Origin of the sequence: Paraconexibacter antarcticus (assembly GCF_024220175.1) — a bacterium.
GTDB lineage: Bacteria > Actinomycetota > Thermoleophilia > Solirubrobacterales > Solirubrobacteraceae > Paraconexibacter > Paraconexibacter antarcticus.
The window spans coordinates 4,796,196-4,849,938 of record NZ_CP098502.1 but is presented as its reverse complement, the minus strand read 5'-3'; the positions used below and the strand labels follow the sequence as shown (position 1 = coordinate 4,849,938).

59 protein-coding genes and 1 pseudogene (2 of these 60 only partly in view) are annotated in these 53,743 nt (G+C 71.0%); 30 read left to right on the top strand and 30 right to left on the bottom strand.

Translation table 11 applies throughout. The features are described 5' to 3' along the window. The 4 genes from NBH00_RS23775 to nrtS all read right to left on the bottom strand — a co-directional run. Positions 1–1,095, bottom strand: the 5' portion of a protein-coding gene (locus NBH00_RS23775; RefSeq protein ID WP_254571051.1) for a tyrosine-type recombinase/integrase. It extends 282 nt beyond the left edge of the window; 1,095 of the gene's 1,377 nt are visible here — the first part of the coding sequence; its start codon is at positions 1,093–1,095; the stop codon falls past the left edge of the window. Positions 1,096–1,619: 524 nt separating this feature from the next. After that, positions 1,620–3,671, bottom strand: coding sequence for a galactose oxidase early set domain-containing protein (locus NBH00_RS23770; protein ID WP_254571050.1), 2,052 nt, complete (start codon positions 3,669–3,671; stop codon positions 1,620–1,622). Between the two features lie 413 nt (positions 3,672–4,084). Further along, complete coding sequence (locus NBH00_RS23765; RefSeq protein ID WP_254571049.1) at positions 4,085–5,005, bottom strand: alpha/beta fold hydrolase; 921 nt, start codon at positions 5,003–5,005, stop codon at positions 4,085–4,087. Next, a complete protein-coding gene (gene nrtS / locus NBH00_RS23760) occupies positions 5,002–5,283 on the bottom strand; it encodes a nitrate/nitrite transporter NrtS (protein WP_254571048.1) in 282 nt (93 codons plus the stop codon). The genes NBH00_RS23765 and nrtS overlap by 4 nt, the downstream gene beginning before the upstream one ends. A 161-nt stretch (positions 5,284–5,444) precedes the next feature. Between nrtS and NBH00_RS23755 the strand changes: the two genes are divergently transcribed. From NBH00_RS23755 to NBH00_RS23740, 4 genes are read left to right on the top strand one after another with little or no spacing between them, the layout of a single operon-like run. Continuing rightward, positions 5,445–6,578 (top strand): ABC transporter substrate-binding protein, encoded by a 1,134-nt coding sequence (locus tag NBH00_RS23755; RefSeq protein ID WP_254571047.1) that lies wholly within the window; start codon positions 5,445–5,447, stop codon positions 6,576–6,578. Positions 6,579–6,622: 44 nt separating this feature from the next. Beyond that, complete coding sequence (locus tag NBH00_RS23750; protein ID WP_254571046.1) at positions 6,623–7,408, top strand: ABC transporter permease subunit; 786 nt, start codon at positions 6,623–6,625, stop codon at positions 7,406–7,408. A gap of 46 nt (positions 7,409–7,454) precedes the next feature. Beyond that, complete coding sequence (locus NBH00_RS23745; RefSeq protein ID WP_254571045.1) at positions 7,455–8,168, top strand: ABC transporter permease; 714 nt, start codon at positions 7,455–7,457, stop codon at positions 8,166–8,168. Beyond that, positions 8,165–9,151: an ABC transporter ATP-binding protein gene (locus tag NBH00_RS23740; protein ID WP_254571044.1), complete on the top strand. Its 987-nt coding sequence runs from the start codon at positions 8,165–8,167 to the stop codon at positions 9,149–9,151. Before NBH00_RS23745 ends, NBH00_RS23740 begins: the two co-directional genes overlap by 4 nt. 24 nt (positions 9,152–9,175) lie before the next feature. Here NBH00_RS23740 and NBH00_RS23735 read toward each other — a convergent pair whose 3' ends face one another. Then, positions 9,176–9,586 (bottom strand): glutaredoxin family protein, encoded by a 411-nt coding sequence (locus NBH00_RS23735; protein WP_254571043.1) that lies wholly within the window; start codon positions 9,584–9,586, stop codon positions 9,176–9,178. Between the two features lie 169 nt (positions 9,587–9,755). On the opposite strand from NBH00_RS23735, the gene NBH00_RS23730 reads away from it, so the two are divergent. Together NBH00_RS23730 and NBH00_RS25660 are read left to right on the top strand one after the other, a co-directional pair. After that, positions 9,756–11,210, top strand: a complete 1,455-nt coding sequence (locus NBH00_RS23730) for a dihydrolipoyl dehydrogenase family protein (protein ID WP_254571042.1) — start codon at positions 9,756–9,758, stop codon at positions 11,208–11,210. Next, entirely contained in the window at positions 11,131–11,634 is a 504-nt protein-coding gene (locus tag NBH00_RS25660) for a DUF427 domain-containing protein (protein WP_367401273.1), read from the top strand. The genes NBH00_RS23730 and NBH00_RS25660 overlap by 80 nt, the downstream gene beginning before the upstream one ends. Here the strand turns inward: NBH00_RS25660 and NBH00_RS23725 are convergent. The 5 genes from NBH00_RS23725 to NBH00_RS23705 all read right to left on the bottom strand — a co-directional run bounded on the left by NBH00_RS23725 (position 11,595) and on the right by NBH00_RS23705 (position 15,979). Beyond that, on the bottom strand, positions 11,595–12,230 hold the full coding sequence (locus tag NBH00_RS23725) for a class I SAM-dependent methyltransferase (RefSeq protein WP_254571041.1): 636 nt from the start codon (positions 12,228–12,230) through the stop codon (positions 11,595–11,597). The genes NBH00_RS25660 and NBH00_RS23725 overlap by 40 nt on opposite strands. 78 nt (positions 12,231–12,308) lie before the next feature. Next, positions 12,309–12,905: a CDP-alcohol phosphatidyltransferase family protein gene (locus tag NBH00_RS23720; protein WP_254571040.1), complete on the bottom strand. Its 597-nt coding sequence runs from the start codon at positions 12,903–12,905 to the stop codon at positions 12,309–12,311. Next, positions 12,905–13,759, bottom strand: a complete 855-nt coding sequence (locus tag NBH00_RS23715; protein WP_254571039.1) for a peroxiredoxin family protein — start codon at positions 13,757–13,759, stop codon at positions 12,905–12,907. The genes NBH00_RS23720 and NBH00_RS23715 overlap by 1 nt, the downstream gene beginning before the upstream one ends. A gap of 7 nt (positions 13,760–13,766) precedes the next feature. Then, positions 13,767–14,585: a CDP-alcohol phosphatidyltransferase family protein gene (locus NBH00_RS23710; protein WP_254571038.1), complete on the bottom strand. Its 819-nt coding sequence runs from the start codon at positions 14,583–14,585 to the stop codon at positions 13,767–13,769. Continuing rightward, positions 14,582–15,979 carry a hypothetical protein gene (locus tag NBH00_RS23705; protein ID WP_254571037.1) on the bottom strand — a complete coding sequence of 466 codons (1,398 nt, stop codon included), beginning with the start codon at positions 15,977–15,979 and terminating at the stop codon, positions 14,582–14,584. The genes NBH00_RS23710 and NBH00_RS23705 overlap by 4 nt, the downstream gene beginning before the upstream one ends. Positions 15,980–16,165: 186 nt before the next feature. Between NBH00_RS23705 and NBH00_RS23700 the strand changes: the two genes are divergently transcribed. Genes NBH00_RS23700 through NBH00_RS23690 form a run of 3 tightly spaced genes read left to right on the top strand, consistent with a single transcriptional unit; the run spans position 16,166 to position 17,345 of the window. After that, complete coding sequence (locus NBH00_RS23700; protein ID WP_254571036.1) at positions 16,166–16,399, top strand: zf-HC2 domain-containing protein; 234 nt, start codon at positions 16,166–16,168, stop codon at positions 16,397–16,399. Continuing rightward, on the top strand, positions 16,375–17,040 hold the full coding sequence (locus NBH00_RS23695) for an RNA polymerase sigma factor (RefSeq protein ID WP_254571035.1): 666 nt from the start codon (positions 16,375–16,377) through the stop codon (positions 17,038–17,040). Before NBH00_RS23700 ends, NBH00_RS23695 begins: the two co-directional genes overlap by 25 nt. Then, on the top strand, positions 17,037–17,345 hold the full coding sequence (locus NBH00_RS23690; protein ID WP_254571034.1) for an anti-sigma factor family protein: 309 nt from the start codon (positions 17,037–17,039) through the stop codon (positions 17,343–17,345). The genes NBH00_RS23695 and NBH00_RS23690 overlap by 4 nt, the downstream gene beginning before the upstream one ends. Here the strand turns inward: NBH00_RS23690 and NBH00_RS23685 are convergent. Beyond that, entirely contained in the window at positions 17,330–17,911 is a 582-nt protein-coding gene (locus NBH00_RS23685; protein ID WP_254571033.1) for a TVP38/TMEM64 family protein, read from the bottom strand. The two genes, NBH00_RS23690 and NBH00_RS23685, sit on opposite strands and share 16 nt — an antisense overlap. 137 nt (positions 17,912–18,048) lie before the next feature. Here NBH00_RS23685 and NBH00_RS23680 point away from each other — a divergent pair, with 137 nt between their 5' ends. Continuing rightward, positions 18,049–18,627 carry a hypothetical protein gene (locus tag NBH00_RS23680; RefSeq protein ID WP_254571032.1) on the top strand — a complete coding sequence of 193 codons (579 nt, stop codon included), beginning with the start codon at positions 18,049–18,051 and terminating at the stop codon, positions 18,625–18,627. 66 nt (positions 18,628–18,693) lie between these two features. Here the strand turns inward: NBH00_RS23680 and NBH00_RS23675 are convergent, their stop codons facing one another. Beyond that, positions 18,694–19,413, bottom strand: a complete 720-nt coding sequence (locus tag NBH00_RS23675) for a haloacid dehalogenase type II (RefSeq protein ID WP_254571031.1) — start codon at positions 19,411–19,413, stop codon at positions 18,694–18,696. A gap of 196 nt (positions 19,414–19,609) precedes the next feature. On the opposite strand from NBH00_RS23675, the gene NBH00_RS23670 reads away from it, so the two are divergent. Then, positions 19,610–19,816, top strand: coding sequence for a MerR family DNA-binding protein (locus NBH00_RS23670; protein WP_254571030.1), 207 nt, complete (start codon positions 19,610–19,612; stop codon positions 19,814–19,816). 121 nt (positions 19,817–19,937) lie between these two features. Here the strand turns inward: NBH00_RS23670 and NBH00_RS23665 are convergent, their stop codons facing one another. Then, the gene (locus NBH00_RS23665; RefSeq protein ID WP_254571029.1) at positions 19,938–20,690 is read right to left on the bottom strand and encodes a hypothetical protein; all 753 of its coding nucleotides are present in this window, start codon (positions 20,688–20,690) and stop codon (positions 19,938–19,940) included. Between the two features lie 363 nt (positions 20,691–21,053). Between NBH00_RS23665 and NBH00_RS23660 the strand changes: the two genes are divergently transcribed. Then, positions 21,054–21,560 (top strand): c-type cytochrome, encoded by a 507-nt coding sequence (locus NBH00_RS23660; RefSeq protein ID WP_254571028.1) that lies wholly within the window; start codon positions 21,054–21,056, stop codon positions 21,558–21,560. Here NBH00_RS23660 and NBH00_RS23655 read toward each other — a convergent pair. Next, entirely contained in the window at positions 21,539–22,057 is a 519-nt protein-coding gene (locus NBH00_RS23655; protein WP_254571027.1) for a hypothetical protein, read from the bottom strand. The genes NBH00_RS23660 and NBH00_RS23655 overlap by 22 nt on opposite strands. Before the next feature lie 25 nt (positions 22,058–22,082). Between NBH00_RS23655 and NBH00_RS23650 the strand changes: the two genes are divergently transcribed. Together NBH00_RS23650 and NBH00_RS23645 are read left to right on the top strand one after the other, a co-directional pair. Continuing rightward, positions 22,083–22,976 (top strand): hypothetical protein, encoded by an 894-nt coding sequence (locus tag NBH00_RS23650; RefSeq protein ID WP_254571026.1) that lies wholly within the window; start codon positions 22,083–22,085, stop codon positions 22,974–22,976. Positions 22,977–23,002: 26 nt separating this feature from the next. Next, positions 23,003–23,320, top strand: a complete 318-nt coding sequence (locus NBH00_RS23645; RefSeq protein WP_254571025.1) for a cupredoxin domain-containing protein — start codon at positions 23,003–23,005, stop codon at positions 23,318–23,320. Between the two features lie 45 nt (positions 23,321–23,365). On the opposite strand, the gene NBH00_RS23640 is transcribed toward NBH00_RS23645, so the two are convergent. From NBH00_RS23640 to NBH00_RS23630, 3 genes are all read right to left on the bottom strand, one after another. Next, on the bottom strand, positions 23,366–24,385 hold the full coding sequence (locus tag NBH00_RS23640) for a Vgb family protein (RefSeq protein ID WP_254571024.1): 1,020 nt from the start codon (positions 24,383–24,385) through the stop codon (positions 23,366–23,368). Then, positions 24,382–25,263: a patatin-like phospholipase family protein gene (locus NBH00_RS23635; protein ID WP_254571023.1), complete on the bottom strand. Its 882-nt coding sequence runs from the start codon at positions 25,261–25,263 to the stop codon at positions 24,382–24,384. The genes NBH00_RS23640 and NBH00_RS23635 overlap by 4 nt, the downstream gene beginning before the upstream one ends. 125 nt (positions 25,264–25,388) lie before the next feature. Continuing rightward, the gene (locus NBH00_RS23630; protein ID WP_254571022.1) at positions 25,389–26,198 is read right to left on the bottom strand and encodes a L,D-transpeptidase; all 810 of its coding nucleotides are present in this window, start codon (positions 26,196–26,198) and stop codon (positions 25,389–25,391) included. Between the two features lie 105 nt (positions 26,199–26,303). On the opposite strand from NBH00_RS23630, the gene NBH00_RS23625 reads away from it, so the two are divergent. Then, a complete protein-coding gene (locus NBH00_RS23625) occupies positions 26,304–26,768 on the top strand; it encodes an IS1096 element passenger TnpR family protein (protein WP_254569050.1) in 465 nt (154 codons plus the stop codon). 3 nt (positions 26,769–26,771) lie between these two features. Here NBH00_RS23625 and NBH00_RS23620 read toward each other — a convergent pair. The 3 genes from NBH00_RS23620 to NBH00_RS23610 all read right to left on the bottom strand — a co-directional run bounded on the left by NBH00_RS23620 (position 26,772) and on the right by NBH00_RS23610 (position 29,066). Next, a protein-coding gene (locus tag NBH00_RS23620; RefSeq protein ID WP_437126619.1) for an IS5 family transposase occupies positions 26,772–27,558 on the bottom strand; the annotation gives its coding sequence in 2 pieces (ribosomal slippage) (positions 26,772–27,225 and positions 27,224–27,558; 789 coding nt in all). Positions 27,559–27,660: 102 nt separating this feature from the next. Next, positions 27,661–28,368, bottom strand: coding sequence for a ferritin-like domain-containing protein (locus tag NBH00_RS23615; RefSeq protein ID WP_254571021.1), 708 nt, complete (start codon positions 28,366–28,368; stop codon positions 27,661–27,663). Positions 28,369–28,385: 17 nt separating this feature from the next. Next, positions 28,386–29,066 (bottom strand): ferritin-like domain-containing protein, encoded by a 681-nt coding sequence (locus NBH00_RS23610; protein WP_254571020.1) that lies wholly within the window; start codon positions 29,064–29,066, stop codon positions 28,386–28,388. Between the two features lie 248 nt (positions 29,067–29,314). Here NBH00_RS23610 and NBH00_RS23605 point away from each other — a divergent pair, with 248 nt between their 5' ends. Beyond that, positions 29,315–30,136: a ferritin-like domain-containing protein gene (locus NBH00_RS23605; protein WP_254571019.1), complete on the top strand. Its 822-nt coding sequence runs from the start codon at positions 29,315–29,317 to the stop codon at positions 30,134–30,136. A 229-nt stretch (positions 30,137–30,365) separates the two neighbouring features. On the opposite strand, the gene NBH00_RS23600 is transcribed toward NBH00_RS23605, so the two are convergent. Continuing rightward, positions 30,366–31,397, bottom strand: a complete 1,032-nt coding sequence (locus NBH00_RS23600) for an IS110 family RNA-guided transposase (RefSeq protein ID WP_254569497.1) — start codon at positions 31,395–31,397, stop codon at positions 30,366–30,368. Positions 31,398–31,531: 134 nt separating this feature from the next. On the opposite strand from NBH00_RS23600, the pseudogene NBH00_RS23595 reads away from it, so the two are divergent. After that, positions 31,532–32,177, top strand: a pseudogene (locus NBH00_RS23595) (IS630 family transposase); the annotation flags it as partial. Positions 32,178–32,403: 226 nt separating this feature from the next. Here NBH00_RS23595 and NBH00_RS23590 read toward each other — a convergent pair. Next, positions 32,404–32,976 carry a hypothetical protein gene (locus NBH00_RS23590; protein ID WP_254571018.1) on the bottom strand — a complete coding sequence of 191 codons (573 nt, stop codon included), beginning with the start codon at positions 32,974–32,976 and terminating at the stop codon, positions 32,404–32,406. 449 nt (positions 32,977–33,425) lie between these two features. On the opposite strand from NBH00_RS23590, the gene NBH00_RS23585 reads away from it, so the two are divergent. Beyond that, a protein-coding gene (locus NBH00_RS23585; RefSeq protein WP_254573690.1) for an IS3 family transposase occupies positions 33,426–34,858 on the top strand; the annotation gives its coding sequence in 2 pieces (ribosomal slippage) (positions 33,426–33,774 and positions 33,774–34,858; 1,434 coding nt in all). A gap of 848 nt (positions 34,859–35,706) precedes the next feature. On the opposite strand, the gene NBH00_RS23580 is transcribed toward NBH00_RS23585, so the two are convergent. Both NBH00_RS23580 and NBH00_RS23575 read right to left on the bottom strand, forming a co-directional pair. Next, a complete protein-coding gene (locus NBH00_RS23580) occupies positions 35,707–35,871 on the bottom strand; it encodes a hypothetical protein (RefSeq protein ID WP_254571017.1) in 165 nt (54 codons plus the stop codon). Between the two features lie 251 nt (positions 35,872–36,122). Next, entirely contained in the window at positions 36,123–36,368 is a 246-nt protein-coding gene (locus NBH00_RS23575; RefSeq protein ID WP_254571016.1) for a hypothetical protein, read from the bottom strand. A gap of 582 nt (positions 36,369–36,950) precedes the next feature. Here NBH00_RS23575 and NBH00_RS23570 point away from each other — a divergent pair. Together NBH00_RS23570 and NBH00_RS23565 are read left to right on the top strand one after the other, a co-directional pair. After that, positions 36,951–37,718 carry a S1 family serine peptidase gene (locus NBH00_RS23570; protein ID WP_254571015.1) on the top strand — a complete coding sequence of 256 codons (768 nt, stop codon included), beginning with the start codon at positions 36,951–36,953 and terminating at the stop codon, positions 37,716–37,718. A 115-nt stretch (positions 37,719–37,833) separates the two neighbouring features. Continuing rightward, positions 37,834–38,010, top strand: a complete 177-nt coding sequence (locus NBH00_RS23565; protein WP_254571014.1) for a hypothetical protein — start codon at positions 37,834–37,836, stop codon at positions 38,008–38,010. A 324-nt stretch (positions 38,011–38,334) separates the two neighbouring features. Here the strand turns inward: NBH00_RS23565 and NBH00_RS23560 are convergent, their stop codons facing one another. The 3 genes from NBH00_RS23560 to NBH00_RS23550 form a co-directional block, all read right to left on the bottom strand. Further along, entirely contained in the window at positions 38,335–39,225 is an 891-nt protein-coding gene (locus tag NBH00_RS23560; RefSeq protein WP_254569052.1) for an IS3 family transposase, read from the bottom strand. Beyond that, positions 39,222–39,524 carry a transposase gene (locus NBH00_RS23555; RefSeq protein ID WP_254569053.1) on the bottom strand — a complete coding sequence of 101 codons (303 nt, stop codon included), beginning with the start codon at positions 39,522–39,524 and terminating at the stop codon, positions 39,222–39,224. The genes NBH00_RS23560 and NBH00_RS23555 overlap by 4 nt, the downstream gene beginning before the upstream one ends. Before the next feature lie 847 nt (positions 39,525–40,371). Then, positions 40,372–41,649 (bottom strand): tyrosine-type recombinase/integrase, encoded by a 1,278-nt coding sequence (locus NBH00_RS23550; protein ID WP_254571013.1) that lies wholly within the window; start codon positions 41,647–41,649, stop codon positions 40,372–40,374. Positions 41,650–42,273: 624 nt separating this feature from the next. Between NBH00_RS23550 and NBH00_RS23545 the strand changes: the two genes are divergently transcribed. The 3 genes from NBH00_RS23545 to NBH00_RS23535 all read left to right on the top strand — a co-directional run bounded on the left by NBH00_RS23545 (position 42,274) and on the right by NBH00_RS23535 (position 43,895). Then, positions 42,274–42,642: an ArsR/SmtB family transcription factor gene (locus NBH00_RS23545; RefSeq protein ID WP_254571012.1), complete on the top strand. Its 369-nt coding sequence runs from the start codon at positions 42,274–42,276 to the stop codon at positions 42,640–42,642. Continuing rightward, complete coding sequence (locus tag NBH00_RS23540) at positions 42,639–43,424, top strand: cation diffusion facilitator family transporter (RefSeq protein WP_254571011.1); 786 nt, start codon at positions 42,639–42,641, stop codon at positions 43,422–43,424. Before NBH00_RS23545 ends, NBH00_RS23540 begins: the two co-directional genes overlap by 4 nt. Before the next feature lie 135 nt (positions 43,425–43,559). Next, complete coding sequence (locus NBH00_RS23535; protein ID WP_437126632.1) at positions 43,560–43,895, top strand: YkvA family protein; 336 nt, start codon at positions 43,560–43,562, stop codon at positions 43,893–43,895. 47 nt (positions 43,896–43,942) lie between these two features. Here the strand turns inward: NBH00_RS23535 and NBH00_RS23530 are convergent, their stop codons facing one another. Next, positions 43,943–45,370 carry a carotenoid oxygenase family protein gene (locus tag NBH00_RS23530; protein WP_254571009.1) on the bottom strand — a complete coding sequence of 476 codons (1,428 nt, stop codon included), beginning with the start codon at positions 45,368–45,370 and terminating at the stop codon, positions 43,943–43,945. 100 nt (positions 45,371–45,470) lie between these two features. Here NBH00_RS23530 and NBH00_RS23525 point away from each other — a divergent pair, with 100 nt between their 5' ends. Further along, positions 45,471–45,953 carry a helix-turn-helix transcriptional regulator gene (locus NBH00_RS23525; RefSeq protein ID WP_254571008.1) on the top strand — a complete coding sequence of 161 codons (483 nt, stop codon included), beginning with the start codon at positions 45,471–45,473 and terminating at the stop codon, positions 45,951–45,953. Between the two features lie 71 nt (positions 45,954–46,024). Here NBH00_RS23525 and NBH00_RS23520 read toward each other — a convergent pair whose 3' ends face one another. Further along, entirely contained in the window at positions 46,025–46,627 is a 603-nt protein-coding gene (locus NBH00_RS23520; protein WP_254571007.1) for a TetR/AcrR family transcriptional regulator, read from the bottom strand. Between the two features lie 13 nt (positions 46,628–46,640). Here NBH00_RS23520 and NBH00_RS23515 point away from each other — a divergent pair, with 13 nt between their 5' ends. The 6 genes from NBH00_RS23515 to NBH00_RS23490 all read left to right on the top strand — a co-directional run bounded on the left by NBH00_RS23515 (position 46,641) and on the right by NBH00_RS23490 (position 51,383). Then, the gene (locus tag NBH00_RS23515; protein WP_254571006.1) at positions 46,641–48,089 is read left to right on the top strand and encodes an NAD(P)-binding protein; all 1,449 of its coding nucleotides are present in this window, start codon (positions 46,641–46,643) and stop codon (positions 48,087–48,089) included. A 2-nt stretch (positions 48,090–48,091) separates the two neighbouring features. Further along, complete coding sequence (locus NBH00_RS23510; RefSeq protein WP_254571005.1) at positions 48,092–48,898, top strand: class I SAM-dependent methyltransferase; 807 nt, start codon at positions 48,092–48,094, stop codon at positions 48,896–48,898. A gap of 288 nt (positions 48,899–49,186) precedes the next feature. Beyond that, positions 49,187–49,597 (top strand): hypothetical protein, encoded by a 411-nt coding sequence (locus NBH00_RS23505; protein WP_254571004.1) that lies wholly within the window; start codon positions 49,187–49,189, stop codon positions 49,595–49,597. Positions 49,598–49,636: 39 nt separating this feature from the next. Then, a complete protein-coding gene (locus NBH00_RS23500) occupies positions 49,637–50,392 on the top strand; it encodes a dienelactone hydrolase family protein (protein WP_254571003.1) in 756 nt (251 codons plus the stop codon). Positions 50,393–50,517: 125 nt separating this feature from the next. Then, a complete protein-coding gene (locus NBH00_RS23495; protein WP_254571002.1) occupies positions 50,518–50,859 on the top strand; it encodes a hypothetical protein in 342 nt (113 codons plus the stop codon). Between the two features lie 74 nt (positions 50,860–50,933). Next, a complete protein-coding gene (locus NBH00_RS23490) occupies positions 50,934–51,383 on the top strand; it encodes a GNAT family N-acetyltransferase (protein WP_254571001.1) in 450 nt (149 codons plus the stop codon). A 49-nt stretch (positions 51,384–51,432) separates the two neighbouring features. On the opposite strand, the gene NBH00_RS23485 is transcribed toward NBH00_RS23490, so the two are convergent. Next, positions 51,433–53,743, bottom strand: partial view of an AfsR/SARP family transcriptional regulator gene (locus NBH00_RS23485; protein ID WP_254571000.1) — the 3' portion only. 710 nt of this gene lie beyond the right edge of the window; only the last 2,311 of its 3,021 coding nucleotides appear in the window; the start codon falls outside the window, past its right edge; it ends in the stop codon at positions 51,433–51,435.

Sequence of the window (53,743 nt, the reverse complement as noted above, 5' to 3'; positions counted from 1 at the left end):
GTCGAGGCGGCGACCCAGGCGGTTGACGAAAACGTAGTCGTTGGGCTGCATGAAGTCGCCGCGCTGGGAGAGACGGGCCAGCGCGCCGGCGGCCTGGTCGGGCAGCGGCACTTCGCGCGCCTTGCGTGACTTCGTTGACGTGGCGTCGACGTTGGCACTGACCGCGCGCTGCACGACGATCTTGTGCTTCTCGAAGTCGACGTGACGCCATCTGAGGGCGACGAGCTCGCCGCGGCGCAGGCCAGCGTAGGCGGCGACGCGGACGAGCTCTGCGTCCTGCCGGTCCTCGGCCTGCTGTGCGAGCTTCTCGTCGTCGTTGACCGCAGGGGCGTCGGGGTCGCGGTGCGCTCCGACTTCGAGGCTGCGGGCGAGCGCCTCAATCTCCTCGGGCGAATAGAAGTCGAGCGTGGCTCGCTCGGGTTCTTGGCGACGGTCCGAATCCGTCGCGGGGTTGCGCGGCAGGTTGAACGTGGCCTCCTTGCAGCCGTACCCGTAGATCGCCGAGATCAGCTGGCGATGCTTGTTGACCGTTCGCGGAGCGACTTCAGTGGCCGCAATCTTGTTCAGCAGTTCGTTGACGTCGCGTGTCGCGATCTCGTCGGCCGGCCGGTCGCCGAAGGCGTCCATGATGTAACCCGAGTGGGTGCCCTTGCCGCGGCGATGGGGTGTGCCGGGCTCGGCGAGGGCGTAGCGATGCTCCTGGAGTGTTGACGGCTTGGCGTCTTGGACGTGCTCGAGCCAGTGGAGGTAGGCATGTGCCACCTCACGGAAGCTGGCCGTGACGCGCGCGGCTGCGGTGGCGATGTCGGCTGCCTCGGCGAACTCGCGCTCGACATCGCGGATGACGCGGTCCTTGGCGACGATCGCGGCGGCCTCATGCAGGAAGCCGGGCTTCGGTCGGCCGCGGCGCTTGAGGTACTCGCCGTCCTCACCCCGCTCGAGCCAGGCGGGGCCGAGCCGTCGCTTCATCGTCTTGAGCGAGCCGTCCTCTTGACGGTGGCGCCAACCGGCCTCGTAGACCAACTCTCCATTGCGGGCTGTCGCGACGATGAGCCACGAGTAGAGGACTTCAGTCTCGCCGCCATCGCTCGCCATCGTGTACGAGATGATAGCGCGGCGGCGTAGCGGTGGAGTAGCGCTCGGAGTAGCGCGTGAGTCACAGCTGGCCGTGAAAACGTCTTTGTTTTAGGGCTTTAACGGCCGTACTTGCGCCTCCCGGACGTCTGTCCTCAGGCTGTCACGCCGGAGGTCGCGGGTTCGAGTCCCGTCGCTCCCGCTCCACGAGAGCCCTTGTTCAAGGGCTCTCGGCCGTTGTGGGCCTCATCCGATAGCCGTGTGCGGAGTAGCAGATGGCGTAGCGGACGAAGACCAGTTGGGTGATTGAAGCGCTTGTCGAAGGTTCGCCCGGATCCCGGTGCCTCGCTTGTAGCCGCTGGCGACCTGCCGGTTTCGCCGGAGGTTACGATCATCAGGCGCGCCAGCTGAACGCCGCTCGCCGCCCGTCATCATTGCGCTTCTTGGAGGCGGCACGCTTCGGTTCCTATCGACGGTCGCTCGGGCGTTCGGGCGTAACCCGAGCCCGTGGGAGCCCCTGGTGTGGCCCGAGAGCGGCCGCCGCCTCAGGGGCCGACGAGCAGCTGCTTGGCGGTGGAGGGGATCGGGCCGCGGGGACTGGTGGCGTTGACAAACAGCATGTAGGGGCCGGGGGGTGCGACGTTTCCGTCCGGGACGCCGGCGAGCTTCACGCGGCGGCCTCGGTGGGAGATGACGCGCAGCTGGATGGTGCGCTGGTCGGCGTCGACGATATGCGTGATGGCTGAGTTGCGCACGAGATTCACCGAGTCGATGGTGGCCGCCTGCCGGGCGGTGGCCATGGTGATCACGGTGGCGTGGCCGTAGCGCAGCTTGGCTGCGGCCTTTGCGATGTTGGGCCGGGGGCCGCGAAAGAGGTACGGCGGCTTGAACACCTCAAAGGACGGGTCGCGGCCGTCGTGGGGAGCGAAGCCTCCGGGCAGCGTGGTGTTGTTGAGGTAGGCGGTGGAGATGGTGGCGTGGCCGCCGACGAGCACCTCGCCGCTGGGGAGCAGGACGGCGGTGTTGTGATACGTGCGGGGGTTGTGGGCGGTCGCGATCGGCTTCCACGCGCGGGTCACCGGATTGAAGAGCTCGGCCTGCTGTACGGGGAACTCCGTCCCGGGCCCGACGACCTCGTCCTTGTCGCCGCCGCTGAAGACGACGACCTCACCGGTCGGGAGCAGGATGTTCTGGCCGAACCAACGCACCTGGTTGAGGGAGCCCGTCTTCTTCTGGGTGACGCGGTCCTTGCCGTCTGTCGTGTCGACCGTGGTGATGGAGGATTGGCTGGTGGCGAAGTAGCTTCCCGGTGAGGGCAGCAGGACGCCGCCGGCGGTCAGGTAGCTGGCCTTGGTGTAGCGGCCGTTCACGTCGGGCTTGAGCGGGAGCAGCGTGCTGGAGGTGGAGCCGCGGAATCCGGGGGCCAGGGGCGTCGCGGTATTGGCCAGGCCGAGCTTGTGCCAGGTCGCGGTCTTGGGGTCAAAGGCGGCGAGGTCGTTCCAGTTGGTCTCGCCGATGGACTGGCCGAAGGGGTTGAAGTCCTGGCCGGCGGCGTTGTAGAAGACGTGACCGTCGGGGAGCAGGCTCATCCGCGGGTACAGCGGCAGGTCGTAGTCGGCGCGTGTGGGGAACGTCGTCCACTTCGCGGTGCCGGGATCGAACTGCTCGACCTGCTTGACGTTGGTCAGCGAGTCCTTGGGGGAGTCGGGATAGATCGGCTTGAGGAGCTTCCCCACGCCGCTGAAGTCGATGTAGCGGCCCTCGCCGGTCTCCACGAGGGTGGGATACCAGCGACGGTAGGCCGAGTCGCCCGTCTGCGTGAACGTGTTCGTCTTGGGGTCGTAGATGCGCGTGGCCTTCAGTCCGGTGAGCTCCACGGCGCCGAACGGGATGCCGTCCACCCCCGGGTCCAGGGAGTAGTCCGTGCCGCCCTGCACGAGGAGCCGGCCGTCGGGCAGGAAGGACTGGTGGCTGCCGAAGAGGGCGCCGTCGTTGTAGGTCTCGGAGGTCTGTAGGCCGGGGATCAGCGGCCGCCCGGGGTTGCCGGCGGGGTTCGCACCGCCGTCGTAGGGGCTGGGCGCCGACCACCGCGGCGTGCTGGTCGCCGCCCCGGTGAGCAGCCGGGTGCTGTCGTTCGTGAACGTCGCGCCGCCCTCGGCGACGATCGAGAACGTGTTGTTCTCCGTGCCCTCGAGCGCGTCCCAGTAGAGGATCTTGCCGTTCGGGAGGTTTACGAGCGTGCCGGCGGCGGGCTTGCAGACCTGCGCGGACGGACCCTTCGCGCCGCCGTTGGGCGTCGGTGCGGTGATGCACTTCGCGCCGGTCGTGCGGCCCCCGACGGTGGGCTCGGCGAACGGAGTGCCGAAGGTCCCGTTCACGTCGGGCCCGCCGGTGGTCGGGCGCGAGCGCGGCGCGAGCAGGCCGATCGTGTTGTCGGCCAGGACGTTCGCCGTGGCGCGGACCATCGGGTGCAGCAGCACCGGGGGCCTGGTGGCGAGGATCCGATCGGCGGTCGACGCCTGTGCTGCCGCGCTCGTTCCGAGGCCGGCGGCGGCCGCAGCGGTTAAGACGGCGGCGGTCCACGATGGGCGGTGCATAGGTGACCCCTGGGTTGCGAGCGTTCGCTCGACGCTGCCGGCGGCCCTGCTGCCACCGGCGTGACACTCGACCTAGCGAGCACGGCAACCGAACGGATCACGCTCGACCCGCAGCATGTTCGACCGCATGCTCAACGTGTCGATCGCACGGCGACGCTGCTGCCGGTGCGTCAGTTCGGGAGTCGCCAGTGGTAGGCGCAGCGGGCAGCGCCGAGGACCTGCCGGGCCGCTCATGCACGGTGACTCGAGCGGTCGGTGCGGGCGGTCATGGCCGAGCGCTCCCTCCGCGCCCGCGTCGTGCCCGACCAGGATCTCGTGTGTGAGCGCTTTCGGAGGGCCGCGGGCCTCGCGCGCCCGCTTCGGCGCGCAACGGAGTAGCCCGAAGGCGGTGCGCCAGACCTAGACGACCGCGGCTACTCGCCTCGCGGCGGCGGCGCGGCCTGCGCTGAACGCTCGTCTGCCAACGCTCCCTCAGCCGTCACGAACCGTGCGATGAGTTCAGCGACCGCGGGTGCTTGGTCCTCTTGCAGGAAGTGCTTCGCCGGAAGCCGGTGGACCATTTCGAGGCCTGCTGCTCGTCGGGCGATCTCGCCGTGTACGGCGAGCTTCAGCGCCGGGTCGCGGTCGCCCCAGATGACCTGGACAGGGTAGGCGTCGCTTGCGACGACGGCGCGGTATTGCTCCTGCTTGAGGTTCGTGCGCTCGAAGCCGCGCATGATCTTCAGGAAGGCGCGGCCGCCGTCCCGGTGCTTGAGCAGGTCGACGTAGGCGTCCAGGTCGTCGTTGGCTACGGTGCTGCGATCGTCGACCCCTTGGAGGGTCATCAGCAGCCGGAAGGCGGGCTTGGACAGCGCCCTCAGATACAGCTCGCCGACGCCGCGGCGGGCGAAGGGTTCCATCGACCATGGCCGTTTGAAGTCGGCGACGTCGATGATCGTGTTGAGGATCGTGAGCGATCTGATGCGCTCGGGCATGATCCTCGCCAGTTCGAAGCCGACCGGACCGCCGATGTCGTGGACGACGAGGTGGAAGCGGTCGATGGCGAGCGCGTCGACTGCGGCGGCGCAGTAGGCGCCGAGCCCCGTCCACGTGTAGTCGAAGTCCTCGAGCCGGGCGGCCAGGCCGAGGCCCGGTAGATCGAAGGCGACCCCGCGCAGGCCGCGACCTTCGAGTTCGTCGAGGACCTTGCGGTACAGGAAGCACGATGCGGGGACGCCGTGCATGCACAGCACCGTCTCTCCGCTGCCGGCCTCGCGGACAAAGCCCTGCACCCCGGCCGCCCGGAACTGACGGCCCGCAGCCCGATGGGCCTCCACGACATCGGCGCTGGTCATTGGTCGACCGTACTCGTTGCCTCGGGGGTCGCCGGTCGCGGGCGCCCGCCGAGCAGCCCGAGGTTCGAGACGACGAAGGGGATCATGAAGTTCGCCGCGCTGCGCACCCAGGTCAATGTGCTCGCGTCGCCTCCGAGGATGACCGACCCTTGATTGACGGCAGTGAGCAGGAGCCCGACGACGAAGGCGATGCGGAGGGTTCGCCGCAGGTGTTCGGGCCGCGCGCAGTACGCGAGGGCCTCGCTGATCTGTTGAAGTCGCGGTGAGCGTGACGGCACGGTTGACGATCCTGACGGACGGCTTCGACTGCGGGCCTTTCCTGCTTGGACCGTCGTGGCGCGGCGACGGTGCGCGGCGGGTGAATCGTTGCCGGACGGTATGGGTCTGAGTGCCGATGATTCGAGCAACTCGACTCGCCGCGGTGGCGATGACTGCCGGCGTGTCCGTGATCCTGGCCGCCTGCGGTGGCGAAAGCCCCGCTGCTGCGCCCGCTGGTGACGCCGCCGGCGGGTTCGCCGGTCTCGAGCACGCCGCGCGAGGCCACACGGTGCGCTGGTGGATGTACGGCGGCGATGACCGCGTCAACAGCTACGTCGACGACGTCGTCGCCCCGGCGGCACGCAAGCTCGGGGTCACGATCAGGCGCGTGCCGATCGCCGACACCGCCGACGCGCTCAAGCGCGTGGTCGCCGAACGGCGCGCCGGCAAGACGTCGGGCGGCGCGGTGGATCTGATCTGGATCAACGGCGAGAACTTCGCCGACGGCAAGAGGGCTGACCTGTGGCGACACGACTGGGCCACGGGGCTCCCGAACGCCCGCCGCTACGTCGATCAGGCTGATCCGGCGATCGCACGTGACTTTCAGGTGCCGGTCGACGGGCAGGAATCGCCCTGGCAGAAGGCGGCGTTCGTCTATGCCTATGACACCGCCAAGACTCCGACGCCCCCACAGAGCCTTGACGCGCTGCTGGCGTACGCAGAGGCGCATCCGGGGCGCGTGACCTATCCAGCGCCGCCGGACTTCACCGGATCGGCGTTCGTGCGGCAGGTCGTCCAGGCCAAGGGCGAGGATGGCGGCTTTGCCTACCTCAAGCAGCTCAAGCCGTACCTCTGGCGACACGGCACGACCTACCCGAAGACGGAGGCCGAACTCGACACGCTGTTCGGCAACGGCCAGGTCGACTTCGCGATGTCCTATGACGCTGCGTTCGTCGCTTCCGCGGTTCGCAAGGGGCAGTTCGCGGCCTCCGCGCGCCCGTTCGCGCTGGGGGAGCGATCGCTGCAGAACACGTCGTTCGTCGCGATCCCCGCCAATGCCGCTGATCCCGCCGGCGCGGAGGTCGTGGCGAACCTGCTGCTGAGCCCTCGACTGCAGGCCGCCAAGCTCGACCCGAGATCGCTCGGAAACCCGACGGTGCTCGATATCGGTCGGCTGGGCGCGCAACGGCGTCTGTTCACTCAGGCCGCTGTCAACCGCTACCTGCTCGCCGATCTGGGCCAGACTGTCGCGGAGATGCCCGCATCGGCCGTCGCGCCGCTCGAGCGCCGGTGGACGCGCGAGATCCTGCGCTAGTGCCGGTGGTGTCGCTTCGAGGCCGCGCCGCTCGCGACCGGCTGATGCTCGCCCCGGCCGTCCTGGTGATGCTCGTGCTGTTCGGTGGCGCGATGGCCGGCGCGGTGCGGACGAGCGTGACACCCCTCGGCGGGCACGCCGGCGCCGGCGCGTGGTCGACGCTCCTGCATGACTCCGAGTTCCACGACGCCGTCGCGTTCACGTTGAGAACCGCGGTGCTGAGCACCGGCCTGGCTGCCCTGCTCGCCGTGCTCGTCGCCCTGGCCGCGCGGCGCAGCGGCACCGTGGTGCGGGCGCTGCTTGCGGCTCCGGTTCCGGTGCCGCACCTGTTGGTGGCGACCGTCGCGGTGCTCTGGCTGGCGCCCGGTGGACTGGCCGAGCGCATCCTCGGCGGCCTCCCGTTCGACGTGGTCCACGACCGTGCCGGAGCAGGGGTCGTGCTCGTCTATATCTACAAGGAGGTGCCGTTTCTCGTCGTGCTGCTCCTCAGCGCGATGGGGCAGGGCTACCGCGAACGCGACGAGGCGGCGGCCGCGGTCGGCGTATCACCGGCGCAGCGACTGCGATGGGTGCTGTGGCCGACGATCCGCGGGCCGCTGGTGGTCGGGTGCATCGTCGTGTTCGCGTACGTCGCGGGTGCGTTCGAGGTTCCGCTGGCCCTCGGGCCGTCCTATCCGCCGACCGTTGCCGAGTACGCGTTGCAGCGCTCGGACGCCGACCTCATCTCCGGGCCGAGCGTCGCCGCCGCCGCGCTGCTGGTGAGCGCCGCTGCGTCGATCGTGCTCGCGGCGCTCGCTGTGCGCGCGGCAAAGGACCCGCAAGGTGGTTAGGCGACGCCATCGGCCCGGGCTCGCCGGGCTCGCCGGCGTGGCGCTGGTGGCCCCGCTGCTGGCGCTCGTGGTGCGCGCGTTCGCTGACGAGTGGCGCTCACCGGCGCTGTTGCCTCAGCGATTCGGGCTGCGCGGGGTCCGGATCGCCCTGGGCGCGGACACGGGGTCGGCGTTCGCGAACTCGGCCGAGGTGGCGCTGTTGACCGTGGTCGCGGCCCTGGTGATCGCGTGGCCGGCCGCGCGGGTGCTCGGGGAGCGGCGCCTGCGCCATCCCGCGCCCGTGTTCCTGCTGCTGGCGATGCCGCTGCTGGTTCCAAGCTACGCGGTCGGGACGGGGCTGACGGAGTGGTTCATCCGCCTGGGTCTGGACGGCACCACGTTGGGCCTGGTGGCCGCCCACCTCACCGTCGTGCTGCCGTACGTGACGCTCGTGCTCCTGGCCGGGTTCGGGCCGCGCTTGACCGCGATCGAGGAGATGGGCAGCGTCAGCGGCCTGCCGCCGCTGCGGCGGCTGCGTCTGGTGACCATCCCCGCCGCCGCCCCGACGGTCGCCGCCGCGGCACTGCTGGGATTCCTGGTGTCCTGGAGTGACTACGGCTCGAGCCTGGCCATCGGGGCCGGGCGACCGATGCTGCCCGTCGTCCTGCTCCCGTTCGTCGGCAGCGACCCACAGGTCGCCGCCACGCTGGCCGTCGTGTTCCTCGCCCCGGCGACCGCGGCGCTGGTCTTCACCGTTCGGGCCGGAAGGCGACCGTTGTGAGCGATCACGGGCTGCGCTGCACCGAGATCGCTGTCTCTCCCGGCGGCGGCCCTCCGATCCTGCGGGGATTGTCGCTGGACGTCCCGGCGGGGACGCGCACCGTGCTTGTCGGCCCGTCAGGAGCAGGCAAGACGACGCTGCTGCGCGCCATCGCCGGTCTGGAGCCGCTGGACGGCGGCCGGGTCCAGCTCGGCGGGCGCCGTATCGACGGTCTGGCGCCGCATCGGCGGAAGATCGCCGTCGTGTTTCAGGAACCTCGTCTGCTGGCGCATCTGGATGTGCTCGACAACATCGCGCTTCCGCTGCGCGCCGCGGGCATGCGCAAGCAGGAGCGACGCCGCGTGGCGGCCGCACACCTTGAGGAGGTCGGTCTGGCCGCCCTCGCGCGGCGACGGGTGCAAGGTCTGTCAGGCGGCGAGCAGCAGCGCATCGCGCTGGCGCGCGCCCTGACCGCAGCTCCGCAGTTGCTGCTCCTCGACGAGCCACTGGGGGCGCTGGACCCCAACCGGCGCGGCGCGCTGCGCCGACTGATCTGCACGATCCAGCGTGATCGTGGCCTGACGACGGTGGTCGTCACGCACGACCGCAACGAGGCCGCCGAGCTCGGCGACCACATTGCGCTAATGCTCGAGGGCCGCATCGTCCAGCACGACGAACCACGCGGGCTCTTCGAGCGCCCGGTCAGCGCCGCCGTCGCTCGATTCTTCGGGACGACCAACCTCCTCCCGGATGGCGACGCGACGCTCGCCATCCGCCCCGAGCACGTCGTCCTGGCCGATGAGGGTGAGCTGCGCGGACGGGTGATCGAGACCACGTACGCCGGCGATCACGTGCGGGTGATCGTGGACTGCGACGGGCGATCGATCACCGCGCATGTCGCCCCTCACGAGACCCCGCGCGTCGGTGACGAGGTCGGCATCGTCCTGCCCGGCGAGCGGCTTTGGCGCGTGCCGCCCCGGGTCGTGGACCACGAACAGCGCTGACGCCCGGTCGCCAAGCGGGGACGGCTACTCGCCCCGGACCGCCGTGCAGGCCTCATCGCGATCTCTCCCGGTGCCTCGCGCCACGCGCTGGCCTGCCGCGTCGTAGAGATCGGCCACCCAGCGGCCGGACGTACGCGCCAGACGCCGGCGCCGCACCCGCATGATCGGGAGTGCGTCGCCGGCGACGAGTGCCGTGAGGACGCCGAGCCGGTCCAGTCGGGCAAGCTGATCTGCCCCACCGATCGCCCGCCCGCCGATCACGACCTGTGGCACCGTCCAGCCGCCGGTCTGTGCGCGCAGCTGCTCACGAAACCCGTGAACGCCGTCGCCGCTGACGATGTCATGCTCGATGCCGCGACGTCGCAGCAACGCAAGCGCCCGCGTGCAGTGCGGACATCCGCTGAGGACGTGGACCGTGACCGGGGCTGCTGGCATCGCCGCTCGGACCCTCGACGCGGGCGAACGGTTCGGGCTGACCCGCGAAGCGGACGAAGCGCTCCGGGTCGCGTGTGCGTGATCCGGCCGCGCGATCTGAACCGTTTACGCGGCCCACAGGTCCCACAGCCGTGTCGACACTGCTCACCCGAACTCGTTCGCCGCGATCATGAGCGACCGCTACGACCTCGTGGTCCTCGGCGGAGGCACCGCCGGGCTGGTGTCGGCGTTCATCGCCGCGGGCGTCGGCGCGCGTGTCGCGCTGATCGAGCGCGAGCGCACCGGCGGCGACTGCCTGTGGACCGGGTGCGTCCCAAGCAAGAGCCTGATCGCCACCGCGCACCTCGCGCATCGCATGCGCCACGCCGACCGCGTCGGGCTCACGCCGATCGAGCCACAGGTCGACTTCACCCGCGTCATGGACCGCGTGCACGCGACGATCGCCGAGATCGAACCCCACGACTCCCCGGCGCGGCTGCGCGCAGCCGGCGTCGAGGTCATCGAGGCCGACGGCCGCTTCACCGACGCAGGGACGCTCGAGGCCGACGGCCGGCGGCTGCGCTTCTCCGCCGCAATCGTGGCCACAGGATCACAACCGTCGACACCTCCGATACCCGGACTCGGCGGCGACGACGTGTTCACGACCGACGACATCTGGCACCTTCGCCGGCTGCCGGCCCGCCTCATCATCCTCGGGGGCGGGCCGGTCGGCTGCGAGCTCGGGCAGGCCTTCGCGCGTCTCGGGGCCAACGTGACGATCGTCGAGCTTGCCGACCGGCTGCTGCTCAAGGAAGAGCCCGACGCCGGCGCACTGGTTGCCAAGCGCCTTACCGCGGACGGGATCGACGTCCGCCTCGGCACGCGCGCAATCGAGCTGCGGCGCCCCGACCGCGCGCCCAAGCACCTGATCGTCGAGGACGGAGACGGTCGCCGGCAGATCGAGTTCGATGCCATCCTCGTCGTCGCCGGGCGACGGCCACGAACCGATGGCGCCGGGTTGCAGGCCGCCGGCGTGCAACTCGACAAGCGTGGCGCCGTCGTCGTCGACCAGCGCCTGAGGACCAGCGTCCCGCGCATCTACGCAGCCGGCGACGTGACGGCGTCGATGCCCTTCACGCACGTCGCGGCGCACCACGCGCGCGTCGCGAGCATCAACGCACTGCTGGGCATGCGTCGCACGATCGACCAGACCATCCCGTGGGTGACGTTCACCGACCCGGAGGTCGCCCGCGTCGGGCTCACCGAGGCCCAGGCAAGAGCGCGCCACGGTGACCGCGCGATCATCGCGCGCAGCGACTACGCGACGCTTGACCGAGCGATCACCGAAGGCGAGAACGACGGCTTCGCGCTCCTGGTCGCCGACCCCAAGCGCCGGCTGGTCGGCGCGACGATCGCCGGCCCCGGAGCAGGCGAGGTCATCGCTGAGCTGACCGCGCACATCAAGGCCGGGAACCGCATCGATGCGGTGTCGACGACGGTTCACGCCTACCCGACACTGGCCGAGGGCCCGTCACGCGCCGCCGACGAGCATCTCAGGGAGCGCTATGCGGCGGCGCGCTACCGGGCCGCCGTCCGGCCGGTGCTGGCTGTGCGCAGAGCTCTCGCGATGCGAGGCCACGGCTGACGCCCGCCGGGAACGGACCGCAGCGACCGGCAGCTCCACGGCGCGGACGCTGGTGAACCGTTGGCGTCGGCCACGGGTCAGATCCAGCGATGACGATCACCGCCACCTTCAAGGGGAGTCGATCGCGACGAGCGATGACACGATCCTCGTCGAGGGCAACCACTACTTCCCGGCCTCCGATGTGCGCATGGAGCTGCTGCGGCCGACCAAGCTGCGGTCTCTGTGCGTCTGGAAGGGCCTCGCGAACTACTGGACGGTCGAGGTCGACGGGGTTCGGGCCAAGAACGCGGCGTGGGGGTACCGACACCCGTCACCGCTGGCCCGGCGCGTGAAAGGACGGGTGGCGTTCTGGGGCGAGGTCGCGGTCGCCGCAAGCCCCGAGACTCAGCCGCGCGATCGGGCAAGGACACAGAGCGTGGGGTAGCCCCGTAGGTTCCAGCGCGCCTCGGCGACCTGGAAACCGGCGTCGATGAGGGCCGGGCGTACATCGAGCGCGCGCAGGCCGCCGTAGCGATGCGGTCGGAGGGCGGCGAGCCGATCCAGCGCGCGAGCCAGCGGACGGGTTAGGCCGCGCGGGGGAATCGCGGGCGTCACCGTCACCAGGCGGCCGCCGGGGCGCAGGACACGCCGCAGCTCGGCAAGGACGATCGGCACGTCGGTCGGCATCAGCAGGTGCAGCAGGTACGAGGAGATCGCCACGTCGAAACACGAGGCGGCGAACGGCAGGGCGCGTGCGTCCGCCTGCTGGGTCGCCCAGCCCCCCGGCAGCGCCGGGACGTGGGAGAGCATTGCGGCGGACTGGTCGATGCCGATCGCCTGCCGTGGGCGGTCGCGGCACGCGGCGAGCTGCCGCAGCGCCTCGCCGGTCCCGGTGGCGACGTCGAGCACACGCTCGTCCGGTTGCGGGCGCAACAGCGCGAGCGCGGTGGCGACGGCGGCGCGCTCAAGCCACAGCTGCCGGTCGTAGTGACGGCTGAACTCGTCCCACGCCTGCGGCGGCACACCGTCAGGCGCCGTCACGAAGCTCCGGGAACGCCGCGCGCGGCAGGAGGGGGCGGCCGTCGACGTGCAGGCGCTCGATCGGGATCGTGGCTCGAATCAAGCCAGCGTCCGGTGGGCCAGCGCGACGCGCTGGAGGACGGTGACCATGACCATCGCAGCGAAGATCCAGGCGATCGTCGCAGCATGGTCGGGCAGCAGACATATGGCGGCGTAGGCGAGGATCGTTTCGGTGCCCTCTGTCAGGCCGGCGGTGAAGCGCAGCGAGCGCTCGTCGCCGAGCTGCAGTCCCCGCTTCTCGATCAGCGACGCGAAGCTCAGCAGCGCCACGTTGTTGAGCAGGTAGGCGGCGAGCAGGACCGTGGCGGCCAGACGGGCGTCGGGGATCGCGATCGCGACCGCTACGACGAAGCCGCCATACACGACGAAGTCGGAGAGGAAGTCGAGCATCCCGCCGAGGTCTGAAGCGCGCGTGCGGCGGGCGATCGCGCCGTCCAGGCCGTCCAGCGTCCGGTTGGCCAGCCAGAGGATGAGCGCCACGCCCCAGGCGCCGAGCGCCGCGGCAACACAGGACCCGATACCGATCGCGAGCCCGAAGGCGGTGACCGTGCCGGCGCTGACGCCGGCGCCCGCGGCGCGGGCGGCGACCCGGCCGACCGCCGGCGCGTACAGCGCGCGGGCTCGCTGGTCGAGCATCAGGCCGGGACAGACCCGGTGGCGCCGCGCAGCGCGGCGAGGATCGTCTCGGGCTCGGGGCGCACGCGGTAGTTGTCGGTCTGGTCGCTGAAGACGATCGTCCCTTCGGCATCGAGCACGAGCACGGTGGGGAAGACGGTGTCGGGGTCGTAGCCGGGAATGCCGAGCGGGACACCGCGCTCGTGCACGAGGCCGAGGCGCTGGGCGCCGGACATGTCGGGGTCGGTGAGGTAGCGGAAGCGCACGTCGAAACGCCGGGCCAGCTCGCGCGTCTGCTCGTCGCTCTGCGGCGAGATGAGCACGACGTCGACGCCGAGCGTCTCGAGCTCGCGCCACCGATCGGCCATCTCGCGCACCTGCGCCATGCACAGCGGACACCAGTTCCCGCGGTAGAAGAACAGCGCCACCGGCCGGCCGCGAAGATCGCCGGCAGTCACCGCGTCGCCGGCGAGGTCGACGAAGACGAGATCGTCTGGCAGGCGCCCACCAGCCGCGAGGTCGACCGATTCGGCACGTCCCAGACGCGAGTACCAGCGCACGTAGAGCTCGGTGCCGAGGACGGCGGCACCGGCTGTGCCGGACAGCCGCCGCCGACGGCCGCCGGCGCCCACAAGCGAGAGGACGGTGGCGGTGGCCACCGCGCCGCGCAGCCACGGAAGCCGCTCAGACGTACGCCCCTGGCGGCGCGTGTACAACGACACCATGAAGAGCAGCGGAGCGCTGTGGGCGGCCAGCGCCCCGGCGCTGCCAAGGGCGCCGTCCGCGCGGCGGCGGCGCAGCGCGTCGAGCAGCAGCGCGGTGTTGACCGTCGCGTACACCGCGACGAAGGCGCGCTTCAGGTGAGCCTGGGTCATCGGTGCCTCAGACCCCGGCAGGTCCCGAACGGTTCATCACCCTGGACAAGTCGGAAGCGAGGACCACGAGGCTCGCGAGCGAGCCGGCGGCGAGGAGCGCGTTGGCGGTGCGGCGGCGCCCGGCGCCGGCGGCGATCAGGCCGGCGACACGCACAGGCGCCGCGACGCGACCGGCGCGCATGACCGTCGCGTTCGGCGCGCGAAGCTGCACGAAGTACGCGCACGCGGCGTAGGCAGACCCGGTGGCGACACGGACGATCTCGACGCCCACCACGGCCCGGCTCATCCGCTCCTGCCGCCAGGCGCAGCGGAGCGCGGCGATGTGGACTGCGGCATCGGCGAGCGCCTCGAGGTCGCGGCCGGCACGGGTGGGCACGCCCGCGCGCGCGAGCGGTCCGTCGAGCGCGTCGCTGACCCCCGCGGCGAGCAACGCTGCCGGGGCGAGGTCGTCGGCGATCACCGGCGCCAGCCACGCCCGCGCGAGCGTCAATGCATCAGCCGGACCGAGGTTGCGCGGCTCGCCGTCCTCGCTCTCGACCATCCCGAGGTGCCACTCGAGCATCAACGACGTCAGCGCCCACCACGCCAGGCCGCTGACGAGGCGGCGTCGGTAGGGCTCGCGCCCGGCGCACGCCAGGCCGACCCAGGCTGCCGCGCCCGCGGCCTCCCAGGTGCGTGCGCGCCGGCCCAGGTGCGGTCGCTCGCGTCGCACGTCGCCGGCGCGGCGCTGCGATACGGCGAGGAACTCGGCGATCGCCACCGGCGCGTATCGCCGGGACTGCAGCCGGGCGAGCTCCACCCGGATCCATTCCTCACCGGGCGTCATGCGCCGGCGTGCATCGGCAGCAGCTGCAACAGCTCGGTGTTCTCCTCCGGGTCGAGGACCGAGTGCTGCACGCAGGCGGGCACGGTGCGGTTCTCCTGCGGGTGGGCCATGACATAGGAGCATGCCTGCAGACGCTCCTGTGCGGCACGGGTCTCCGGGTCCTCGGCGACTTCCCCTCGCTGCATCGCCTCCCACGCGGGCCGCACGACGTCGGCGTCCATGAACGCGTGCACGACGAACGTCATCGCGCGCGGCCGGCCCCGCAGCAGCCGTCTGAGGCCGACGCGACGCGTGAAGCGCAATGCCCAGCCCGCGGCGGCGGGGACGATGGCGGGGTGTCGTGATGCGACGCGCAGGATCGCGGCGGTGCGCACAACGGGTGGACGGTCGAAGTCCGTCCCGCCGAACGCGGCCAGGAACAGGTCGCGGGCGCGCAGGTCGCGCGCGTCGCGGTCCTCCAGCCAGGCGAACCAGCGCCCGTCCGCGATGAGGCCGTACGCGGAGCGGTTGCACCGCGGGTCGCCCATCTGCAGGTGCGCCCACGGCAGCTGGGTCCCGGCGCCGGCCTCGATCTGCTCCCACACCGCGTCGATGTCCAGTGGGCGGTAGTCCTCGCGCCAGCGCGCGGGATTGCCCACGTGTGCCGCTGGCTGGAAGGACGCCATCCCGTAGCCCATGCCCATGACCGCGCGCGTCACCTCGGCGACCTCACCCACGTTGCCGGGGGTGACCGTCATGTTGTGCGCCAGGTCGAAGGCGACGCTGTGCTCCGCGGCCAGACGCTCGAACATCGCCACGAACCGCCGGCGCTCGCCGTGCAGTTCGCCCTCGCCCTGCGGGCGCGGGACGGCGCGACGGCCGAGCATCAGCGAATCGAAGTGACCGGCCATCCGCAGCGAGGCGAAGCGCCGACCGCCGTCCGGGCGCAAGGCAAGGCTCTGCAGATAGTGGTAGTCGAAGTCGCCGTGGGTCATGCTGATCGGCTTGCGCCCGTGCGCGCGCATGACCTCGAGCGTCCGCGCATGGTCCTCGGCCGACAGCAAGGAGACCTCGCCGCCGATCAGCTGCGCGTGCTGACCGGTCCCGCGGACCGAACGCAGGTAGCCCATCTGCGCGTCGACCTGCGCAACGGTGTGGTCGCCGTCGGTCCGCACACGCTGGGCCTCCTTGGCGTGATAGCACGGGGTGCATGCGAGGTTGCAGCGCGGGAAGACGCCGTGGGTGCCCTCGCAGCCGACGGTGCGCCGGCCCAGCAGCTGTGCGTCGGTGCGCGCCGCGTCGGGCAGGTCGTGCCACCGACGCTTCAGCGCGGCGTCGGTGTCAGGGTGGACAGGCCGAGTGCGTTGCCACTGCTCGCTGGCGCGGCGTAGGAGTGCGGTGATCGAAGGCCTCATCGCCGGCGCTCCGCGATCAGGGCGTGCCGAGCACCGCCACGGGAAGGGGTCACCATCGGGCGGTCTGACCTCCAGCGGCACCGAACGGTTCCCGGGCGGCTGAATCTTTCGGATCGGGCGGGGGTCTGACCGCTCGTGAGCAGTTGGGGTCGCACGCACCGGGACCATCGCTACGCGCAGCGGCTGATGCCGGCCGCGATGGACGAGGAGCTCAGCCTGCGACAGCGGGCGCGGTTCGCTCGTCATGTCGACGAGTGCCCCGAGTGCGGCCCGATGCTCCGCGGCCTGATCCGGGTCCGTGCCGTCATGCGCCTGATCGGCCAGTCGCCCCCCGACGGGCCGTCGGTCGTTCCCAGCGTGCTCGAGCGGCTGCGCGCCGAGCGCAGCGACGACGCTTGCAGCTGCGAGCCCCCGCGGTGACGGTGGCGGGTCCGTCCGAGGTTTCCTGGCAAGCTGAACGGCGTGCCCGGACGTCGCCCATGACTGCTGTCGCGGGGCCTGACAGCGATGATCAGGTGCTCGTCGATCGCGCCCGTGCCGGAGATCGGATCGCGTTCGAGGGTCTCGTACGCATGTACGCCGACCGCCTGCACGCCGTCGTGCGGCGCCTTGTCGACGACGACCACGACGCTGAGGAGGTCATCCAGGAGACGTTCCTTCGCGCGTGGCGGGCGATCGACAAGTTCAACGGGGACAGCCAGTTCTTCACCTGGCTGTACCGGATCGGCGTCAACGAAGCGAGTCGCCGCACGGCGCGCAACCGCAAACGCGGCCCGGTCGTCCGGCTCGATGACCAGGTCGATCCGGCCGACGACCGGCCTGGACCGGCGCAGTCCGTCCAGCACGGTGACCTGCGCCGAGTGCTCGAGCAGGCAGTTCGCGACCTGAAGCCCGACTACCGGGCGCCGCTGGTGCTGCGCGACGTCGAGGGTCTGAGCACCACGCAGGCGGCAGACATCCTCGGGATCGGCGAGGCGGCCTTCAAGAGCCGACTGCACCGGGCGCGGCTGGAGGTCCGTTCGGCGATCCGCGAATATCTCCCCGAGGACGACCACCCATGATGCGAGAAGCGCTGCTGCACCCGCTGCGATTTGCCGGCGATCACCGGTTCACGCGCGCGCAGGCCTCGAACTACCTCGAGGACGAACTTGATGCGCACAGCCGCGAGCGCGTCGAGCACCACGCGCACGCGTGCCCGCCGTGCATGCGGCTTCTCGCGAGTCTACGGCGCACGGTGGCGGCGCTGCGCACGCTCCGCGACGGCCCCAGCTCGAGCCTCCCGGGCGTCAGCGAGAGCGTGCTCGCGCGATTGCGCGACGAGCCTGCACGCGACACCGGCCGTGACACCGGCTACGCCGGCGGCTGAGCCTGATCGCCGACCAAAGCAGGCACCCCTCGACGACGAGCGCGGACGACCGACGCCAGGATCAGTACTGCCACGACGGCCAGCGAAACGACAAAGCCAGCCGAACCGGGCCGCCCGAGCGAGCTCCCGAGCACCACGAACGCGACCGTACCGGGAACGATCCCGACCGCAGTCCCGAGCGCATGGTCGCGCCGTCGTACGGACGAGACCCCGAACGCGTAGTTCAGGACGTTGAACGGCACCATCGGTACCAAACGCAGGGCGATCACACCCGAAAGGCCGCGACTCTGCAGCCAGTTATCTGCGCCGACGACGCGTGCTCCGACCACACGTCGCGTACGTTCGCGCCCGACGCGTCGAGCGAGCTCGAACGCGGCGAGCGCACCTGCGGTCGCTCCCGTGATCGTCAACAACGACCCCCAGACCGGGCCGAACAACACGCCCGCAGCCAGCGACGGGATCGTGCCCGGCACCAGCGCCACGGTGAGCAGGGCATAGGCGATGACGAACACGAGCGGCCCGAACGGGCCGGTCGACTCAACAGCGTGTCTCAGCGCGTCAGCCACCCATCGTTGGACACCGACGGCCGGGAAACGGTTCAGAACCGCGGCGGCCCTGCAGGAGGCCGGCATCCGTGGGGCTCGGTGACCTGCCCAACTGAAGCTGCTCTCAACGCCCGCCCCGGGCTTCGATCGTCACCCGGATGAACCGCTTCGTCGGCGCGATGGTCCAAGCGGGCGTGCCTCCACACCCGAAAAGCCTCGCGCCCGTGCGCACCGCCGGCAACCGCGTCTTCCAGGGCCTTGTGCTGACCGGCGGCGCGGCAACCCTGGCGGCCACGGCCGGAGCCGACCGGATCCCGTTCTACTGGACACCCCTGATCCTCGGCGTCACCTACCTTCTCGCGGCCACCATCGACGGGCCGCGCGGCGGGTACTGGGCGACCGCGCTCGGCCTCACCGGCTGGGGCCTGGCCGTGGCGTACATGGGAGAGATCCGACCGGCCGAGATCGATACTGCCGGTGCCTATCTGGTCGGTGCCGGACTTGCCGGCGTGGTCGCGGCCGCGCTGCGCACCCGCGGGTTTCTCATCAGCGAGACCGGGCTCGCCGCGACGGTCGCCCTCGGCGGGCTCACGCTGGCCTTGACTCCACGCGCGCCAGACACCCTGGACGACGCCACGACCTACGCGATCGCCCTCGCGTTCGTCGGAGCGGGCAACCTTTTCGGCGGCGCGTTCGGGCTATGGCGCGCTCGCGACGACGCGGCACGGCCTGCGTAGACCTGGAAGGGCACGGGCCGGGCGAACCCGGAATGCCGTGGCGTATGGCACCTCACCGACGAAGCTTCAGGCACCGTCCGCCGGCGGCGGCGTGGTGGTCCACGCTGCGGCGAGCTCGTCAAGTCCCCGGCCGGTCGTGTCCGGGGGAAGGAAGAACGGGGGGTAGGGGCGGGCGTCGCGGGAGATCCAGCCGGTGCGAAGGCCCGCGCGGCGGGCGCCGTCGATGTCCCACGGATGCACAGCGACGAGCGCTACGTCATGGGGTTTGGCGCCAGCCCGCTCGAGGGCGTACGCGTAGGCCCGGGGGTCGGGCTTCCAGTGCCCGGCGTCGCTCACTGACAGGCAGCGCTCGACGAGGTCCCGGAGCCCGGCGCGTTCCAGCAGCGACTCGGCGACGCGCGCGGCGCCGTTGCTGAGGGTGAGGATCCGCACGCCGGCCTGCGCGAGCTGCCGCATCCCGGGGCCGATGTCGGGGTGCAGGTCCAGCTCCGACATCCCGGCCACGACGAGCTCGGCCGCGGTCTGCGCGCCGAGCGTGAGCCCGTCGGAGCCTTCGAGCATCGCGGCGAGCGTCGGGACGGCGATGTCGGCGAAGTCCGCCAGGGCGCCGGACGCGGTGAGGGCGAAGCCGTCCCGGAGGGTCGCAGTGAACATCGCGCCGATGAGCTCACCTCGTCCGCCGAGCTGCTCGAGCCGTCGTGACAGTCCGCTGAGATCCGAGAGCGTGCCGTTGACGTCGAACACGACGATCCCGGGCGCGGGTGATTCGGTGGCGGTCGTCGGCATGACCGTGCCCTACCCGAAACCGCCCACCGCCCACCGGCCTCGCCCCCGGCGCGTGCGCCGGCGCACCGGGTCGAACCGTAGCGATCGGCGCAGTCGGAGACCATTCACTCCCGGCTCGAATGGAAAGTATGAGAAACCGAGATCGCGATGATTCTCCTCGCTGGCGCCGGCACATAGGAGCGCTTCGGCCGGACCCGTGGTCAAGCGCCTGGAGGTCCTCGACGTGGCCAAGCGCGCGGGCTTCACCTTCGACGAGGCACGGGTGCTGCTTCAGGGCGCCGACCCCGACGCACCGGCGTTCACGTCAGTTCGCGACCTCGCCGAGCGCAAGCTCCCCGAGGTCGATGCGCTGATCGCTCGCGCGCAGGCGACGCGCGCCTGCCTGCTGACCGCCACCGGATGATCCTGCGCCACCCTCGCGGGAGTGCGCTCCGTCGACCCCGCGTCCGAGTCCCCCGCGGGCGTGCCAGGGCCCACTGCGCATCACGCGCTTGGGCCGCCCGCTTCTCCCGGACGGGGCCGGGTCAAAGGCTGAGGTCCTGCTCGCCGGTCGTCCGGGATGCCGTGACCGCCGCAGCCGGGGCCGCGGCCGGCGCTCGGTGCGGCCCGCGACGGATGCGGGTCGCGGCCCGATGTCCGAGCCGCCCGGCGCCGCCGGCCATGAGGCCGCGGCGGGTCCACAGCATCGCCGCGATGCCGGCGGTGACCGCGAGCGTGTGCTCGGCCTCGGCGATCGTGCTGTCGCCCGCGATCGCCAGAGCCGTGTAGGCGATCATGATCACCAGCGTGGCGACCCAGGCCTGTCGTCGGGGTCGAAGCGTGAGGACGACGTCGGTGGCGAGCATCGCGAGGATCGTGATCCAGACGCACGAGATCCCGAAGTCGGGGTTGACGTAGGCGTGGGGCAGCCGCGACCCCGTCTCCCACAGGACCCCACTGCCCGCGTAGGCGATCAGCGTCGACCCCACGTGGCCGAGCAGCAGCGCGGACCACAGCGCGCCGGGCCCGTGCCGGAACAGCAGCGCCCAGGTGAGCGCGATCGCGAGGATCAGCTGCAGGCCCTGGACCCGATCGAGCACCAAGGCGCTGGTGAACAGCGTCCACACCCGTCCGTGGTCGACAAGGCTCGGGCTCGTCGCCCAGCGGTGGGCCAGATCGGCGCCCGTGACCGCCCGGATCCCCGCCACGAGCACGATCGCCGGGATGTACGCAAGCGCACCCCACCGACCGACCTTCGTCGCCGAGCGCCAAGCCGCTTCCCCAAATGCCTCGCTCATGGAACGAGCACAGCTTCGCAGCGCGCCGAGTCGCCCACGCCGAATCCGTGATCGGACAGATGCCGCCACGATCCGATCCGAGGCGAGGCGAGGCGAGGCGAGGCTCCGGTGAAGCGCTCTGCGACGGGGAGGTTCGGCCGAACAGACGCTGGCCGCACGCTTCTGCTCTCGTGGCCCGGGGCCCAGCGGGCTGTGGATGACGCCGGCGCGACAGTTCCCTACCCGGACCGGCCCCACACGGCATCGGCGACCGGGCGGCGTCATGTTCTGATCTGCCGGCCCGGTGCCGAACGAAGGGATGGTCATGACAGACCATTTGGTTTCCCGGGCGCTCGGGTGCGCCCGCCGCGTCCGGCCCTGGCGATGACGCCGCGGGCCCTCAGGGAGGCCGTCGCGCTCGTCGTCCTCGTGGCGGTGATGTCGGGGGTGATCCTCGTGATCCTCAACGTCGGTAGCGGACCCGCCACCGATCCGCATGCCGGGGAACAGACGGCGTCGGCGCCCCCAGCCGTCTCAACGCCCGCCGGGGGATCGGCAGCACCCGCGGCGGGGACGAACGATCCCGCGCTCGTTACGGCCGGGACGAGGCTGTATCAGGCGGACGGGTGCGCAGGGTGTCATTCGCTGGATGGCGCCAAGGGGGTGGGGCCGACGTTCAAGGGGCTCGACGGCTCCCGGGTCCAGCTCGCCGACGGTACCGTCACGGCCGCGAGCCACCATTACCTGAAGGTCTCGATCAGCGCGCCGGACGCAGCGACGGTCAAAGGGTTTCCCAAGGGCGTCATGGCCGGGGCGATCGCGAGCTATGGGCTGAAAGCCAAGCCTGCCGAGGTACGGGCCCTGGTGGCCTACATCGCCTCGGTGAAGTAGCGGCCAGGCCGGCTGCGTCCGCGGTGCCGACCGGTGCGTGGTGTGGCCCCGGGCACCACCGCGAGCGCACCCGTCGGCTTCGCGGCCACGCTGCCCACCGCCGTTCCGGCGGCGACGCCACCGGCCAACGGGGCACCGGCACGGGCACGCGACAGGCCCATACCGCCATCCTTGAACGCTGCAGCCCGCCTGATGTGACTCGCGGCGTGCCGGCCGGCCTGGGCGCGTCGTTCATCGCTGAGTAAGCGAAATGTCAGAGAAGCGCAAGGTCGCGAGCTGAGAGTGGTCTCCGGGTCCATCCATGGGCCGTCGATCATCATCAAGGAGTTTTGGAACATGCGCAGGAACGTTCTGGTCGGTGCTGTACCCGCCGCAGCCGCCACCGCGGTCGCGGCCGTCGTGATCACGATGGGCGCGGGCGGGGGTGCGGCGACCGCTGCTCCCGCCGGCGCGACTGCCGCGGTGCCGGGCGCGGTGCACGCGAGCATCATCAGCATCGACCGTAAGGCTCGGACGGCGACGGTGCCGATCTTCGAGGGCAGGACGGCCGCCGGTGCGGCGACCGAGTACATCGTCACGGAGTCCTCCGACAAGGCCGATGCGGCGGCACGCGGCGTGACGTTCGCGCCGAAGCTGAAGCTCGCGCTCGGCACGAAGGCGGTCCAGACGGTGACGAAGGACGGCGACGTCGTCACCTTCCCCGGGACGGTGGACTTCAGCCCGAAGAGCAGCCTGGTGCCGAACAAGAAGACGGGCTTTCCGCCGGTGAGCTTCAGGCCCGGCTCGGTCGGCGATGCGACGTACAGCCCACTGATCACGACGGGTGACGGCATCGTGCTCGACGCGCCGCAGATCGCGAACGACACCGGCCAGGGCGACTACGTCGTCAGCGTCGACCGGGCGGCGAAGTCCGCCGTGCTGAACGCGTTCGGCGGCTACGTGAACGGGCGTTTCAACCTCTACATTCGCACCGACGGCTCGGATCCGCTGCTCGCGTCGCTGGAGTCCACGACGTTCGCGAAGAACCTCGCGGCCGCGCCCGGCATCGGTTCCAACGCCGACACGTCCTCGCGCTCGGCGATCAGCCCGATCGTCAACGGCCCGCTCGGCAAGAAGAACCCCCGCCGCCAGGGCCTGCAGTCCGCGCTGCTCGGCCAGGGCCAGCCTCTGAACGTCGAGCAGGAGCCCGCCGGATCGCCGGCCTATAGCCCGCTGTGGGACGTCACCCCGGTGGTCTGGACGAAGAAGGCGATGAAGGCTCACAAGGTCACGCTGATCAAGTCCTCGGCGCAGATCGCCGACCTCGCCGCGAAGGGCTACGTCACGAGCCTCGGTGCGAAGAAGGCCAACCCGGGCCTCGGCGGTCTGAAGGCGATCGGGTTCGTGTCCAACTGCTCGATCGTGTCGGTGTACTGATGCGCCGCTCGAGCAGGCACCTCGCGGTGGCCGTCGCGACCCTCGCGGCCGGCGGCGCCGTGGCCATCCCGGCGCTGGCCGCGACCACGTCGGTGAAGGTCGGTGACAACTATTTCGTCAAGGACGGCGGGACGAAGGTCACGGTCAAGAAGGGCACGACGGTGAAGTGGGCCTTCAAGGGCCACTCGGTGCACAACGTCACGGTCAAGAGCGGGCCCGCGAAGTTCCACTCCAGGAACCTGTCGTCCGGGACCTACTCCCAGAAGGTCACGAAGGCCGGCACCTACAAGATCTACTGCACGATCCACGGCGCCGCGATGTCCATGACGCTCATCGTCAAGTAGGCCCTGCCGCAGGGGGCCAGAGCTCACGCTCCGGCCCCTGCCGCGTCACGGACGGTGCGTGATCATCTCGAGCAGGCTCTCGGTGCGGCTCGCGACGAACAGCCGGCCCGTCGCCGGGTCGACCGCGACGGTGTTCGGCTGGCGGACCGTCGGATAGCTCGCGACGCGGCGCGGGGCGCCGCCGGTGAGCTGGAAGCCGAGCAGCCGGTTGGACGACGTGAGCGTGACCCAGACCTGGTCGTGCACCGGGTCGACCGCGATGCCGTAGGGCGTCCCCGGCAGCGGCACCCGCCGCTGCAGGCGGACGGTCGGCGCGAGGCGGTAGATCAGCAGCGCCCGGCCCTCGGTGTCGGCGACGACGATCTCGCCGTCGCGGCCGGCGACGGCGTGCGTCGCACCGACCCCGGCCGTCACGTCGGCGACGCGCCGCAGCGTACGGACGTCGAACACCACCAAGCGCCGCGTCCGCACGTCGACGACGGCGAGACGACCAGCGGCGACCGCGAGGCCGCCCGGCTGGGTCAGGCCACGGAGGGTCGCGACGACCCGGCCGCCGCGGATGACCGAAATCGTCCCGCCCAGCTCGTCCGCCACGAAGATGCGCCCGCCCGCCTCCACGACGCCGTGGGGGAACGTCCCGACGGGGGTGCGCGAGAGGATGCGGGCGGTGCGGACGTCGACGCGGACGAGCTCGTCGGCGCGCTCGGCCGGGACGAGCACGACGCCGGGCTCGCCACCGAGCAGCAGGTGCCGCGGGGACTCCGGCAGAACCAGGCGATGCAGGAGCCGGCCGGAGCCGCCGTCGATAATCGCGAGCCGGTCGGGGTTGCGCAGCCCGACCGCGACCCGCCCGCTCCCCGGATCGACCGCGACACCCTCGGGGAACGACGCGAGCGGACGCACCCGCCCGGCGGGCCTGACCGACGGCGGCGGGGAAACCCCGGGCTCGGCCGCGGGCGGGAGCGCCTTCGGGCGGGCGGCGGGGTGGCCGGTCGATCCACAGCCCGCGAACAGGCAGGCCACGCCGGTGGCGGCGGCGGTGGCAAGCGTCCGCGGTGCGCTCATGCGGCCACGTGGTCGTGGGGGTGCAGCGGGTGCTCGGGCCCGAACGTCCCGTCGGCGTCGAGGAACGCCTGGGCACCGGACCGACCGGCGTCGATGAGCTCGTCCGCGCGGCCGAAGTCCAGCGGCAGCACGTGGAGCGGGCACGGTGGCGGCAGGACGATGAGCCGCGCGCCGCCGGCGTGGCCCTCGATGTCGTCGAGCATCCGGCGCCGGATGAGGACCGCGGTCGCCTGCAGGATCATCCCGACCGCGCCGCGCGGCGGCTGCGCGAGCGCGCAGGCGCTCCCGGTCGGCAACACGTACACGGTGCCCGCGCCGAGCGCGATGGCGTGGCTCAGCGGAGTGTTGTCGGCCACCCCGCCGTCGACGAGATCACGGCCGCGCCAGCGGACGGACGGCAGCACCCCGGGGATGGCCGCGCTGGCGAGGACGGCGTCGAGCGCGTCGCCGCGGGAGAGGCGGACGGCGTCGCCGGTGAGGACGTCGGTGGCGGTGACGTGCAGCGGGATCGGGGCGTCCTGGAGGCGCTCGAACTGCAGGTGGCGGCGCAGCGTGCGCTCCAGGCCGGAGCCCGGCACGAGCGAGTCGCGCCGTCCGACGAGGCCGAGCAGGCCGGTCATCGGGTTGGTCGGGAAGACCTCTGCGCGGCGCAGGCCGCGCCATACGTCGCCGAGCGCCTGCGCCGTCTGGACCGTCGGTGGGCGTGAGGCGATGAACGCGCCGTTGACGGCGCCGACGGAGCTGCCGCAGATGAGGTCCGGGACGATGCCGCGCTCGTAGAGCGCTTCGAGCATGCCGGCCTGGATGGCGCCGAGGCTTGCGCCGCCGGAGAGGACGAACGCCGTGGCGCCCTGCGGGCCGGGCTGGTGCAGATCCATGAGGTCGGTCGACGCTAGTGGGCGGGCGGTGAACGAATGCGGAACTCGTCGTCCGGAGCGCGTGACACCGAGACGGGCGTGGTCACCCGGCAATCCGCGCCCGTCCGCAGCCGCCTGGGGCCGCGTCAGTGGGTGATGGTGACCGGTGTGCCGAGTGGGAGCATCCGCGCGAGCCGGCGGATGACGGTGTTCTTCACGCGGATGCAGCCGTGGCTGACGTCGGTGCCGATGGCGGCGGGGGCGTTGGTGCCGTGGATGCCGACCTGGCCGTCGCCGCCCTCGAACGAGGTGTAGACGGTGGAGTAGGCCGAGAGTCCGAAGGCGTACGGGCCGTAGAACGCGTCTGTCGACCGGATGAGGTCGGCGAGGTAGTAGGTGCCGGTCGGTGTGGGCGAGAGTGAGCGGCCGACGCCGATGCGGGTGCGGAGGATGGTCACGCGTCCACGCCGGACGATGAGGTCGTGTTCGCGCAGGCGGACGGCGACGCGGAAGTTCGTCGCGGTGGCGTCGACCGCCGAGCGGCGGATCCAGCCGCGGGCGCCGTTCGGGCGGACGGGTAGGCGTACGCGGAACCATCCCTTGTGGGCGTGATCGGTCACGGCGAGGACGAGCGGGAGGCGGTGGCCGCTGAGCGTGCGCGCGCGAAGCAGGCGGGTCCGCGGGGCGCCGCGGTGCGGCCCGGCGTAGACCGAGAGAGTCGCGGCGCGCGCGGTGGCGATGATCGTCGTGTACCGCGTGAGCGTCGGCACGCGGGCGGCGCGGGCGCTGAAGGACGCGGGCACCTGCCGGTCGGGCGCCGGCGGGAGCTGCGGTCCGGCCTGGGTGCTGCCTTGGAAGATCGTCGGGGCGAGGAAGAGCCCCGCCACTGCGGCCGCGAGCATCACGGCGACGCCGCGGGCGACGGCCAGCGGAGAGAGTGAGCGCAGCGCGGTCATACGATCTGGGAGCGACCGGCGACCGGGAAACGAGAACCCGGCCGCCGGCGCTGCCCGTCACCGGCGTTAGAAGCTGTCTCAATACCTGCGTAGGCTGTCGCGGGGATGGCGCGGACGTGGTTGCAGATCAAGGTCGACCTGGTCGGTGGGCGTGGAGTGCGGTGTCGTCCCTCGCCGGGTCGGATCTTCATCGTTGGTCCGGGGCACACGTTTCAGCAGTTCGCGGATGCGATCAACTCCGCGTTCGCGCGGTGGGACCTTTCGCATCTGCATAACTTCGAGCTCGCGGACGAGCGGCTGATCGGCTACCCCGACGACTCGTTCGGCCCGGAGATGACGTGGCTTGACCACGCGAAGCTGAAGGTCGCGCGGGAGCTGAAGCCCGGTGATGAGTTTGAGTACGTCTTTGACTTCGGCGACAACTGGCAGCACCACTGCACCGTGCTTCCAGAGAAGGCCGACCCCGCCGAGGAGTACGGGCCGGTGCCCCCGGGCCCGGTGGCGATCTGGGGGTGGGGCTCGATCCCCGATCAGTACGGCCGTCGCGCCTTCGATGACGATGGTGAGTGACCGTCACTCAGCGAGCTTGCGCTGGCAGACCACGGCGCAGCCGAGCAGCATGAACGCCAGGTGCAGCTCACCGGAGCGTTCGTAGCGGATCCGCAGCCGGCGCAGGTTGTGCAGCCACGCGAAGGTCCGCTCGACGACCCAGCGCTCGCGGCCCAGGTGTGAGCCGTGCTCGACCCCGCGACGGGCGATGACCGGCTTCACGCCGCGTTTCCACAGTTCGCGGCGGTACTTGTCGTGGTCATAGCCGCGGTCGGCGAGGACCTTGTCGGGGCGGGTCCTGGGGCGGCCGACCTTCCCGCGGACCGGGCCGACGCCGTCGACGAGCGGCAGCAACTGGGTGACGTCGTTGCGGTTGCCGCCGGTCAGGCTGATCGCCAGCGGAATGCCGTGACTGTCGGTCAGCAGGTGGTGCTTTGACCCGGTGCGGGCACGGTCAACCGGCGAGGGCCCGGTCAAGGCCCCCTTGAAGAGCACGGACATGGCTGCCGTCGACAACCCCGGTGGACCAGTCGATCCGCCCGGCGGTGTTCAGTCGGCGCAGCAGTTCCTGATGGAGTCGGTGGAACACCCCGGCGGCCTGCCACTCGGCCAGGCGGCGGTGCGCGGTCGCCGGCGAGCAGCCGACCTCACGGGGCAGATGCTGCCACGCGATCCCGGTGAACAACACGAACACGATCGCGTTGAAGCACACCCGATCATCCACGCGCGGCCGCCCGCCCCGAGGATCAGGTCGGTGCACCGGAAGCAGCGGTGCCGCGACCTCCCAAAGCTCGTCGCGGACCTTCCACATCGACGCGGCCACCAGCCACCTCCACAGCCAGGGTTATGTCTCCCTGGCTACGTTCGCCACGCCGCCCCCAAGCCCTCCCCGCCGAGGTATTGAGACAGCTTCTTAGCCGGTGACGCTCGGGGAGCCGCTGGTGGCGGAGGACGGGGAGGCGCTGGCGAGCGCCGGGATGAAGCCCGTTCCCTTCACCGCGGCAAGGATCTGGTCCATGGACGCCGAGCTCTGGAAGGACTCCGGCGCGGGCGAGACCTTCAGGACGTTCGCGACCCATGCGGCGTGCCGCGCTTCGACCGAGAGGATCGAGGCAGCTGCGGAGAGGACGTCCTTGCTCTTGATGGCGCCGGCCTGGCCGAGGTAGGCCTTCACGCCGGCGTCCTCGAGCGTCATCGAGGTCTTCAAGAACGTCGCCTGGTCGGCCGTCGAGCCCTTGAAGTCGAAGGACGGTGTCTTGACGGCGGCGGAGCCGAGGGCCTTCTTCAGCGCGACGACGTGCTGGGCCTCGTGCTCGCCGACGACCTTGGCGAGCTTCTTCGCCTCGCCGGAGAGGGCGCCCTTGTCGTTCGCCGATTTGTAGAAGGCGGCCTCGAGGTACTCGAGTGTGAGCGCGTAGTTGAGGATGGCGACGTCGCCCTTGGTCGCCGCGGCGGCCAGGGTGGGCATTGCCAGGGAGCTTGCGGCGGCGGTGCCGCCGACGAGTGCCGCGACCTTGCCCATGAAGGCGGCGCGGGTGTGTCCGTCCACGCGCGACGCGGCTTCGGCGATGGCGCCGTCGCGGTCGAGCTCGGCCAGGGTGGGGAAGAGGTGATCGGTCATGTCGGTGCCCTCTCGCACTAGGACTTGATGAACCCGGTCGCCTTGACGGCGGCCAGGATGGCGGACATGGGCTTGCCGGCGTCAAAGCCGGCGGGCGCGGGCAGCGGCGAGGAGCCGGCGCCCTGGATGTCGCGGATCCACGCGGCGTGGCGCGACTCGATCGGGAGGATCGATCCGGCGGCCATGAGGATGGCGGGGGTCTTGATCTTCGTGACCTGGCCGAGGTAGGCGGCGACGCCGGTGTCCTCGAGGGCCATCGCGGTCGCCGCGAACTTCTTCGGGTCCGCGGTGGTGCCCTTGAAGTCGAACGTCGGCTTCTTGACGGCCTTGCTGCCGAGTGCCTTCTGCAGCGCCGCAACGTGCTGGGCCTCGTGGCCGGCGACGGTCTGGGCGAAGGTCGCCAGGGAGCCGGTGAGGGCGCCCTTGGACACGGCTTCGGCGTAGAAGGCGGCCTCCAGGTACTCGAGCGTCAGCGCGTAGTTGAGGATCTTGATGTCGCTGGCCGGGACGCCGCCCTGGCCGATCGACAGCGCGACGGGCAGGGCGCCGATCGCGAGACCGCCACCGACGAGGACGCCGGTCCGTCGCAGCGCCTGGCTGCGGGTGAAGCTGGTCTCGGCGAGCGCGGACGCTTCGCGCAGTGCGCCGTCCTTGTCGAGCTCGTCGAGCGTGAGTCCGTGGTCGTCACGTGTGGACATGACGCCTCCTCCCATGGGGGTTTGCCGGGGTGATCATGAGCGCTGTCGTTGCGGCGGCACGATCGGATCATCGCCGCGTCGGCGCCGACGCTCATTCGTGAGCGGCCAGGTGACCGGACCGGCCGCACCCGGTGCGACCACCCACCGGAACCCGTGTTTCGCGCGTCCGACCGTGCGGTCGTCGCGAAGCTGCCGTCGACTGCATCGTCACTGTCCATCATCTCCGCGCGAGCGGAAGGGAGTCACGCATGACCGACGTCAGCAACCATCTGTTCGAGACGATCGACCGCCAGCATCGCGGCGAGAGCGCGGCGACCCGCCGCCAGCTCATCAAGGGCACCAGCGCGGCGCTCGCCGGCGCGGGCATCCTCGGCCTGGCGACCGGCGTGAGCCCGGCGTCGGCGGCCGTGAAGACCGACCCGGACAACTCCGTCGAGACGATCCTCGCGGTCGCGGCGACCGCCGAGGTCCTGGCGACGATCGTCAACACCCTGGGGCCGGAGAAGCTCGGCAACCGGCTCGACAAGACAACGCTGCGGAACATCCGCGCGGCCGCCCAGCAGGAGAAGAACCACTACGAGGTGCTGACCAGCGCCGGCGTCGGCGGCAAGCCCGTCACGACGTCGATCCACGTGCCGGACGAGGTGTTCTCATCCCCGGAGGCGCTGCTGAAGACCCTCGTCGTCGGCGACCAGGTGTTCGTCAACGCCTACCTCCTCGGCCTCACCGTGTTCGCGCGCCAGGGTACGCTCAGCGGCTCGCGGTTCGCCCGCTACGCCGGCGAGATCATGGCCGTCGAGTCGGTCCACCGCGCGCTGGCGCTGCAGTCGCTCGGCCAGCTCGGCAACGACCGGGTCTACGCGAAGTTCGCCCAGCGCGAGGCCGTCGCGGGCCTGCCGACCACCGGGGCCCCCGGCTTCTACAAGATCATGGACGCCGTCACGGTCCTCGAGTCGGCCGGCTTCGGCTTCGGCAAGGCCGGCAGCAAGCCCGGCCAGATGTACACCTACGCCGACGTGTCGGCGCGCACCCCGAGCGACCCGGACGTCAACACGCTCATGCCGTCCTGAGCAGGTCCGACTGATTGCGCGGCCGCTGGCAGCGGCGGCCGCGCGATCGCGGGACGGGGCGATGGGTGGCGGGCTCTCTATGAAGGAGGGTGAGGTGTCAAGTGTGGGTTCTGGGTCGTTGTCCTCTGGGTCGGTCGTGGAGCAGGGGCTCGACTCTCTATCGCCTCATCGTGTGAGGACCAGGTGCTGTAGGGGCATCGCTCCGGTGGCGCATCTCAGAGAGGGCCGTCTATGCGGCCAGAGCGCGCGTGGCGCCTGCCGGAGCGAAGGTGGTGTTGCGGGTGAGCATGTGCCAGATCGCCTCGGCGAGCCGGCGGGCGATGTCGACCTGGGCGACCTTGGCGCCGCGCTGTTTGCCCAGGCGCTTCTTGTTGGCCTGGTAGCGGGCGGCGTAGACCTGATGGCGGCAGGCGTGAACGGCGGCTTCCATCAAGGCCCAGCGCAGGTACTTCGGGCCGGCGTGGGTCAAGGGGCCGCGGCGGTCGGTGTTGCCGGACTGGTAGACGCGTGGGCACAGGCCGGTGTAGCCGACGAGCTTCTTCGGGCTCGAGAAGCGGGTGATGTCGCCGATCTCCGCGGCGATCGTGTACCCGAGGATCCACGCGATCCCCGGGGCGCTCATCAGCAGCGGGATGTACCGGTGATCGGCCCCGAGCGCTTTGAGCTCTTTGTCGATCGCGGCGATCTCGGCGTCGAGCTCGTCGATCATCTGCACCGCGGCGAGGACCCCTGAGTGCCACGGCTCGGGGAACTCGAGCCGCGCAAGGAGCTTGCGGCCGCGGGCGCCGAACAGGTCCGACACCGGGCAGGTATGGCCGAACGCGAGCAGCTGCGCGTGGATGCGGTGCTTCAGCGAGCTGCGTTTGCGCACCAAGAACAGGCGCCAGCGCGCGCGTTCGCGTTCCTGGCGCTGCTCGAACCCCGGAAGCCACACCGCGGGGACCAGGTCACGCCGTGAGAGCTCGGCGAGCACCCACGCGTCGATCCGGTCGGTCTTGCACGCCAACGGGCCGAGGCCTTTGACTTTCTGCGCGTCGGCGACCTCGACCTCCCATCCGAGCCGCTCAAGCTCGTCATGGACAAACCGGGCGCCGTTCATCGACTCGATCGCCGCCCGCACTAGGACCGGCCCATGCCGGGTCTCTACGCCGCGCGCGAACCCGCGCAGCCCGTCAGCGTCCGGCGGCGTCGCGCCGGCCTCGATCTGCTCGCCATCCGGGGCGAGCAGGCAATAGTCCAGCCGCTTGCGGCTGAGATCCAATCCAGCATGCAACATGTGAGCGGGCCTCCTCGTGGTTGCTCTTTCGGTGACACGCTGGAGCGTGCCACCGGGAGGCCCTCCTTCACGACATTCAGAGATGGGAGGGCGTGCAGGCCACGCGGCGGCCGGGGCCTCGCTGCGTCGTCGGCCTCTACCTCAATCCGCCCGAGCGCGCCGTGGTGTTGTGCGTGGATGAGAAGTCGCAGATCCAGGCGCTGGACCGCACCGCCCCGATCCTGCCGATGCGTCCCGGGGTCCCGGAGCGGGCCACGCACGACTACAAACGTCACGGCACCGCAAGCCTCTACGCCGCCCTTGACCTGTCGACCGGCAAGGTCATCGGAGCCCTCCACAGCCGGCATCGGGCGATCGAGTTCAAGAAGTTCCTGCAGACCATCGATCGCGAGGTCCCCGCCGATCTCACGGTGCATCTGGTGCTTGACAACAGCTCCACGCACAAGACGCCGGCGATCAAGAAATGGCTGCTGGCCCACCCACGATTTGAGCTGCATTTCACGCCGACCAGTAGCTCGTGGATGAACCTCGTCGAGCGCTGGTTCGGTGAGCTCACCAACAAGAAGATCCGGCGCGGCGCGCACCGATCGGTGCGCGCCCTCAACGCCGACATCCGTCGCCTGGATCACGACGTGGAACGAGGACCCCAAGCCCTACGTCTGGACCAAGACCGCCGACCAGATCCTCGACTCCATCACCCGCTACTGCACAACAAAGAACGACTCAGGACTAGCGGGCGGCGGGCAGCACGTTCGGCGCGCTTAGCTCCTTCACGCGGGCCAGATCCACATAGTGGGGCGGAAGCCCGCGCGAGGAACCGCGCACGGAGCTGACTTCTCGCCTGGGGACGTGGTCCGCGAGCATCACGCTCGGGGCACAGCTCGCGAGACCCGTGGACGACCTGACTGCGCAATGGGCCGGCGACCGGCGACGCGTGATGGCCCGAGTGCGACCATTTTACTGCGGCGTCGCGGGTCGCCGCGACGCCGGCTCAGCCGCCGGTGGCGGTGCCCGATCCGGTGTCAGTCATCGTTTCCGTCGCCGGCATCGGATCGCACGAGTCCGTGGTGGCCTTGGGAACCAACTTGAAACTGGACTTGACGGCGTTGCCCTTGCCGTCGACTGTCATGTAGATGAACACGCCCGCGCCCAGCAGCTGGAGCCCCGGGGGGCTGCTGCTCTTGATCGGGTAGAAGAGGCCGATGTTGTTGCCCTTCACCGTGAGGCAGGTGACCGGACCGGCGAAGTTGCCCAAGCCCACGCCGCCGGGGGCGAGCGTGCCGGTGAAATGGCCTGTCGCAGCTGTTGCAGCGGCGCCGGCCGCGCGATGCGCCTCGAACTGGAGGTGGAAGGTCCCGCCAGCGACAGCATCGGCGCTCGCGGACTGCGCCGGCGCGGCCGTCGGACTCGACGTGGGTGTGGGCGCCTTGTGATGCTTCCCGTGCTTCTTGGCGTGATGGTGTATGTGGTGATGGCCTGGACTGGCCAGCGCGCCCGGCACCGCCAAACCACCCGCTGCCACGGCTCCAGTCACCAGCACAGCGACAACATCCCGCGGAGTCATCTTCACAACCTACTCTGGAACACGCAGGCGCAAGCCACCTCGGTGCGCCAACAGCACGGATTGGCGCACGCAGGATCGCTGACCTGGTCGCGCAGATCGCGCCGCGGCTGCTTGACGAGGTTGGGTTTGGGCCGCTGACCGTTGGCAAACCGATCGAGAAGCGGCTGGAGCGCGCCGGACTTCGGGATCTCGTCGAGCGCTGCTGTCGGTGAGCCACGCCGGGTGCTGGAAGCCCGCTCCGCGCGCGTACGCCCACGCCGACGAGCACGCCGGCCTCCCGCCGGCCCCTCTCTGCCAAGGTGACGTGAGACAGGTTCTACCGTTGTATTTACTGAGCCTGAGGGCGAGAACGGACGTGCGTTGTGTCGCAGTTCCCTGCAGGGATGAAGGACGAGCTGGAGGGTTCCGCCGGCGGTGTGCCGGAGGGAGCCGAAGGCGAGCGTAGGCACATCGCCGGCGGCGCGTCGTCGCTGGTGGGGGTCCCGGATCCCGAGCTCGTGCCGCGGGCGACGCGCCGCAGGTTCACCGCGGCGTACAAGCTGAAGATCGTGCTCGCCGCCGAGGCGTGCACCAAGCCCGGCGAGATCGGCGAGGTGCTGCGCCGCGAGGGCTTGTACTCCTCGCTGCTGACGGAGTGGCGGCGGGCCCGCGACAGCGGCGCGCTCGGGGCGCTGGAGCCTCGCCAGCGTGGCCCCAAGCCGCCGAGCGCCGAGCGGATGGAGAACGCGGCGCTGCGTCGCCAGCTGGAGCGCTCGCAGGCCGATCTGGTGACGGCGCGTCGGGTGATCGAGGTGCAGGGAAACGTCTCCGCGCTCTTGGAAGAACTGCTGGCCAAGAGCGCGCCGGAGACCGACGAGCAGCCGCCGCGATCATGATCGATCAGGCCGTCATTGAGATCGAGCCGCTGGTCGGCATCCTGCCCGCGTGCCGCGCCCTCGGCGCGTCCAGGGCGTCGTTGTATCGCCGACGCAGCCCGCCGCCCGCGCGCGCGTCAGTGCCGCGCAGGCGGCCCGGCCGGGCGCTGTCGGATGAGGAGCGTGCCGCGGTGCTCGAGCAGTTGCACAGCCCGCGCTTTCAGGACGCCTCCCCTGCCGAGGTCTGGGCGACGCTGCTGGATGAGGGGATCTACCTTGCGTCGCAGCGCACGATGTACCGGATCCTCGCCGCCGAGTACGGCGGCGTCACCGAGCGCCGCGCGCAGCTGACCCATCCGCCCTACGCCGCACCGGAACTGCTCGCCGAGCGGCCGAACGAGATTTGGTCCTGGGACATCTCGAAGTTGAAGGGTCCGGCGAAGTGGACCTACTACTACCTCTACGTCATTCTCGACGTCTACAGCCGCTACGCCGTCGGCTGGACGGTGCAGCACCGCGAGAACGCGCACCTGGCCAAGGCGCTGATCGGCCAGGCGTGCGAGCAACAGAACATCGTCCGTGGCCAGTTGACGGTGCACGCCGACCGCGGCCCGGCGATGACGTCCAAGCCCGTCGCGTTCCTCCTCGCCGACCTCGGCGTCCTGCGCTCGCATAACCGGCCGTACACGTCGACGGACAACCCGTACTCCGAGTCACAGTTCAAGACGATGAAGTACCGGCCCGGGTTCCCCGCACGGTTCGACCACATCGACCACGCCCGCGCCTTCTGCCGCGACTTCTTCGGCTGGTACCACCACGCTCACCGCCACGCCGGCATCGGCCTGATGACCCCACACGACGTCCACCACGGCCACGCTCCGGCCGTCCACGCCGCCCGCACCACCGTCCTCGACGCGGCCTACGCCGCCACGCCCGAACGCTTCGTCCGGCACCCGCCCCGACCGCCCGCGCTGCCGACCGCCGCCTACATCAACAAGCCCAAGCCCGAGGAGCCCGCCGCTCACTAAATTCGCCCCGACACTGTCTCATCCGGCTTGACAGGTTCCGGGCGGCTACCGCGCTCATGGCCGTGCACCCGTGGGACATCGACGGCACCCGCCGTGCGGGGGTGCGAACGGGCTGGACCTGAAGGGACGACCGCCCCTACGCGCCGTTCTTCCTCACGGGGGGCGCGATGGGCGGCGGCCTTGAGGACCTCGCCGCAGCGTGGACACGAACCACCTGACGTTCCTGGGGGAGGGGGGGACATCGGGTCGGGCTGTCGAAGAGACCAGGATGCCGAGTCCCGCTGGCTCGACCTCTGACACGACCAAAGTTCTGCGGGGCCGGCTGCTGGTCGACTGGCGTTCATCTCAATCGCCCTGGCTATAGCGGCCGCGCGCGGGCTCGCGGCGCTGGTCGGGGGCGACGCCGCCTGGTTTTGCGGCGCCCTCGGCGCGTCGCTGGTGTTCGTGGTTGTCGAGAGCGTCGAGTTCGCCCTGGCCCAGTGGGTGCAGGAGCGACGGGACTGACCGCGCCGTCCTGGTAGAGAAGTCGCCGGCACGCAGCTGCGCCAGCGGCCCCGCGCAGTTCCACTCCAGGAACCTGCCGTCCGGGACGGACTCCTAGAAGGTCACGAGGGCCGGCACCTGCAAGATCTACTGCACGATCCACGGCGCCGCGATGTCGATAACGCTCCTCGTCGGGTAGCCGCGAAGTGGTCCGAGGCGGGAGCGCTTAGCGCTCCTGCCCCTCCTCGGGGCGGCGCGACAGCGTCGCGGGCGCCGCCCGTCGGGCCGAGGGCGACACCGACGTGTGCGGAAGCAATCTACTTCTGGGCGATGCGGCCAGAACGCCGAGCCTGGCCGCAACGCGCTTACGGATGCGCCTCGTCTTCGCCCGTGGCTGCTGGTGGCGTGCCGGAGCGTCCAAGGGCGGCCGTGACACGCCACGCGGGAATCCCGAGCTCGGCTGCCCGCTTGAGCATGACTTGCAGTTCCTCGTTGGTGATCTTCGACTTGGACGCCGAACCGGTCGACACGGAACGGAGCCTACCCGGCACGACAACGGCCAATCTAGGTGCGAGCAGGTGACGAGGAGCGCGCGGCGGGGACCCTGCGGGCCTGCTCGGCTGCGTGGCGCGGCGCCTGCACGGTGCTGTCGGGCATTCGCGCGCTCGCTCACGTGTGCAAGCGTTCCCCGATGACACCCTCCGCGCCGGGGCCGTCAAACCTGTCGCTTGTCGCCGACGGGGCGCGGGGTTCGGTGGGTGGGGCCGGTCGCGGGCCGAACTCAGCAGGTCCCCGAGCCTTGGTCTTGCGCGCCCAGAAACCGACAGAGGGCATCGAAGCCCTCGTCGACTTCGGGGCTGCGCGAGCGGAGGTCGGCCGACAGTTGACGGAGCCACCGCACCGGCCCGGCAAGCTCGTCGGCGATCGCCATCTCGGCGTCCTCGGCGATGGCCAGTACGAGATCCGCGATCGCCTCCGCGGTGAGTGCGGCTTCGGTCCAAGACAGTTCTTCGCGCCCCTTGGCCATCGCTTGCTCCCACCTCGAATATCAACCTTGGCGACACCGTACCCTTGCCTTCGGCGCCCTGCCGGCCAACCGGTCAGAAGTCTTCCTTCGATAGCGGCGCCCTGAGAAGCCTGCAAGATCGCCACGGAGCGCGACTACTCGCGGGGCGAATGCGCCGACAAGCCTTGCGACTCGGCGAACCCCTGCCTACGGGATTCGCGGCGGCGGCCCTCACTCTGCCGCATCATCCGCGAGTTGCGGACCGGGATCCGTGAACGCGATCTACGCGCGCTCGGGGCCCTGCGGCCCCCGATACGTCTCCGGTCCGTAACGAGTCGTAGCTCAGGCGATTGGGCACCACGCCCGGCCGTGGGTCTGACGCGGCGGGGGACTGTCGGGGCCGGCGCCGAACGGCCTGCCTGTCGACCCGAGCCGCGGGCATAGTAGGGCCGACCGGGGGAGTTACCGGCGCGCGTGTCGCGCCAGCGGCCTAGATTCGCGGCTGGGGTCATTTCAGTCACCGATGAGAACGGGAGTCATCTCATTTACCGCTTTGAGTTTGGCATCGTCCGCGCCGCTCTGGTTTGCTGCGCCGCGCTGATCGTGAGCACCGCGTCCGCGGGGGCGGCGGTCCCGACATTTGCTCCGGACGGGCAAGCATCGATTCATCCGGGGGTGATGACGCACACAGCCGGAGCGCAGTGCACGTCCAACTTCGTGTTCTACGACGCCGGCACCGTTTACCTCGGCCAAGCCGCGCACTGCTCAGGGACCGGGGGCGAGCAGGAGACCAACGGTTGCACGTCTAAATCGCTGCCTGAGGGCACCGTTGTGGACATTCAGGGCGCAAGCCGGCCGGGTCGGCTGGCATACAACTCGTGGAACACGATGCAACGGGCAGGTGAGAAGGATCCGGACGCCTGTCAATACAACGACCTTGCGTTGGTCGCGATTGACCCCGCCGACGTGGGCAAAGTGAGCCCCGCGATACCGACCTTTGGCACGCCCACCGGTCTGAACACCAATGGTGTTCGAGCGGGCGAAGGGGTCCGCAGCTACGGCAACTCTGAACTTCGTGGCGGCCTTGAGCTGCTGAGCCCGAAGTACGGGCTTAGCCTCGGCCAGGACTCCGGGGGCTGGAACCACACCGTCTACACGATCACGCCCGGGCTCCCGGGCGACTCCGGAAGTGGCTTCATCGACTCACAAGGCCGCGCGTTCGGCATTCTGAGCACCCTGTCCATCCTGCCGCTCCCCGGCGCGAACGGCGTGGGCGACCTCGGGCGCGAACTCGCGTATCTGCACGTACACGGCGGCCCCAACGTCGTCCTCGCCGACACCACCGGGTCGCCGGCCCCGGCGATGCCGTGAGCGTCAGAGCTACCGGCCGCTAAGCATCACCCAGTCGTAAAACACCGGTCCCGCCGAAGACACGACAAACACCGCTCGTGAGCGCGGTTATCTAGCGAGCTCTCGGGTCTTCTGGATGAGTTACGAAGATGACCGGACCCGGGCCGGCCTTTTCGGTGACCTGGCGGGGAAGGCCAAGGAGGCGATGGGCGAGTTGCTAGGCAGCGACGAGCTCGCGGAGGACGGCCGCGATCAGCAGGAGCGGGTGGAGGACGACGACGCCGCCCTGCGCGCCGAACAGGCCGAGGATTGAACGCCGCGGGCCGCTGGAAGCGCTCCTGGAGGAAGCGCCGAACTTGCCGCACGGAACCGAGGTTTCCCGCGGAGAGGCCCGCGAGCGGGCCGTTTGAAGTGGTGCTCGAGCGCGGAGACGATGCGTCGGTCAGCGGCTAGGCAGGGTGCGGTGACGCAAGCGGTACGCACCGGACGGCGCGTCATTCCTCACAGCGAAGTGCCAAAACCTCAACCGGGTCCGCGCCACGACCACGCGCCCCAATGCCGAGCGTCCCACCGGGAGTCAGCGCGAGGTGAGCCGTCCCGGTTTCACGGAGACTTGTTGTTTGGGTTTCCTCTCTCGTCAGTGGGAGAGGGGTGAGCCGGACCGTATCGCGTAGAGGGTCTCGAATTCGACGGGCGGGATGTGACCGATCGCGGAGTGCAGGCGGTCGTGGTTGTACCAGCCGACCCACTCCACAACGGCGAGCTCCAGTTGGGTGCGGGTTTGCCAGACGCGGTCGCGGATCAGCTCGGTCTTGAAGCTGTCCACGAAGCTCTCGGCCATCGCGTTGTCGTACGCGTCACCGGTCGAGCCGAGCGAGCCGAGCACGTCGTTGTCCAGGAGCGCTTGGGTGAAGTCGAAGCTCGTGTATTGCGATCCCCTGTCCGAATGATGGATAAGTTGTAGATCGGCGCCGTGTCGGCGGGTGCCCAAGGCCATCTTCAGCGCGTCGAGCACGAGGTCGGTGCGCATGTGGCCGGCGAGCTGCCAGCCGACGACCCGGCGGGAGTAGACGTCAAGGACGAAGCTGAAGAACCCCACGCCCTCCCACGACTTTAGATACGTGAAGTCGGCGATCCACAGCGCGTCCGGCCGGGTCGCGGTGAACTGGCGGTTGACCAGGTCCGGTCGCCCTGAGCCGGCCGGGTCAGCGACCGTGGTCTTCCACGCTCGGCCGCGGCGCTTGGCCCCGATCAGACCGTCCGCTGCCATGAGCCGCTCAACGCGGCCGCGGCCGACCTGCACGCCCTGACGGCGCAGCGCCTTCCACACGCGCAGCGATCCGTACGCCTCGTAGTTGGCGCGGTACACCGCCCGGATTTGCTCGAGCAACACGGCGTCTTCCTGCGCGCGGGTCGACAACACCCCGGTCGCGCGCTGGTAGAACGCCGAGGGCGAGGTCCCGAGGGTGCGGCAGGTGAGCTCGACAGCGAAGCCGGCCGCCCGCTGCTTTTCGATGAAGGCGCTCACCTCCGCGGGGTCCCGTCGAGCTCCTTGGCGAAAAACACCGAAGCGGCCTTGAGGATCTCGTTCTGCCGCCGCAGTTCCTTGACCTCACGTTCGAGCAGACGCATCCGGTCGCGCTCGACCGTGTTCAGCACGTCGCTGCGCGTTCCGGCGTCGGCCTCGGCGAGCCGCACCCAGTTCCGAAGCGACTCCTTGTGCACGTCCAGGTCGCGGGCGACCTGCGCGATCGGACGCCCGGACTCCAGCACCGTCTTGACGGCCCGCTCACGCAACTCCGGCGGGTACTTCCTTCCACGAGCCATATGACCACGTACTTCCTCTCAACAGACCGAATGCCTGTTTCAGAAGTCCCCGTCGATCCCGGGACGGCTCACTGTTGGTCCCGCTGGTCGCTATATGCGCCGCGCTGTCCGTCGCGCTGTGCGCCTTCAGGATGCTGGGCCCGGTGTGGCGACGCGGCATTGACGTCGCCGCGCCGATCCGGCGCCGCGCAAGGGTTGCCATGAGCCGCCTCGGAGCGAGTTCCCCGACGCCCTCAGTAGAAGCAGCTGGTGACCGGCGCGGTCGGTGACTGGCAGGTCGCCGAGTCGACTTCAAGGAGTTCGTCCGCGCGTTGGGCGCGCGAACTGGACCCGCGCACTCGGTCCCACGGCCACGCGGATGAGCAAGACGTTCGGCCTCGGGTCATCGGGCATCAGGCCCGCCACGGCGCCAGGTCCGTTGAGGCGTATGGCGCTGAGGGATTCCGGTGCTCTGTGTTCTCAGGCGTGGCTTGGGCAGTGCTTGGGCTTGCGACCGGGACGTGAGGGCCGCTGCCAGTTGTGAGCACCGGCCTCACACCAGAGCGTTTGTGTCTGTCCGCCGGCGGTGTGGCGCGCCCTCCGAACGCCGGGGCGACGCGTCGCTACGGGCGCGGCAGCAACCGGATCCGTGCTCCCGACAAACTTGCAAGCTGCGCTGATTCCCGCGCGCAGCGGGCCGGTGACTGACGCGAGAAACGCTAACACCAGCGAATCGTAGCCTCAGGTCGTCGCGTGCCGTCGGATCGGCGTCGGGGCCACTCTGGCTCGTTCGTCGGCAACGTGCCGTCAACGCGAACCTGAGCCGCCTCGCCTACCGGAGTTGCAAGACGGGAGCGGGCCCGCTCGATCAGTTGGCTGGCACGGAACTGCCAACGCCGTCGCGGTTCGCGCTTGATTCCGTGCCACGCAACGCTTGCGTGAATTTGTCGGCGAGGTCGGTGGCTGAGCGGGCGTGGAGGTAGCGTTCGGTGGTGGAGAGGCGGGCGTGGCCCATGGCGGCTTTGACGGAGGCGAGGTCGATGCCGCCGGCGACGAGGAGGCTGCCGTAGGTGTGGCGCAGGTCGTGGAAGCGCAGTTCGCGAAGCTGTGCGGCCTCGCGCGCGCGAGAGACGCGGCGGCGGAGGGCTGAGGCGTCCAGGCGCCGGCCGAGGCGATTGACGAACACGTAGTCCTCGGGGCCGATGAAATCATCGCGTTGTGAGAGGCGATCCAGCGCGCCGGAGGCCTGGTCGGGAAGTGGGACCTCGCGGGCTTTGCGTGACTTGGTGGAGGTGGCGTCGACGTTGGCGCTGACGGCGCGCTGGACGACGATCTTGCGCTTGGCGAAGTCGACGTGTCGCCAGCGCAGTGCGACGAGCTCTCCGCGGCGCAGGCCGGCGTAGGCGGCGACGCGCACGAGTTCTGCGTCTTGGCGGTCTTCGGCCTGTTGGGCGAGTTTCTCCTCGTCGTTGACTGCGGGCGCGTCAGCGTTGCGGTGGCGTCCTTCGTCGAGACTGCGGGCCAAGGCTTCGATCTCTTCGGGTGAGTAGAACTCCAGCCGCGCGGGTTCGGGTTCTTGGCGGCGGTCGGCGGCTTGGGCGGGGTTGCGCGGGAGGCCGTAGGTGGCTTCTTGGCAGCCGTAGCCGTAGATCGCGGAGATCAGTTGGCGGTGCTTGTTGACGGTCCTGGGGGAGACGCCGGCTGCGGCGATCCTGTCCAGGAACCTGTTGACGTCGCGGGTGTGGATCTCATCGGCGGGCTTGTTGCCGAAGGTGCGCATCATGTGCCCGGGGTGTGTGCCCTTGCCGCGTTTGTACGGGGTGCCGGGCTCGGCGAGCAGATAGCCGTGGTCCTGCAGCGTGGACGGCTTGGCGTCGCGGACCCGTTCGAGCCAGTCCAGGTAGGCGCCCGCGAGCACCCGGAAGGTCGGCGCGGTGTTCAGCTCACGCGCGCGAGCCTCCTCGTCGTCGACGAGGTCCTGCTCGACCTCACGGATCAGCTGGTCCTTGGCGACGATCGCGGCCTGCTCGTCGAGGAACCCCGCCTTCACGCGGCCGCGCTTCTTGCGGTACCCGCCTTCGCCGTCGGGCTCAAGCCACGCCTTGCCGAGGCGGCGTTTCATCGTCTTCTGCGACCCGTCGGGCATGCGGTGCCTCCAGCCCGCCTCGTACATGACCGTCCCGCTGGTTGCTACTGCGACCACGAGCCACGACCTCGGGACTTCAGAGTCGGGCCGTTTCGTGGGCATATCTGCGAGGCTAGCACGGGAGTAGCGACCCGTAGCGACGGTGTCGTCAGAGTAGCGGAACGAGTAGCGAACGGGCTATATACCGCTATAAATGAGGCTCAAGTGTCATCCTGGTCGTCCCAGTATGCGCGTTCTGGACGTGCAGCCTTTGCCTGTTACGCCGGAGGTCGCGGGTTCGAGTCCCGTCGCTCCCGCTTTCGTCACCCCGCTCTTGAGCGGGGTGTTTGCGTTCTGGGGCCGATCTCCCAGGGGCGCGCGAAGTCATCCAGGAGTCGCGCTCGCGATCGGCGGCTGGCCGTGAGTCCGCACCATCGGCACCGCGCTGCCGATCCTCGCGGCCGACCCGTGCTTCGCGCGCGTCTCCGTCGGCACCCACTACCCGGCAGACGTCGTTGCCGGCCGGAACGTCCCCGCTGATGCTCGATCGATGAGCGCCCCGGCGCCGACCTCAGCCACGCCTGCGGTCGTGTGTCGATCTACGACTGAACATCTGAGCGATCATGCGGGTATTGTTTGGGGGACATGGGACACGGCCATTCCGACATCACCCGCCTGCTGGACGACCCCGGCCACGCGCGCGCGGTCGCCGAGAACATGCAGGCGCTGGCGACGCCGAGCCGACTGCGCATCATGGCGCGGCTCCACGGCGGCGAGGCGTCGGTCAGCGAACTCGCCGACGCGGTGGGGATGACCGCGTCGGCGGTCTCCCAGCAGCTCCGCGTCCTCCGTCATCTGGGCCTCGTCGTCGGCGAGCGCACCGGCCGGCAGGTGGTCTACACCTTGCACGACGACCACGTCGGCGAGCTGCTGACCCAAGCCGTCGCGCACGTCGAGCACGTCCGCCTCGGGCTGGCCGCACAACACAGGTCAGCGAGAGAGGCCGTCGCATGAGCGCCGCCACGAAGCCGCACAAGCACAGCCATGACCACGGGCACGGGCATGGGGGTCACGGGCACTCCCACGGACTCGTCGACCGCTCCATCACGAGCTCGCGCGACGGTCTGCGGACCGTCGGCGTCAGCCTCGCGGTGCTGCTCGTCACCGCGCTCGCGCAGGGCGCGATCTTCCTGAGCACCGGCAGCGTCGCGCTGCTTGCCGACCTCATCCACAACTTCGGTGACGCGCTGACGGCGATCCCGTTGGGCATCGCGTTCCTGCTGCGCTCCTTCGTCGCCGAGAAGCGCGCCGGCTACTTCGTCGTCGCCACCATCTTCGTCAGCGCGTGTGTCGCCGCAGCCGAGGCGGTCAACCGCCTCATCCACCCGCAGACCCTCGACCACCTCTGGGTCCTGGCCTCTGCCGGCGCGATCGGGTTCATCGGCAACGAGATCGCTGCGCAGGTCCGCCTGCGCGCCGGGCGCCGCCTCAACAGCCCTGCCCTCGTCGCCGACGGCTACCACGCGCGAACCGACGGCTTCGTCTCGCTTGCCGTGGTCGCCGGCGCCGCAGTCGTCGCGCTGGGCTTCACGTCCGGCGACCCGATCATCGGCCTGGTCATCACCATCGTGATCCTGCGCATCACCTGGCAGTCGATCCAGACCATCAAGGCCGACCCCGGACCCCCGGAAGCGGGCGACGGGAACGCGCACCACGACCACGACCATGCCGGGCACGACCACGACCATGCCGGGCACGACCACAACCACCCCGGTGCCGGACACACGCACCACTGACGCATCGCCGCGCGTCAACGCCGTGCGTGTCCTGCGCAGTGGGGCTCACCGCCCGGCCGCAACGTCATGAGCGTCCGGCTGGTGGTCGAGCTCGGCGCCGTCGCACTGGTGCTCTGGGTGCTGTCCTGGGTGGCGATGGCGCTGTTCGCACGACGCCTGCCCCCAGGTGCGCTGCGCGACGCGGCCGAGTTCCTTCCGGCGTGCGTGACCACTGCACGGCGCCTACGCGCACATGCCGACGTCCCGCGGCGCGCGAAGGTCGCGCTGCTGATCGCGATCCTCTGGGTGCTCTCGCCGATCGACCTCCTGCCCGAGTTCCTCCCCGTGATCGGACCGCTCGACGACGTCGTGGCCGTGGTGTTGCTCCTCCGCTACGCGGCTCGCACGACTCCACGAGAGGTGCTGATGAGCGCCTGGCCCGCCGAACCTCGCCTGCTCGAGCGGCTGCTCGGCCCGGCCAGGACACCCTGACGGACCACCGTCCGGCGGAAACAGCACCGCCGGGGGGAGGCCCTGGGTCATGGCGCGGCCGGGGTGAACGTCCCGTGGATGCCATGGGGGATCAGGGCAGGGGCATCGGCGCGGGCGAGTTCGGTCAGGTCAGCGGCGTCGAGGACGAGCAGGAAGGACCGCTCGTGCCCGGCGTCGAGCACGACGCTTAGCAACACCCCGTCGTCTTCCTCGCAGGATCCCGGAGCGGGAAGGAAGATCGGCTCGCCGGGGTAACACCCGGCCTGCTCCCACGTCCGGGCGTCGCCGGTCTCGTTGTCGAGCTTGACGATGTGGTCGGGCGTGTCGTAGTCGCTGTCTGGGCCGGCAGCGATCCCGTAGACGGCCCGGTAGCGACCCAGGTGGCGCCGGTCGTCGATCCGCGGCATCTCGATCGCATGCTCGGCACGCAGCTCGCTCCCGACCCGTCCATTCGGGAGATCCACGGTCACGCGGCGCAGCCGCGGCGGCGGCCGGTCGCTGTGGACCGTGCGCTCGCCGGCGCGCAGCTTGTCGAGGTAGAGCGCGTCGATCACCGCGGGGGTGGAGTGGTCGACGTACTCCATGACGAGCCGGTCGCCGTCCTCCCACGCGCCGACGTGGTGGAAGGCGAACCCGGCGTCGGTCTCGTAGATGCCGACGCGACGGCCGGTCTGACGGTCCCAGACGATGATGCGCGTTCCCTGTTCGGGCCGCCAGCGGAAGTTCTCGATGAACGGCCGCCCGCTGAGCGGGATGTCGATCGGGTTGACGACGAACGGGAACTCGGTGTGCGCGACGTAGCGTGGTGTCATCGCGAACGAGTGGACATAGCCCGGCCGGGTGACGCGCTGGCTGCACAGGCGGCGAACCGATCCGTCGGGGCTCTGCGTGAACACGCGGTAGGCACTGACCGGGCCGTACGAGGACGCAAGGTTCACGAGCGATCCGCTCGCGGGATCGTGGTGCGGGTGGGCGGTCGCCATCGTGCCCGGCGCCGGCGGCCCGTACCCGAGCGTCTCCAGCGTCTCGGGGTCGAACTCGACCGCCATCGGCGCCTCGGTCATCGCGTAATGGCGCTGCCCCAGCCGCTCGATCGACACGAGGGCGTTGTCGGTGACCTGCGGGGCGAAAACCGACATCGCCCGCTTGAAGATCGACCGGCACGGATCGGTCGCGAACTCGCTGAACGAGAGCCGGCCCTCCTCGTGTATCGCCCGCATGGCCCGGGTCTGCAGCAGGCGAGAGGCGTACGTCACGCCGCCACCGGCGATCGCGAAGCGGTGCAGCTGGGCCTGGCCGTCGAACCAGTGGCGCACCACGTCGTCGCCGTACTCGAAGACACCGGGGCCGTTCCGTAGAAGGGTGCCGCGCACCCACTCGAGGACGAATCCCTCCACGGCCAAGACGCACTCGGCGACGTCGCTGCCGCTCGACGCATAACCGTGCTGCGGGCCGGCGATCGGCTTGACGTTCATCGGACAGTCCCCCCGCAATGGCGGATTTGCAACCATTGCGAAGCTACCGTCATAACGGGAGGATTGTCACGTGCCACCGCTCGGACCGGTCTCCCACCTCGTGCTCGGCCTGCTCGAGCAGGCCGGGGAGGCGACCCCGTATGACCTCAAGAAGATGGCCGAGCCGTTGTCGGACCTGTGGTCGCTCCGTCACGATCAGGTCTATCGGGAGCCCGAGCGACTCGCCGCCGCCGGGTTGCTCGCCGAGCGCCGCGAGGAGTCCGGGCGCCGCCGACGCCGCTTCGTGCTGACCGATGCCGGTCGGGCCGCGCTCGCGCGCTGGCGCGAGACACCTACGACGGAGTTCACCCAGCTGCGCGACGAAGCACTGCTGCAACTGCTGTTCGGCGCGCCCACCGCGCTTCTCGCGGACGCGCAGGTCGAGCTCCATGGGGCCAAGCTCGCCGAATACGAGGCCCTCCGCGACACGTTCGGACCCGACTCCCCGCTCGCCCTACGTCAGGTGGTCAACGCCGGCATCGGCCATGAGCGCGAATGGCTGCGGTTCTGGGGATCGGTTCGGGACGGTGGGGACGGCGCCTGACGGGCCCGCGTGTCGGCGCCGGCCGGCCGCCGGTCAGCGCGGCTCCGCGCAGGAGCCGATCGCGACCGCGGTCAAGACGCGCGGAGGCGTCGAGCAACGGCGGCGCGCGCCCGGTCGAAGACGGCCGGGTCCCCTTCGAGCGCGAAGGTGGTGTTGGCGCCGGCGAGGAGGGCCTGGAGCTCGAACGCCAGCTGGGCGGGGTCGTCGTCCTCGAGTTCGCCCAGCGCGTGCGCCTCCTGCGCGAGGCGTTCGAGCGCCGCGAGCCACTCGCGGCGCTGTGCTGCGATGGCATCGCGCACCGGCCCGGGCCAGGACGCCACGTCGACCGCGGCCGCGGAGAAGAAACAGCCACCGGGAAAGACGCGGCGCTCCACATGGGACAGGAACGCCTCGCAGGCGGCGCGAAGCCTCTCGACCCCCCGTGGAGCCCGTAGCGCCGGACGGAGCACCTCCTCGACGAAGATCGCCTGGGCCCTTTCGATCGTCGCGATCTGAAGCTCCTGCTTGGACCCGAAGTGCGCGAAGACGCCGCTCTTGCTCAAGCCGGTGGCCTTGGCGAGCCCGCCCACGGACAGGCCGTCGAGCCCCACCACGGTGGCCAGACGCGCGGCCTCGTCCAGGACGAGTGCGCGAGTGCGCGCTCCCTTACCACCGGTCACCTCGTCCAGGACCATGTCCCACATCCTAATGGCACGAGCGTGCTATTCTCTCGCCCACGGAAAAGAACGACCGTGCTTTTCGGAAAAGGGGGGACCGGTGCAGACGGACTATCTGATCGTGGGCGCCGGGGCGAGCGGCCTCGCGTTCGCCGACGCCCTGACCGCGGGGACCGACGTCGATGTCACGCTCGTAGATCGCCGCCCCGCGGTGGGTGGACACTGGCGCGACGCGTACTCCTTCGTCCGTCTGCACACGCCGTCGGCCTTCTACGGCGTGAGCTCGATGCCTCTCGGTGAGGATCGCCTCGACGAGGAAGGCTTCTACGAACGCGCCAGCGGGCCGGAGCTGCACCGCTACTTCGATGCGGTGGCCGGGCGCCTCGTCGCCTCCGGACGGACACGGATCCTGACCGGCCACGAGCACCTGGGCGCCGAGGCCGGCGCAGAGCTGATCCGTGACGGGCGCGGAGGGCAGCGGCGCATCACCGTGCGCCGGAAGGTCGTCGACGCGCGGTACCTCGAGGCTTCGGTGCCCGCCACGCATGCTCCGCCGTTCGACGTTGCCCCGGGCGCCACCGTGACCGGCATCCACCAGCTGCCCGAGAGCGTCCGGACCGGAGCCCGGTACACCGTGATCGGTGCCGGCAAGACGGCGGTCGATGCCTGCACCTGGCTGCTGAGCGAGAACGTCGGGCCCGACCGCATCCGCTGGATCCGGCCGCGCGATGCGTGGTTCCACGACCGTCGCGACTTTCAGCCGCTCGACCAGGTGGGCGCAACCATGGCCGGGATCGCCCTCGATGCGGAGGCGGCGGCCCAGGCGACCGACCTCCAGGAGATGCTCGAGCGTCTCGAGAGCGGCGGACGCCTGCTGCGCATCGATCCGTCGGCCCCTGCGGACATGTACCGCGCCGCGATGCTCAGCAGCGGCGAGCTCGAAGCGCTGCGCGAGATCGACGACGTCGTCCGGCTGGGACACGTCCGGCGCATCGAGGCCGACCGCATCCGGCTGGAGCGCGGGGAGATCCCGACCGACGCTTCGGTCATCCACGTCGACTGCACGGCACGGGGGCTCAACGATGCCCCGGCACGGCCCGTCTTCCAGCCGGGCCGCATCGTGCTCCAGCAGGTCCGTCACAACTCGCCGAGCTTCAACGCTGCGCTCATCGGCCACGTGGAGTCCCGCGGCGGTGAGGACACCGACAACAACCGGCTCTGTACGTCCAACCCGTACCCGCGCAGCATCCGCGACTGGCCGCGGATGTGTGCCGCCACGTGGCGCGTGGAGCACCGTTGGGCGTCCGACCGTGAGCTCGCCACCTGGGTGGCCGGCACCCGGCTCAACCTTCTCGCCGCGCTCCCGAAGCACGCCCACACGCCGGTGGTCCGCGATGCCGTTCAGCGGTACGTCACCAACGTGGGCGCCGCCATCGGGCGGCTCGACGCCATGCCGCATCCACCAAGCGAAAGGCAGTGAAGATGAACGCGAACAGAGCACTGTGGGAGAAGGGCGACTTCACCCGCGTGGCGGCCACGATGCGCGAGAGCGGCGAGGAGCTCGTGCGTGACCTCGGAGTCGGGCCCGAGACGGATGTGCTCGACGTCGGCTGCGGCGACGGCACGACGGCGATACCGGCCGCGCAGGCCGGTGCGACCGTGCTCGGCGTCGACATCGCCGCGAACCTCGTGGCCGCAGGCAACGCACGGGCGCAGAAGCTCGGGCTGGACCGCTGCCGCTTCGAGCAGGGCGACGCCTGTGAGCTGCAAGGCGCCACGGACGGCCGCTACGACCTCGTGCTCTCCGTCTTCGGCGCGATGTTCGCCCCCCACCCTGACGACGTCGCCCGTGAGCTCGTGCGGGTGACCCGCCCCGGAGGCCGCGTGGTCATGGGCAACTGGATCCCCGGCGACCCCACGCTGGTGGCGCAGCTCCTGCGCATCAGCTCCGCCTACGCGCCGCCGCCGCCCGAGGGTTTCGTCAGCCCGATGGCCTGGGGTCAGCCCGAGACCGTGACCGAGCGGTTCGCGGGTGCTGGGGTCAGCCCGCGGGACGTCAGGTGCGAGGAGGCCACCTTCACCTTCCGCTCCCCCGAACCCCCGTCCGCCGTGCTCGCCCGATTCACGGAGTACTACGCACCGACCATGAACGCGATCGCCGCGGCGGCCGCGGCGGGGCGGGAGGCTGAGCTGCGGGCAGAGCTCGAGGAGTTGTTCGCACAGCAGAACACGAGCGCGGTCGGGACCTCCATTCCGGCCACCTACTTGCGAGTCAGCGTGCAGTGCTGAGGGAGGACGCGGTGATCCCCTGCACTCCATCACCATCACGCGCCTGCGCAACGACAGAGAACCGCCGCCCGCCGCCCTGGCCACAATCCGCCTCGGCCGCGCGGGCGTCCCGGCCACAGCCGCGACCTGGCCGCCGCGGCGACCGGTCGCCGGGCCCTTCCTGGGTGGCGGATCGGTGGCGCTCGGCAACCACGATCCGCCGTCGGGCGCCGGACCCGCACGAACGCCCCGCGGGAAAAAGGGGCGACGTCACGTGGAGACGCCCTGGCGTCCCGGTAGCCTCGTCAGATGACCTCTGAGGACATCGCCGAGCATCGCACGTACGCCCACGCCCACGGCTGCGCCGCCGCGGTGCTCGAGCAGCCCGCCGGCCAGGCCGCCGGCCCGGCGCTCGTGAAGATCGTCGGTCCCGACCCGATCTGCCTGTCGTTCACGACCGAGCACGGCCAGCGGGACGCGATCGTCGAGGCGGAGGACTGGAAGTGGCTCACCGACCTCGCCGCCGAGCCGGGCGGCGCGAAGACGAGCGCCGCCCTGCAGGACCACGCCGACGGCACGGAGAGCACGGTGCCCATCACCGTCGCCCCGCGCGCCGACCGCCCGGAGGAGCAGACGCTGACGATCGGCACGACGGTCCTGCGGCTGCCGGCCGGCGAGTGGAAGCACCTGCTCGCCCACCAGGGCACCTACGCCGACTGAGCGGACCTGGGCCGGGCGCCGGCCTGCGATCCTCACGACATGCGCTCCGCGATGGTCGACGTCCCCACCCCCGACGGCACGGCCGACGCCTACCTGACCCGCCCCGAGACCGGCGATGAGCTGCCGGGGGTGCTCTTCCTCATCGACGCCATCGGCCTCCGCGATCGCACGAAGGCCATGGCCGACCGGGTCGCGAGCTGGGGCTACGTCGTGCTCGCGCCGAACATCCTCTACCGCCACGGCCGGGCGCCCGTCCTCCCGACGCCCGACCTCGCCGACCCCGACGCGCGCGCGGCGTTCATGACGCAGCTCGGCCCGATGCTCGCGGACTTCACGAAGGCGAACATGGAGGCCGACGGCAGGGCCTACCTCGACGCGCTGCAGCAGCACGCGGCGCCCGGCCCGCTGGGGCTCACCGGCTACTGCATCGGCGGGCGGTTCGCCTTCCGGCTCGCGGCCGCCGAGCCCGGCCGGGTCGCGGCGGCGGGCTGCTTCCACGCCGGCGGCGTCGCCACCGGCGAGCCGGACAGCCCCCACCTGAGTGCCGCGGGCATCGCGGCCGAGCTCTACCTCGGCCACGCCGACAACGACCAGAACATGACCCCCGAGCAGATCGCGACGATCGACGCCGCGCTCGACGCGGCGGGCGTCACCCACACGACGCACCGCTTCACCGGCGCGGCCCACGGCTACACGATGTCCGACACCGCCGCCTACGACGAGGACGCCGCCGAGCAGCACTTCGCCGCGCTCGAGGCCCTGCTCGCCCGCACCCCGCCGGCCCGCACCCGGTGACACCGCCGGGGGGCGGCCCGGATCCGGACGCGGGGCGGTAGGTCATCGCGGCGCTGCTCGAACGGCTGCGGCGGTGGTGGCGCGGGCGCCCCGTCGCGACGAGCGTCGGCTTCACCGACCACGCGGTGGACCGCCTGCTCGAGCGCGCCGCGGTGCGCGGTGACCGCCCGGCGGCGCGGCGGGAGCTGCAGCGGCTACACACGCTCGAGGGCCGCGTCCGCCGCCGGCCGCCGTCGTGGGCGCGGTTGAAGCCGGCGCCGGCGTACCTCGTCGTCGGCGACTGGCTCTGCCTGCCGCTCCGCCCGGGTCGCGGGCGCGCGCAGTGGGACGCGACGACCCTCGTGTGCCGGGAGGACGCGCCGTGGGCCACCGCGCTCGCGCGCGGCTGGATCAAGGCGGCCCCGGCGAACCTGCGGGCGTCCGCGAACAGGCCGCGCGGGTTGCGTGGGCGCGCCAGATTCCGTTAGCGTCGGTCGTACCTCAACCACGTCGGACGGGAGCTGATGATGGACGTCATTCGGGCAGACTGGTGGGCGGTGCGATGAGCACGGCCATGCCGCAGGCACCGGTGAAGGTGAGTGAGGTCACAACGGCCTCGGAGGAGATCGCGAGCGCCCTGGGGATGCTCGCCCGGCGATTGCCGCGGTACAGCCAGACGCCGACCGTCGCGGACGTGCAGCGCATCGTCGACAACCCGAGCACGCGGCTCATCATCGCCCGCGACGACGACGAGGAGATCGTCGGGATGATGACCGTCGCGCTCTACAGCCTGCCCACGGGCGTGCGGGCCTGGCTCGAGGACGTCGCCGTCGCCCGCAGCGGCCGCGGCATCGGCCGCGCGCTCACCGAGGAGGCGCTGAGGATCGCGCGCGAAGGTGGGGCCGCCGACGCCGAGCTCATCGTCCAGCCGTCGCAGACCGGCGGTCTGAAGATGGCCTCGCTCATGGGCTTCGGGCCCAACGACGAGGACACGCGCCGCATCCGCCTGTAGCGGCAGACAGACGCGGCCGGGCGGCCCCTGTCGCCGCGTGGCCGCCGTCTCACCGTCGCAGCTGCGCGAGCAGCCGCTGGGTGGAGGCGGCGGGCTCCGTCGGCAGGTCCGCCAGCCGCTCGCGACAGCGGCGGTACAGCGAGATGACGCGGTCGTCGTCGCCCATCGCCGCCGCGATCCGCATCGCCAGGCGCCACGCGCTCTCCCGGTAGGGGTCGTCGCGGAGCACGAGGTCGGTCTGCGCCTGCGCGCGCTCGAGCTCCCCGAGGTCGAAGGCGATCTTCGCGGCGTCGAGGCGGACGTCGGTCGCCGTCCGCTGCAGCTCGTCCCGGCGCTCCTGGATCCACGCCGACGAGGATCCCGGGAAGTACTCGCCGCGCTCGCTCGCGGCGAGCGCGCGCAGGTCCGCCTCGAGGCGCTCGCGGCCGTGGAGGCGCAGGGCCTGCCCGACCGCCTCCTCGAACAGGACCGAGTCGCTCGTCAGCGCGCCGCCGGTCCAGGTGACGTCCGGGCCGTCGGCCGCGAGCAGCGCCTCGGAGGGGAGCGCGTCGCGCAGCCGCTTGAGCGCCTGGCGCAGGTAGGCCCGGGTCTTGTCGTCGGTCTGGCCGCCGAACAGGTCGGCGAGCAGCTGGGCCTTCGACGCGCCGCCGCCGTGCGCCGCGAGGTGCGCTAGCACCTCGAAGCTCCGGCTCAGCCGCGGGTCGACGGGCCGCGGGCCGTGCATGATCGCCGGCGGCCCGAACTCCTGGATGTGCGTGGCCGTCGAGGCCTCGACGCCCGACGAGCGCCGGTCGATCAGCAGCGCCCGCCCGAGCGCGTGCCACGGGGAGTCGGGCTCCGCCTCGGCGTCGAGCCGCCGGGACAGCACGGCGGGGTAGTCGTGCAGCGCCTGCAGGAGCAGGTGGTCGGACTCCTGGATCCGCGCGGCCGCGAGGGCCTGGTCGGCGGCCTCGTCGGCGGCCGCCTCGTCGCCGAGCCGCCACTCCGCCTCGGCGAGGTAGACCGCGGCGGTGGGCATCAGCCGCTGCCGGTCCCACTCGCGCATCGTCGCGACCGCGCGGCGCAGGTGGTAGGCGGCGGTCTCGTCGTCCTCCTCGATCAGGCCGCAGAGTCCCCGCCACAACGCGATCTGGTCGACGACCCGCGAGCGCCGGCTCGCCGTCGGGTCCTCCTCGACGCGGTCGAGCGCGCGGCGGGCGGTGGCGACGTCACCGTCCACCCGGAGGGCGACCATCGCCTCGAGCAGGTCGTGCAGGAGCGCGCAGTAGGGGCTCGAGCGGAGGGCGACCTCGCGGCCGCGCTCGAGCGCGGCGCGCGCCTCGTCGGCGCGGCCGAGGTCGACCATGAGCTCGACGTAGATGCGCGTCATCGCGGGCGACTGGTCGATCGCCGGCCACTCCTCCAGGAGGGCGAGCGCCTCGGCGTAGCGCCCGACCGCGCTGAGCGCGGCGACGCGGCTCGACCGGGCCGCGGCCCAGGGGGCGGGCCGGGCCTGCAGCAGCTTGCCGAAGCGCCCGTGCATGAAGTCGTAGCGGTGGAGCAGGCCGTCGACGGTCTCCCCGCGGTCGGGGGGACGGTCGCGGTAGTGCTCGGGACGGTCGGTGCAGTCGAGCCCGAGCGCGAAGCGCCAGGTGTCCCGTGCGGGGCCCGGGCGGGACGCCTCGACGACCGCGAGGACGTCGTCGAAGCGGCCCACGTGCAGGTAGCACGTGCCGATCGTGCCGGCGAGGCCGGGCTCGAGGACCGGGTCCTCACCGGTCCGGGCACGGAGCATCTGCAGCAGGTGGTCGGCGGTCGCCGCGCCGCGGGCCCACGCCTCGCGCTCGAGCGCGACGGCCAGGCGGGCACGGGTGAGGACCTCCGAGGCCTCGATCGCCGCCGGGCGCAGCGCACGCAGCCAGCGCGCGGCGACCGCGACGTCGCCGCGGCGGAGCACCTCCGGGATGGCGACCTCGGCGGCCGCCGTCGCCGCGTCGAGATCGCGGCCCTCGAGGAACGCGTCCACCGCGTCGGCGGCCTTCCCGTCCTCGAGCAGCAGGTGGCCGTGCGCGACGTGGAGCGCCCGGGCGTCCGGCCCGCCGTGGTCGTCGAGCCGCCGGCGGAGGAACTCGCGGAAGCGCGGGTGGCAGCGCAGCGCGGCCCCGTCGTCGGAAAACCACACGGGGATGTGGTGGGTGCGCAGGCCGGCGATGAGCTCGCGCGCGTCCGCCTGCCCCAGGCGGCCCGCCGTGTCCGCGGTGACCTCGCGCAGCACCGACGTCGCGACGAGGAACCACTGCTGCGCCGGGTCGAGCTGCGCCATGATCTCCGAGGCGAGGTAGCCGCTGAGCGCGTCCGCCTCGCCGCCCGCGCCGTGCGGG

Bases quoted from the DNA above. Each gene is read 5' to 3' on its own strand.
- NBH00_RS23680 (WP_254571032.1), top strand. From the start codon at position 18,049: ATGAACCGCTTCGTCGGCGCGATGGTCCAAGCGGGCGTGCCTCCACAC.
- NBH00_RS23550 (WP_254571013.1), bottom strand. From the start codon at position 41,649: ATGCCCGACGGGTCGCAGAAGACGATGAAACGCCGCCTCGGCAAGGCG.
- NBH00_RS23770 (WP_254571050.1), bottom strand. From the start codon at position 3,671: ATGCACCGCCCATCGTGGACCGCCGCCGTCTTAACCGCTGCGGCCGCC.
- NBH00_RS23635 (WP_254571023.1), bottom strand. From the start codon at position 25,263: ATGGATCTGCACCAGCCCGGCCCGCAGGGCGCCACGGCGTTCGTCCTC.
- NBH00_RS23655 (WP_254571027.1), bottom strand. From the start codon at position 22,057: ATGCTGATGATGCTCGCGTGCACCGCGCCCGGCACCGCGGCAGTCGCG.
- NBH00_RS23510 (WP_254571005.1), top strand. From the start codon at position 48,092: ATGAACGCGAACAGAGCACTGTGGGAGAAGGGCGACTTCACCCGCGTG.
- NBH00_RS23615 (WP_254571021.1), bottom strand. From the start codon at position 28,368: ATGACCGATCACCTCTTCCCCACCCTGGCCGAGCTCGACCGCGACGGC.
- NBH00_RS23665 (WP_254571029.1), bottom strand. From the start codon at position 20,690: ATGAGCGAGGCATTTGGGGAAGCGGCTTGGCGCTCGGCGACGAAGGTC.
- NBH00_RS23500 (WP_254571003.1), top strand. From the start codon at position 49,637: ATGCGCTCCGCGATGGTCGACGTCCCCACCCCCGACGGCACGGCCGAC.
- NBH00_RS23520 (WP_254571007.1), bottom strand. From the start codon at position 46,627: ATGGTCCTGGACGAGGTGACCGGTGGTAAGGGAGCGCGCACTCGCGCA.
- NBH00_RS23555 (WP_254569053.1), bottom strand. From the start codon at position 39,524: ATGGCTCGTGGAAGGAAGTACCCGCCGGAGTTGCGTGAGCGGGCCGTC.
- NBH00_RS23750 (WP_254571046.1), top strand. From the start codon at position 6,623: ATGCTCGCCCCGGCCGTCCTGGTGATGCTCGTGCTGTTCGGTGGCGCG.
- NBH00_RS23535 (WP_437126632.1), top strand. From the start codon at position 43,560: ATGGCGCTGTTCGCACGACGCCTGCCCCCAGGTGCGCTGCGCGACGCG.
- NBH00_RS23675 (WP_254571031.1), bottom strand. From the start codon at position 19,413: ATGCCGACGACCGCCACCGAATCACCCGCGCCCGGGATCGTCGTGTTC.
- NBH00_RS23660 (WP_254571028.1), top strand. From the start codon at position 21,054: ATGACGCCGCGGGCCCTCAGGGAGGCCGTCGCGCTCGTCGTCCTCGTG.
- NBH00_RS23710 (WP_254571038.1), bottom strand. From the start codon at position 14,585: ATGACGCCCGGTGAGGAATGGATCCGGGTGGAGCTCGCCCGGCTGCAG.
- NBH00_RS23765 (WP_254571049.1), bottom strand. From the start codon at position 5,005: ATGACCAGCGCCGATGTCGTGGAGGCCCATCGGGCTGCGGGCCGTCAG.
- NBH00_RS23705 (WP_254571037.1), bottom strand. From the start codon at position 15,979: ATGAGGCCTTCGATCACCGCACTCCTACGCCGCGCCAGCGAGCAGTGG.
- NBH00_RS23640 (WP_254571024.1), bottom strand. From the start codon at position 24,385: ATGAGCGCACCGCGGACGCTTGCCACCGCCGCCGCCACCGGCGTGGCC.
- NBH00_RS23720 (WP_254571040.1), bottom strand. From the start codon at position 12,905: ATGCTCGACCAGCGAGCCCGCGCGCTGTACGCGCCGGCGGTCGGCCGG.
- NBH00_RS23490 (WP_254571001.1), top strand. From the start codon at position 50,934: ATGAGCACGGCCATGCCGCAGGCACCGGTGAAGGTGAGTGAGGTCACA.
- NBH00_RS23735 (WP_254571043.1), bottom strand. From the start codon at position 9,586: ATGCCAGCAGCCCCGGTCACGGTCCACGTCCTCAGCGGATGTCCGCAC.
- NBH00_RS23590 (WP_254571018.1), bottom strand. From the start codon at position 32,976: ATGACTCCGCGGGATGTTGTCGCTGTGCTGGTGACTGGAGCCGTGGCA.
- NBH00_RS23575 (WP_254571016.1), bottom strand. From the start codon at position 36,368: ATGGCCAAGGGGCGCGAAGAACTGTCTTGGACCGAAGCCGCACTCACC.
- NBH00_RS23565 (WP_254571014.1), top strand. From the start codon at position 37,834: ATGAGTTACGAAGATGACCGGACCCGGGCCGGCCTTTTCGGTGACCTG.
- NBH00_RS23625 (WP_254569050.1), top strand. From the start codon at position 26,304: ATGGCGCGGACGTGGTTGCAGATCAAGGTCGACCTGGTCGGTGGGCGT.
- NBH00_RS23605 (WP_254571019.1), top strand. From the start codon at position 29,315: ATGACCGACGTCAGCAACCATCTGTTCGAGACGATCGACCGCCAGCAT.
- NBH00_RS23730 (WP_254571042.1), top strand. From the start codon at position 9,756: ATGAGCGACCGCTACGACCTCGTGGTCCTCGGCGGAGGCACCGCCGGG.
- NBH00_RS23545 (WP_254571012.1), top strand. From the start codon at position 42,274: ATGGGACACGGCCATTCCGACATCACCCGCCTGCTGGACGACCCCGGC.
- NBH00_RS23630 (WP_254571022.1), bottom strand. From the start codon at position 26,198: ATGACCGCGCTGCGCTCACTCTCTCCGCTGGCCGTCGCCCGCGGCGTC.
- NBH00_RS23530 (WP_254571009.1), bottom strand. From the start codon at position 45,370: ATGAACGTCAAGCCGATCGCCGGCCCGCAGCACGGTTATGCGTCGAGC.
- NBH00_RS23505 (WP_254571004.1), top strand. From the start codon at position 49,187: ATGACCTCTGAGGACATCGCCGAGCATCGCACGTACGCCCACGCCCAC.
- NBH00_RS23690 (WP_254571034.1), top strand. From the start codon at position 17,037: ATGATGCGAGAAGCGCTGCTGCACCCGCTGCGATTTGCCGGCGATCAC.
- NBH00_RS23515 (WP_254571006.1), top strand. From the start codon at position 46,641: ATGGCACGAGCGTGCTATTCTCTCGCCCACGGAAAAGAACGACCGTGC.
- NBH00_RS23715 (WP_254571039.1), bottom strand. From the start codon at position 13,759: ATGACCCAGGCTCACCTGAAGCGCGCCTTCGTCGCGGTGTACGCGACG.
- NBH00_RS23610 (WP_254571020.1), bottom strand. From the start codon at position 29,066: ATGTCCACACGTGACGACCACGGACTCACGCTCGACGAGCTCGACAAG.
- NBH00_RS25660 (WP_367401273.1), top strand. From the start codon at position 11,131: ATGCGGCGGCGCGCTACCGGGCCGCCGTCCGGCCGGTGCTGGCTGTGC.
- NBH00_RS23700 (WP_254571036.1), top strand. From the start codon at position 16,166: ATGCCGGCCGCGATGGACGAGGAGCTCAGCCTGCGACAGCGGGCGCGG.
- NBH00_RS23540 (WP_254571011.1), top strand. From the start codon at position 42,639: ATGAGCGCCGCCACGAAGCCGCACAAGCACAGCCATGACCACGGGCAC.